General features: G+C 61.9%; 47 protein-coding genes and 1 pseudogene (2 of these 48 cut by a window edge). 37 read left to right on the top strand and 11 right to left on the bottom strand.

Translation table 11 applies throughout. From position 1 onward, the window contains the following. From FVP33_RS11675 to FVP33_RS11655, 5 genes are all read left to right on the top strand, one after another. Positions 1-775, top strand: partial view of an FAD-dependent oxidoreductase gene (locus FVP33_RS11675; protein ID WP_147783839.1) — the 3' portion only. 356 nt of this gene lie to the left of the window's left edge; the window shows 775 of its 1,131 coding nt (coding positions 357-1,131); its start codon lies off the left edge, out of view; the stop codon is at positions 773-775. Positions 776-876: 101 nt separating this feature from the next. Then, positions 877-1,290, top strand: a complete 414-nt coding sequence (locus FVP33_RS11670; protein WP_147783838.1) for a Rid family hydrolase — start codon at positions 877-879, stop codon at positions 1,288-1,290. A gap of 135 nt (positions 1,291-1,425) precedes the next feature. After that, the gene (locus tag FVP33_RS11665) at positions 1,426-2,880 is read left to right on the top strand and encodes an aspartate ammonia-lyase (RefSeq protein ID WP_425460946.1); all 1,455 of its coding nucleotides are present in this window, start codon (positions 1,426-1,428) and stop codon (positions 2,878-2,880) included. Between the two features lie 42 nt (positions 2,881-2,922). Beyond that, positions 2,923-3,777 (top strand): HpcH/HpaI aldolase/citrate lyase family protein, encoded by an 855-nt coding sequence (locus FVP33_RS11660; protein WP_147783836.1) that lies wholly within the window; start codon positions 2,923-2,925, stop codon positions 3,775-3,777. Between the two features lie 51 nt (positions 3,778-3,828). Then, a complete protein-coding gene (locus FVP33_RS11655) occupies positions 3,829-5,172 on the top strand; it encodes an MmgE/PrpD family protein (RefSeq protein WP_187270690.1) in 1,344 nt (447 codons plus the stop codon). 204 nt (positions 5,173-5,376) lie between these two features. On the opposite strand, the gene FVP33_RS11650 is transcribed toward FVP33_RS11655, so the two are convergent. After that, positions 5,377-6,123 carry a GntR family transcriptional regulator gene (locus FVP33_RS11650; RefSeq protein ID WP_187270689.1) on the bottom strand — a complete coding sequence of 249 codons (747 nt, stop codon included), beginning with the start codon at positions 6,121-6,123 and terminating at the stop codon, positions 5,377-5,379. Between the two features lie 153 nt (positions 6,124-6,276). On the opposite strand from FVP33_RS11650, the gene FVP33_RS11645 reads away from it, so the two are divergent. The 12 genes from FVP33_RS11645 (at position 6,277) to FVP33_RS11590 (ending at position 21,498) form a co-directional block, all read left to right on the top strand. Beyond that, positions 6,277-7,290: an SIS domain-containing protein gene (locus FVP33_RS11645; RefSeq protein WP_147783834.1), complete on the top strand. Its 1,014-nt coding sequence runs from the start codon at positions 6,277-6,279 to the stop codon at positions 7,288-7,290. Between the two features lie 4 nt (positions 7,291-7,294). Further along, positions 7,295-8,086, top strand: a complete 792-nt coding sequence (locus FVP33_RS11640) for a PfkB family carbohydrate kinase (RefSeq protein ID WP_147783833.1) — start codon at positions 7,295-7,297, stop codon at positions 8,084-8,086. Beyond that, positions 8,079-8,795 (top strand): SDR family NAD(P)-dependent oxidoreductase, encoded by a 717-nt coding sequence (locus FVP33_RS11635; RefSeq protein WP_147783832.1) that lies wholly within the window; start codon positions 8,079-8,081, stop codon positions 8,793-8,795. The genes FVP33_RS11640 and FVP33_RS11635 overlap by 8 nt, the downstream gene beginning before the upstream one ends. Before the next feature lie 17 nt (positions 8,796-8,812). Then, a complete protein-coding gene (locus tag FVP33_RS11630; RefSeq protein ID WP_147783831.1) occupies positions 8,813-10,084 on the top strand; it encodes an extracellular solute-binding protein in 1,272 nt (423 codons plus the stop codon). Positions 10,085-10,230: 146 nt separating this feature from the next. Next, on the top strand, positions 10,231-11,052 hold the full coding sequence (locus FVP33_RS11625; protein ID WP_147783830.1) for a carbohydrate ABC transporter permease: 822 nt from the start codon (positions 10,231-10,233) through the stop codon (positions 11,050-11,052). Next, positions 11,045-11,866, top strand: coding sequence for a carbohydrate ABC transporter permease (locus FVP33_RS11620; RefSeq protein WP_147783829.1), 822 nt, complete (start codon positions 11,045-11,047; stop codon positions 11,864-11,866). The genes FVP33_RS11625 and FVP33_RS11620 overlap by 8 nt, the downstream gene beginning before the upstream one ends. Positions 11,867-12,186: 320 nt before the next feature. Next, a complete protein-coding gene (locus tag FVP33_RS11615) occupies positions 12,187-12,954 on the top strand; it encodes an SDR family NAD(P)-dependent oxidoreductase (protein ID WP_147783828.1) in 768 nt (255 codons plus the stop codon). A 40-nt stretch (positions 12,955-12,994) separates the two neighbouring features. Beyond that, positions 12,995-14,155 carry a mannose-6-phosphate isomerase, class I gene (manA, locus tag FVP33_RS11610; RefSeq protein WP_147783827.1) on the top strand — a complete coding sequence of 387 codons (1,161 nt, stop codon included), beginning with the start codon at positions 12,995-12,997 and terminating at the stop codon, positions 14,153-14,155. A 509-nt stretch (positions 14,156-14,664) separates the two neighbouring features. Continuing rightward, a complete protein-coding gene (locus FVP33_RS11605) occupies positions 14,665-16,185 on the top strand; it encodes a ParB/RepB/Spo0J family partition protein (RefSeq protein ID WP_147783826.1) in 1,521 nt (506 codons plus the stop codon). Positions 16,186-16,246: 61 nt separating this feature from the next. Continuing rightward, positions 16,247-17,176 (top strand): DNA-processing protein DprA, encoded by a 930-nt coding sequence (gene dprA, locus FVP33_RS11600; protein WP_147783825.1) that lies wholly within the window; start codon positions 16,247-16,249, stop codon positions 17,174-17,176. Positions 17,177-17,444: 268 nt separating this feature from the next. Beyond that, positions 17,445-20,984, top strand: a complete 3,540-nt coding sequence (gene mobF, locus FVP33_RS11595) for a MobF family relaxase (protein WP_246142328.1) — start codon at positions 17,445-17,447, stop codon at positions 20,982-20,984. A 172-nt stretch (positions 20,985-21,156) separates the two neighbouring features. Continuing rightward, positions 21,157-21,498 carry a sulfate permease gene (locus tag FVP33_RS11590; protein WP_246142310.1) on the top strand — a complete coding sequence of 114 codons (342 nt, stop codon included), beginning with the start codon at positions 21,157-21,159 and terminating at the stop codon, positions 21,496-21,498. Here FVP33_RS11590 and FVP33_RS11585 read toward each other — a convergent pair. Further along, complete coding sequence (locus FVP33_RS11585; RefSeq protein ID WP_147783824.1) at positions 21,495-21,776, bottom strand: hypothetical protein; 282 nt, start codon at positions 21,774-21,776, stop codon at positions 21,495-21,497. The genes FVP33_RS11590 and FVP33_RS11585 overlap by 4 nt on opposite strands. A 9-nt stretch (positions 21,777-21,785) precedes the next feature. Continuing rightward, the gene (locus FVP33_RS11580; protein WP_187270688.1) at positions 21,786-22,049 is read right to left on the bottom strand and encodes a hypothetical protein; all 264 of its coding nucleotides are present in this window, start codon (positions 22,047-22,049) and stop codon (positions 21,786-21,788) included. A 157-nt stretch (positions 22,050-22,206) separates the two neighbouring features. Between FVP33_RS11580 and FVP33_RS11575 the strand changes: the two genes are divergently transcribed. The 8 genes and pseudogenes from FVP33_RS11575 to FVP33_RS11540 all read left to right on the top strand — a co-directional run bounded on the left by FVP33_RS11575 (position 22,207) and on the right by FVP33_RS11540 (position 33,551). Further along, positions 22,207-23,043, top strand: a complete 837-nt coding sequence (locus tag FVP33_RS11575; protein ID WP_222706706.1) for a TIGR02391 family protein — start codon at positions 22,207-22,209, stop codon at positions 23,041-23,043. A gap of 172 nt (positions 23,044-23,215) precedes the next feature. Next, positions 23,216-24,370 carry a hypothetical protein gene (locus FVP33_RS11570; protein ID WP_147783822.1) on the top strand — a complete coding sequence of 385 codons (1,155 nt, stop codon included), beginning with the start codon at positions 23,216-23,218 and terminating at the stop codon, positions 24,368-24,370. A gap of 155 nt (positions 24,371-24,525) precedes the next feature. Next, positions 24,526-27,111 carry a DEAD/DEAH box helicase gene (locus tag FVP33_RS11565; RefSeq protein ID WP_147783821.1) on the top strand — a complete coding sequence of 862 codons (2,586 nt, stop codon included), beginning with the start codon at positions 24,526-24,528 and terminating at the stop codon, positions 27,109-27,111. Between the two features lie 95 nt (positions 27,112-27,206). Then, positions 27,207-27,917 (top strand): annotated as a pseudogene (locus tag FVP33_RS11560) (TIGR02391 family protein). Positions 27,918-28,009: 92 nt separating this feature from the next. Continuing rightward, complete coding sequence (locus tag FVP33_RS11555) at positions 28,010-28,693, top strand: hypothetical protein (protein ID WP_222706703.1); 684 nt, start codon at positions 28,010-28,012, stop codon at positions 28,691-28,693. Next, entirely contained in the window at positions 28,693-30,678 is a 1,986-nt protein-coding gene (locus FVP33_RS11550; protein ID WP_147783820.1) for an ATP-binding protein, read from the top strand. The genes FVP33_RS11555 and FVP33_RS11550 overlap by 1 nt, the downstream gene beginning before the upstream one ends. A 37-nt stretch (positions 30,679-30,715) precedes the next feature. Then, positions 30,716-32,668, top strand: a complete 1,953-nt coding sequence (locus FVP33_RS11545) for a hypothetical protein (RefSeq protein WP_147783819.1) — start codon at positions 30,716-30,718, stop codon at positions 32,666-32,668. A 184-nt stretch (positions 32,669-32,852) separates the two neighbouring features. Continuing rightward, positions 32,853-33,551, top strand: coding sequence for a hypothetical protein (locus FVP33_RS11540; protein ID WP_147783818.1), 699 nt, complete (start codon positions 32,853-32,855; stop codon positions 33,549-33,551). 127 nt (positions 33,552-33,678) lie between these two features. On the opposite strand, the gene FVP33_RS11535 is transcribed toward FVP33_RS11540, so the two are convergent. From FVP33_RS11535 to FVP33_RS11510, 6 genes are all read right to left on the bottom strand, one after another. Continuing rightward, on the bottom strand, positions 33,679-37,437 hold the full coding sequence (locus tag FVP33_RS11535; RefSeq protein WP_187270687.1) for a YobI family P-loop NTPase: 3,759 nt from the start codon (positions 37,435-37,437) through the stop codon (positions 33,679-33,681). Between the two features lie 347 nt (positions 37,438-37,784). Next, positions 37,785-39,530: a hypothetical protein gene (locus FVP33_RS11530; protein ID WP_147783816.1), complete on the bottom strand. Its 1,746-nt coding sequence runs from the start codon at positions 39,528-39,530 to the stop codon at positions 37,785-37,787. A 202-nt stretch (positions 39,531-39,732) separates the two neighbouring features. Further along, positions 39,733-39,927, bottom strand: coding sequence for a hypothetical protein (locus tag FVP33_RS11525; protein WP_147783815.1), 195 nt, complete (start codon positions 39,925-39,927; stop codon positions 39,733-39,735). Positions 39,928-39,929: 2 nt separating this feature from the next. Then, complete coding sequence (locus FVP33_RS11520; protein ID WP_147783814.1) at positions 39,930-40,502, bottom strand: hypothetical protein; 573 nt, start codon at positions 40,500-40,502, stop codon at positions 39,930-39,932. A 104-nt stretch (positions 40,503-40,606) separates the two neighbouring features. Then, positions 40,607-42,271: a UvrD-helicase domain-containing protein gene (locus tag FVP33_RS11515; RefSeq protein ID WP_147783813.1), complete on the bottom strand. Its 1,665-nt coding sequence runs from the start codon at positions 42,269-42,271 to the stop codon at positions 40,607-40,609. Beyond that, on the bottom strand, positions 42,268-43,932 hold the full coding sequence (locus FVP33_RS11510; protein ID WP_222706702.1) for an ATP-dependent nuclease: 1,665 nt from the start codon (positions 43,930-43,932) through the stop codon (positions 42,268-42,270). Before FVP33_RS11510 ends, FVP33_RS11515 begins: the two co-directional genes overlap by 4 nt. A gap of 461 nt (positions 43,933-44,393) precedes the next feature. On the opposite strand from FVP33_RS11510, the gene FVP33_RS11505 reads away from it, so the two are divergent. Then, positions 44,394-45,941: a recombinase family protein gene (locus tag FVP33_RS11505; RefSeq protein ID WP_222706701.1), complete on the top strand. Its 1,548-nt coding sequence runs from the start codon at positions 44,394-44,396 to the stop codon at positions 45,939-45,941. 446 nt (positions 45,942-46,387) lie between these two features. Here the strand turns inward: FVP33_RS11505 and FVP33_RS11500 are convergent, their stop codons facing one another. Beyond that, positions 46,388-46,963 carry a hypothetical protein gene (locus tag FVP33_RS11500; RefSeq protein WP_147783811.1) on the bottom strand — a complete coding sequence of 192 codons (576 nt, stop codon included), beginning with the start codon at positions 46,961-46,963 and terminating at the stop codon, positions 46,388-46,390. Positions 46,964-47,089: 126 nt separating this feature from the next. On the opposite strand from FVP33_RS11500, the gene FVP33_RS11495 reads away from it, so the two are divergent. From FVP33_RS11495 to FVP33_RS11455, 9 genes are all read left to right on the top strand, one after another. Beyond that, positions 47,090-48,478, top strand: a complete 1,389-nt coding sequence (locus tag FVP33_RS11495) for a hypothetical protein (RefSeq protein WP_147783810.1) — start codon at positions 47,090-47,092, stop codon at positions 48,476-48,478. A 65-nt stretch (positions 48,479-48,543) separates the two neighbouring features. After that, positions 48,544-48,885 (top strand): hypothetical protein, encoded by a 342-nt coding sequence (locus tag FVP33_RS11490; protein ID WP_147783809.1) that lies wholly within the window; start codon positions 48,544-48,546, stop codon positions 48,883-48,885. 9 nt (positions 48,886-48,894) lie between these two features. Continuing rightward, on the top strand, positions 48,895-50,343 hold the full coding sequence (locus FVP33_RS11485; protein ID WP_147783808.1) for a hypothetical protein: 1,449 nt from the start codon (positions 48,895-48,897) through the stop codon (positions 50,341-50,343). Positions 50,344-50,405: 62 nt separating this feature from the next. After that, complete coding sequence (locus FVP33_RS11480) at positions 50,406-51,347, top strand: hypothetical protein (RefSeq protein WP_147783807.1); 942 nt, start codon at positions 50,406-50,408, stop codon at positions 51,345-51,347. 251 nt (positions 51,348-51,598) lie between these two features. After that, entirely contained in the window at positions 51,599-52,231 is a 633-nt protein-coding gene (locus FVP33_RS11475; RefSeq protein ID WP_147783806.1) for an ATP-binding protein, read from the top strand. Continuing rightward, the gene (locus FVP33_RS11470; protein WP_147783805.1) at positions 52,228-52,530 is read left to right on the top strand and encodes a hypothetical protein; all 303 of its coding nucleotides are present in this window, start codon (positions 52,228-52,230) and stop codon (positions 52,528-52,530) included. Before FVP33_RS11475 ends, FVP33_RS11470 begins: the two co-directional genes overlap by 4 nt. Next, positions 52,518-53,447 carry a DNA-processing protein DprA gene (gene dprA / locus FVP33_RS11465; protein ID WP_147783804.1) on the top strand — a complete coding sequence of 310 codons (930 nt, stop codon included), beginning with the start codon at positions 52,518-52,520 and terminating at the stop codon, positions 53,445-53,447. The genes FVP33_RS11470 and dprA (FVP33_RS11465) overlap by 13 nt, the downstream gene beginning before the upstream one ends. Before the next feature lie 81 nt (positions 53,448-53,528). Then, complete coding sequence (locus FVP33_RS11460) at positions 53,529-54,443, top strand: phosphodiesterase (protein ID WP_147783803.1); 915 nt, start codon at positions 53,529-53,531, stop codon at positions 54,441-54,443. A 38-nt stretch (positions 54,444-54,481) separates the two neighbouring features. After that, positions 54,482-55,435 (top strand): tyrosine recombinase XerC, encoded by a 954-nt coding sequence (locus tag FVP33_RS11455; protein WP_147783802.1) that lies wholly within the window; start codon positions 54,482-54,484, stop codon positions 55,433-55,435. A gap of 27 nt (positions 55,436-55,462) precedes the next feature. Here the strand turns inward: FVP33_RS11455 and FVP33_RS11450 are convergent, their stop codons facing one another. After that, entirely contained in the window at positions 55,463-55,999 is a 537-nt protein-coding gene (locus FVP33_RS11450) for a M23 family metallopeptidase (protein ID WP_187270686.1), read from the bottom strand. Between the two features lie 359 nt (positions 56,000-56,358). Between FVP33_RS11450 and rpsB the strand changes: the two genes are divergently transcribed. Together rpsB and tsf are read left to right on the top strand one after the other, a co-directional pair. Beyond that, positions 56,359-57,435, top strand: a complete 1,077-nt coding sequence (gene rpsB / locus FVP33_RS11445; RefSeq protein WP_147783800.1) for a 30S ribosomal protein S2 — start codon at positions 56,359-56,361, stop codon at positions 57,433-57,435. Between the two features lie 9 nt (positions 57,436-57,444). Next, positions 57,445-57,671, top strand: the 5' portion of a protein-coding gene (gene tsf, locus FVP33_RS11440; RefSeq protein ID WP_147783799.1) for a translation elongation factor Ts. 601 nt of this gene lie beyond the right edge of the window; only the first 227 of its 828 coding nucleotides appear in the window; the start codon lies at positions 57,445-57,447; the stop codon falls past the right edge of the window.

Raw genomic sequence — 57,671 nt, 5'->3', positions numbered from 1 at the left:
CGATACCGATGCACGTCGCTATCCCCAGCACCGCCTGATCGATGACGACATCATCATCTACGACCCACTGGGCGGCTTCATTCGCACCGACTCGGCCGTGCAGTCTTCTGTTGCTCTCGCCGTCGAGGCAGGGGCGGAAGTCATCAAGCACGACCCGGTACAAAGGATCACGCGATCGCGATCTGGTGGATACACAGTGACGACCGCCACATCGGTGTTCGCCGCGGGAGACGTCATCATCGCCGCCGGAAGCTGGAGCGGAACGCTGCTCTCGCCCGAACTGCGCGTATTTACCGAACCGCGTAGAACCGCGCTGATGTGGTTCGGTCTGTCTGACCCGGACGCTTATACGCCTGACCGGTTCCCCGTGTTTAAGCGGGTCACCGAAGGCATCGACATCTACGGAGCACCGGCCACGGACGGCGCCATGATCAAGATCGCCCTGTCCGAAGCGCGGGCGACCGCCTCGCCTGATGATGTCCGGCAGTCCCTCGACGCGGACGAGCTGTACCGAGTCACCAGAGCTGTCGCAGAGGGGTTCACCACCGTCATCCCTGACGTCGTGCGCTCCGATGCTTTCCCGGAGCTCTACACCGCTGACTACCAACCTCTGATCGGACGTGACCCCGGAACTGGTGCCTACCTCGCGACAGGGTTCTCCGGAAAAGGTTTCAAAATGTCTTCCGGCGTCGGAAAGCTGGTCGCCGACGCCATCACCGGTTCAGGTGACGACGGCGTGCGATTCGCAGATCCAGCTCGATTCTTCGTCGACTAGGTCGCCGTTCTAAACCGCTACCGCCCGAGAATCTCGTGTGCGCATCCAGGCGCCGACGTCGAATTCTCTAGCCTGACTCACCACCCCAACAAGGAGAAAAAATGGAACGCCAAATCGTCCGCACAGCCAGCCGTTACGAGGTCAGCGAGAGCTTCGTACGTGCGCTCGCTATCGACGACTTGATCCTCGTGTCGAACACTTCTGGCCGCGACTATGACAAGCAGGAGATGTCCAGCACCGTCGAAGGCCAGACCAACCAGGCCCTCGACAACATCTCACGCTCGCTCGAGGCTCTCGGTTCTTCGCTCGAGGATGTCGTGCGTCGTGTCGTCACGATCCCGGACCCGGCCAACGCCGTCGAGGTCATGCGCATCGTCGGTGAGCGCTTTACCAACGCAAACGCGACTAACACGGTGATCTGCAGCCCCCTTGGCGGGCCGGAGTACCACGTCGAGATCGAGGTCACTGCCTACCGGGGAATCCGGGACGCAGACACCACGACCGTCCAGATCTAATCGAGCACAATTCCACCTCCTGCGCGGCGCCCCAGCCCACCGACCGGCTGCGACGGACCCACAAACCCGATTAGCGGCCCATCGTCGATACGGGGCGCCGCGCGAGCTCCGAAACCAGCTATGACAATCCTTGCAGTGAGCGACGACTCTCCCCCCGTCCGGATCGAGCACGACTCTCTTGGGTCGCAGGAAGTTCCGGCTGACGCCTACTGGGGAATTCACACCGCCCGAGCACTTATCAACTTCCCAATTTCTCGGCGCACGATCAGTGATTATCCTGACCTGATACGTGCTCTTGCTCGGGTCAAGCAGGCTTCTGCCCGCGCAAACGCCAAACTCGGTGTCCTCGACTCGATTAAGGCTCAGACCATCGATGACGTTTGCGAACGGATCGTGGCTGGAAAGTTCCATGATCAGTTCGTTGTGGGTGTCATACAGGGCGGAGCCGGCACCAGTACGAACATGAACACCAATGAGGTGATCGCGAATGCCGGCCTCGAACAGATGAACAGGCCCCGAGGCGACTACACAGCGTTGCACCCCATCGATGACGTCAACCGAAGCCAATCGACCAATGACGTTTACCCCACAGCGATCAAGCTCGCCATGATCTGGAGCGTCCAACGGCTCCGAGCAGAACACGCCCAACTTGCTGCCGCCTTTGAAATAAAAGGCCGGGAGTTCGCGAGGGTTCTCAAGATTGGGCGCACCCAACTCCAAGACGCAGTCCCGATGACACTCGGCCAGGAGTTCAGCGGATTCGCGACCACACTCCGCGAGGACTATGACCGGTTGGGAGAGGTACTTGCCTGGCTTTCCGAAGTCAATCTCGGAGCAACCGCGATCGGTACCGGCATCACCGCAGACCCGCGCTACGCCGAAGCGGTCCGAGGCGAGCTTGAAGATCTCACAGGCGTCAGGATCGTCACCGCACAAGATCTCGTCGAAGCCACCTCAGACGTCGGTGTGTTCATGACCCTCTCAGGAACGCTCAAACGTGCGGCTGTGAAATTGTCGAAGATTTGCAACGACCTCCGGCTGCTCTCGTCTGGCCCTCAGGCTGGTTTCGCTGAGATCTTTCTCCCGGCCCGCCAGGCCGGGTCCAGCATCATGCCTGGCAAGGTGAATCCGGTCATCCCGGAAGTCGTCAACCAGGTCGCGTTCAGCGTCATCGGCGCCGACGCCACGGTGACTGCCGCAGCTGAAGCCGGCCAACTCCAACTCAACGCCTTCGAACCCGTCATCGCACACAGCATCCTCCAATCGCTCGACTGGATGACGAATGCCTGCCAGACGCTGCGTGTCAACTGCATCGACGGCGTCCAAGCAAATCTTGATCATCTCTCTGCACAGGTCGCATCGAGCGTCGGAGTAGTCACGGCACTCACCCCGTACATCGGCTACAGCGCGTCCGCCGCTCTGGCTCACACCGCGCTTACATCGAATGCCTCAATCGCCGAGCTCGTGGTCAACAACGGTCTGATGACGGCTGAGCAAGTTGCAACGCTGCTCTCGCCCGAACGGCTAAGCGGCTTCGTGCCAAGCGAGACCTCAGAGACAGCAAATCGCATTCAGCGATCGGTGACCTAGACGTGTCGGATACGCAGGCGAAGCTATGAATCCGGAGACGCAATGACACCGAACATCCATGAGGTGGGTAAGAGGCGAAGCATTTCACCGGCTCTTTCGCGGTCTTGGCTGCTGGTGAATGGCGCCAGGCCCGAGACTTTTGGCCCAGCAGCAGCCTCGCCTGCCGATCAGATACTTCTTGACATAGAGGACGCAGTCGACCCAGCGCGCAAAAATGATGCCCGCCAATCAGTCGTGGAATGGTTCCGAAGCGGCGGTACCGGTTGGGTCCGCATCAATGACCGCAGCACCAAATACTGGGCAGATGACGTCGCCGCACTCGTCGGTCTACCCGGCATCGATGGCGTCATGCTTGCAAAGACTGAGTCGGCTGCACACGTCACCGAAACCTTCGACCGCATGCACGGACAGTCCCCTGTGATCGCGCTGATTGAGTCCGCCCTGGGCATTGAAGAAGCAGTCAGTATGGCTAAAGCACGCGGCACATTCCGGCTCGCATTCGGGAGTGGCGACTACCGCCGCGACACCGGCACCGCTGCCGACAACCTGGCGATGGCATACCCTCGCTCTCGGCTCGTCATCGCAAGCCGAGTCGGCAATCTCCCCGGACCCATAGACGGACCGACCATCGGAACAAGCCACCCCACGTTGCGAGAGCAAAGTAACGTCGCCGTCGCCCTCGGGATGACCGGCCGACTGTGCCTCAACATTGACCAGCTGGCGATCGTTAACGAGGCGCTGGCACCTACACCCTCGGACATCGCCTGGGCGCAGGATTTCCTTTCCTTGTTTGAAGCGGGGGGTCGTGAGATCCGGGATGGCAGCGACCTGCCCCGCCTTCGGCGGGCTGAAGAGATCCAGAGACTTGCTCGCGCATTCGGGATGGAGCCGGAGTGAATCCGTACCAAGATGCCTGCCCTTTACCGCCAAATAGAAAAGGAGGTCGAGATGGCTTACTTGAATGACATCTGCGACGATCTGACCAGCAAATCGTTCAGCCAGATTCCGCCCGAGGCGGTCGAAACCGCCAAACGTGCGCTAATCGACTACTTTGCAGTAACCATCGCCGGGAGCCAACATCCCGACTTGCAAGGTGTCGCAAGGCTCTCCGCGGCCAAAAACTCAACCCGCAATGCAGCTCTGTTGGGAACCCAGCTCCGGGCGAGCCCGGACTATGCGGCTCTCCACAACGGCTTTGCGGCGCACATCTACGATTACGACGACTATTCCATCATCAACCACCCAACCGCCCCCGTAGCGCCCGCGGCTTTCTCGATCGCAGAGTCCTTGGGCGGCTCCGGGCAAGAGGTGCTTCGGTCATACCTCCTGGCAGGAGAGGCCATGTACCGCATCGGTCGACAATGCCTGCCTTTCACCAGTGACCAGGGGTGGCATACCACCGGGGTCTTCGGAGTACTCGGAGCCAGCGTGGCCGCCGGACTCTCCACCCGACTCCCGGCGGATGAGATAGCTGCAGCCCTCGGAATCGCAGCCTCCGAAGCTAGTGGTCTCCGCGGCAACTTTGGCTCGCCAGTCAAGCCCTTACACTGCGGCATGGCCGCTCGCACGGGCATCTGGTGCGCCGAACTCGCCAAAGCTGGACTTCGCCCGTCCGCGGGGATCATCGAAGGTCTCGATGGGTTCTTCCAGCTATTCGGCGGGTTGGCACCAGACACGGTCACATATTCGTCAAGCCAGACCTGGAGCATTCTTGACCCTGGCTTCAACTTCAAGCGATACGCCTGCTGCTCAAGCATGGGGTCAGCGCTCGACGCTCTGTTGGAGTCTGACGAGATCGCCGGGCTCAACCCCGCAGACATCGTCGCGGTGGACGTCGGCCAGAGCCCTTGGTCCTACAACGAACTCATCTACCATTCGCCTTCTCGTGTTACTGAAACCAAGTTCTCCATGGAGTATGCGGTCGCTGCGGCACTCACCTTCCGGCGCGCGAGCGTCGAAGTGTTCAATGATGAGGCGTTCCTCAATAACCCAGCGATCGGTCCGCTGATGGAGCGGGTGAGGACCCGGGTGGATGACGAACTCGCTACACGAAACTTCACCGCCGACGCACCGGTAAAGATCGACATCACCCTCGAAAACGGCAGATCAATCCATCTCAGCCGCGACTTCGCTAAAGGAAACGTCCGCAATCCGCTCACCGAGGACGAGCTACTCCAGAAGTACCGCTCGTTGGTCGTGCCCGTACTAGGCGACGACCGCTCAGAAGAACTGCTCAGCGGACTGTTGCAGCTCGAGCAAGTCGAGGACGTGACAGCCCTACTTCGGTTTTGAGCCACTCAGGGACGAAAAGTCTAGCGCTGGACCGGGGCCAGGTCGTCGCTCGCAGACGCTGTGAATTAGTCGCAGAAGAGGGGATGCAAGGTCTCTACTTCGATGATGGTCCGCTGGGGCCGGGTGCCTGCTTGTTGAGTTGTCAGAAATCGGCGGGGTTGCCTATGGAGTTGGAGGTGTACAGCAGGCCACTCTGGTCAACAGTCACCTATGGCGGAGCACATTGAACGCGATCGCATCGCCGCGATGATAATCCTCCGCGTAGAGGACACGGCGTCCAGATGTCGTTAGGCAGGTCTCTTGGACCAAGAGCCAGGGGCCGAGGTCGCTGAGAGCGTGGCGTTGAACGAACTCGGGAGGGAGCTCGGTTGCGGTAATGCGTGCAACGGAGGAAGTGATGTGATGCCCGTGAGCTTCAAGAGCGGAAGTCAGCGATGCGCTCCAGTCGCGATGTGCCGGAGACCCCGGGAGCGCATCGCGAACAATTGTGTTCAGATTGACGACAAGCGGCTCGTCGTTGCCGTAGCGGATTCGTGCCAAACGGATGACTGGCGCACCTTCTTCCAGCCTCAGCGCCTTCGCCTCGACCGCCGTTGCCTCGCCCTCGGCAACGCCGAGGACTGCAGTTACGATCTCATAGCCCAACGCGGTCAGTACCTCGGTGATGCTCTCGTACCGAGTGATGGGGCGCTCGACCGCGAGCGAACCCATGGACGAAATGAACCGCCCCTGGCCTTGCACGGCATTGAGCACACCCTCTTGCTCAAGGCTCTTGAGGGCTTCTCGGACGGTGGGGCGTGAAACACCGAAACGCTTTGACAAGGCGCTTTCCGCATCGAGTTTGTCACCGGCGTCGAGACCCCGCTCTGCAATTAGATCGAGGATCTCCTGGCGCAGCTGCTCAACCATGGTCTGCTTAGCCGAGCCCGGGCGCCGTTCCTTGTCTGACATGTCTCTCCCCACGTCCGTTGACCATATCAGAACGCTAACGATAGCGAGATCGAATGATCTGGATCTTGCGCAGAGTGCGCCTCATCCCTATGGTTGTCAGATAACTGATCCACATGTCAGACAACTAACTATCAATTTATCCCTGAGGACTCCATGTTCAATTTCGACGAACCGCGATTCGTGACAATCCAGAGCAACGCCGTCGAGGCGGGCGTGGCCTTGCGCGAACTGGTGACTGCTCTGGTGCGTGATGGCGCACAGAACCTTTATTTCTTGGGCGCTGGAGGCGCTGGAGTTCTAATGGAGCCTGCGGCGCAGCTCGTACAGCGTCTAAGCACATTCCCAGCCCAGGTAGTTCAAGCGGCCGAGATTCTGGCGACGGACGCAGTACCGCTCGGATCCCATTCGATCGTCGTCATCCCGTCCCTATCCGGCACCACCCGCGAAGCGCTCGACGTCCTGCGCTTTGCGAAGTCCAAGGGGGCCACGGTGATTACTCTCACCGGTCATGAGGACACCCCGGTGGCTCAAGAAGCTGACCACAACTTCACCGTCTTCGCCGAGGATGACACATCCTCAGAGTCGTTCTACCTCCAGTCCCTTCTGCTCGTTCTTGCACTGCTTGAAGCAACCGGCGACTACCAGCACTACGACCGAGTCGCCGCCGAGCTCCGTACCCTTCCGCGGCTGCTTCTCGAGGCCAAGCGTGCCTATGAGCCGACCTCGGTCGAATTCGCGACACATATCCAGGCACATGACTTCCACATCATCAGCGGTGCAGGCTCCACCTGGCCAGAGGCGTGGTACTACGGAACTTGCATTCTGGAAGAGATGCAGTGGATCAAGACTCGGCCCATTCACGCGGCGGACTTCTTCCATGGCACCCTCGAGCTTCTGGAAGAAAACACCAGCCTCCTTCTATTCAAGGGCGAGGACGCGTCTCGCGCGATCGTTGAGCGCGTCGAGGCATGGGCGCCCGATATCTCCCGCAGCGTTCGAACGATCGACACCGCCGAGGTGAACCTTCCAGGGATCAGCGCCGACGTGCGCGCCCTTATCTCCCCAGTGGTGATCTCGACATTGCTGGAGCGTGTGAGTGCACACCTTGAAGAACTTACCCAGCACCCGCTGACGACACGTCGCTACTACCGCCAAGTCGCGTACTAGGCCAATGACCCGCCCCCTGTTCGCCGTTGTCGGCGACAACACTATCGACCGGTACATCGGCGCCGAGCATGAGAGCTTCGTTGGCGGCAATGCCGCCAACGTCGCCGCCCAACTCGCTCTCGCCGGCGAAAACGTTCGATACTACGGGGCCGTTGCCAACGACGAGGACGGCGCACGCATTCGCGCCGTCCTCCTCGACGCCGGAGTGGACGTACGTGGCCTCATCCAGCTGCCTGGCACTACCGCCGTGACGATCGTTCGCGTGCAACGCAACGGCGACCGAGTATTTGAACACGAAGACTTCGGCGTGACCGCCAACTATGCGCCCACGGCCGCACAAGTTCGCGAGATCGCCAAGGCCGACTGGGTTCAAATCGGGATGCTAGCGGACGCCAGCGCCCTCCGCGCGCAATTGCCGGCAACCAGAATTGGTCAAGACTGCGCGGTGTCTTCGGGATTCGACGGCCTAACGGTCGCGTTTGGTTCGGTCGGCGACGACGATCCGGCGCAATTCGCGAGGACCGCCCGTGCAGGCGGTGCGGAGCTCACAGTCGTGACTCGGGGAGCCCTCGGTGCGATCGCTATCCCCACTAGCGGAGAACCGATCACTATCGACGCGGCACCCGCTGTGGTCGTCGACACCACCGGTGCTGGCGACAGTTTCATCGCCGGATTCATTGCGGCTTGCGCGACCGGATCAGACACTGCGGCGGCGCTCGTCAACGGTGCCCGGTGGGCTTCCGTTACCTGCGGACATCGCGGTGGCTTCCCGCAGACAGGAACAATTCATGAGTAAAACGGCAGTGGTAACAGGAGCAGCAAGCGGCATCGGACGCGCATGCGCCCAAGCGTTGACCGCAGACGGCTTCGACGTCGTGTCGTGGGACCTCGCCGGCGAGGAACCCGTTGACGTGACAAATTCAGCTTCCGTCGCAGACGCGGTCGCGCGACTCGACGGACCTCTCGACGCTGTCGTGCTCGCCGCCGGAGTGTCGCGCATGGCACCCCTGCTCGAGACAACCGATGACGACTGGCATTTCCAGATGAACGTCAACGCATTCGGCGTTTTCAATTGCCTTCGCGCGCTCGCCCCCGTACTTCGACCTGGCAGCGCCATCGCCGTCATCGATTCCATGGCCGGCTTGCGCGGCGCACCATATTTGAGCGCGTACTCCGCATCGAAGTTCGCTGTCACTGGTCTCATCGAGGCAGTCACACCGGAGCTCGCCGTCGACGACGTACGTATCAACGGCATCTGTCCAATGTATGTACGCACGCCGATGGAGACCCGCGAACTCGCCTGGGAAGGACAGCTACGCGGGATGACCCCCGAGCAAGTCTTCGCCGAGTACGAACGCACCACTCCATTAGGACGCGTTGCAGAACCCGAGGAGATCGCCAGCACCGCGCTATTCCTCGTCACAGACCCGAGCCGGTACATGACCGGTTCGTTCCTCACCGTCAGCGGCGGAGCCCATCTCGGCTTCACCGTCGACCGTACTTAAAACAAAGAAAGGGAATCATGAATCGACGCATCACCACTCGGCTGATAGCCGCGGTAACCGTTCTGGTCGCCGGCACAGCACTGTCCGGATGTGCAGTTTCCGCCAACGGAGGCGGAAGCGACACGATTCGCGTGATCGCCCAAACCGGCGGACCAGGAACCGCGCTCGCCGACGCCGCAAAGGTCTGGAACAAGTCTCACGCCACAAAAGTCAACGTTGACCTCTTTGACTATGATGCGACGCGAGAGCGCACCGTCCTCGGCTTCAGTTCAGGCAAAAACAGCTACGACGTGATCGGTATGGACTACGCCTGGGAAAAGCAGTATGTCGATAGCGGCTATCTTGAACCGCTCAACGGCATGGTCAAATCGAGCGCGAAGTCGATCGACATGAACGACTACATCCAGGCTTACGTCGACTGGGGCACGATCGACAAGCAGCAGTACGCACTGCCATGGTTTGGCGCTGTCTACATGCTGTATTACCGCAAGGACCTGTTGCAGCAGGCGGGTGTCGAAGTTCCGAAGACGTGGGACGAGTACGCCAAAGCTGCACAAACGCTCCAGGAGAAGACGGGCGTCACCGGCACGACATTGATCGGCAAACGAGACGACCCTCTGCTCGACGAGTACTGGAGCATCGCTTGGTCGTACGGTGCCGACATCACAAAGGATGGGAAACACAGCTCGATGGACTCGCCAGAAGCGCGTCAGGCATTCGACGTCTGGAAGAAGGTCGCTCCCTACGCACCAGGTGACGCGCTGTCGGCCGACTGGCCTGCTGCCGCCGCTGCATTCGCGGAGGGTAAGACCGCCATGATGATCAATTTTTCTGACACCTCTGATTCCCTCATTTCCGGTACATCAAAGGTGAAGGACAATGTTGGATTCGCGCCACTCCCGGCCGGCCCAACCGGCAAAAGTACCCCGAACCTAGGCGGATGGGGCCTCGGCGTCTCCGCGAAGTCCACACACCGGCAGGAAGCATTTGATTTCGTCGCTTGGGCTACCGCAGCCAAACAGCAGCAGGCCGGTCTTGCCAACGGTGGATCGGCGAGCCGGATCTCCGTGCTCTCGAACCCTCAGAATCAGGCCAAGTACCCCTACTACGAGGCAGCGCTGACCAACTACAAGAACGCTGTGTTTTTCCCGGTGACATCGCACTGGGTCGACTGGGAAGCAGCAATGGCTCCTCCGCTCTCGTCCGCGTTGAATGGTCAGATCTCGACGGATGAAGCCTTCAGCCAGTCGTCGCAGCGGCTCGATGCCGAGATCGCAAAAGAAAAGTAGGAACACAGCTCTTGACGAACTCTCTCCTCGTCACAAGCACTCCGGGGCCACGCCGCGCGCGGCGTGGCCCCGCTCGAGCACTTGTTGCGCCTCTCCTCCTCTTGCTGCCAGCCGCAATTCTTGTGCTCGGCCTCCGCGTTGTCCCCATGCTTGTCGCGCTCTATCTCAGCTTCACTGACACCAATCTGTCGAACGCGGTTGGGGCTCCGGTTCACAACGTCGGACTGAATAACTACGCAAGCGTCCTGACATCCACCGACTTCAGCTCAGCAGTGTCAACGACCTGCTGGATCATCATCCCCGCGGTCGTCATCGAGATGGTGCTCGGTGTGGGAATCGCGCTGTGGTTGAACCGACCACGACGCTATGCGAGGGGAATGCGTGCCGTGACCTTGCTGCCATACCTGCTCGTTCCAGTCGTAATCGGCAACTTCTTCCGCATGTTTTACAGCGCTCAGTTCGGACAGCTGAACTACTACCTCAGTCTGGTCGGGCTACCGGCGCACGCGTGGCTTACCGATCCCGCAACAGTGCGCTGGGCGGTCGTGGCTCTCGAGGTTTGGCACACCACGCCCTTCGTCGCACTGCTATGTCTTGCCGGTCTCGCCGGAATGTCACCCGATCCGCTCGAAGCCTCCATGGTGGACGGGGCCAACGCCTGGCAGCGCTTTGTTCACATCGTCCTACCAGACCTGCTCCCGATCCTCGGCGCTGTGCTCGTGCTTCGAGCCATGGACGCAATCCAGCTGTTCGATGAGGTCTACGTACTCACCGGCGGTGGCCCTGGACGGCTCACCTCGGTCATCAACCTGTACCTCTACCAATTCGGATTCAGACAGTTCCAAATCGGGCAGACCTCCGCTGCCGTCACTGTCATCGTGGTGTTCCTTGCGGCGCTCGCGCTCATTGCATTTTCGATCATGCGTAGCCGTAGCCGTTCGCGCGAGAGGAACTCCGGCCTTGGTTAAGGGACTCGCGCACGTAGGCAATTTCATTATCGCGATCGCGCTCATTGTGGTCAGCATCTATCCGGTCGCCTGGCTGATCGTCGTGTCGTTGCAAAGCGACAGCAGCGCATACCAATCACCAACCAACTGGATTTTTGTTCCCCAGTTCGGCACCTACGGGAAGCTGTTCGCCGACCCGAGCTTCCTTGCGTCGTTGGCAAACAGCGTGCAACTCGCCGTTATCGCGACGGCGCTATGCGTACTGTTCGGCGCGATGGGTGGCTACGCATTGTCGCGGTACAAGGTGCCGGGTGCGACTGGCCTGACATTCATGTTCGCGCTGAGCCGTCTCGTCCCAACTTTCGCGATCGTCGTGCCGACCTTCTACATCTACCGGCAGCTCAATCTGCTGGACACGATGGCGGGCCTCGTGCTCGCCCTGGTCGCCTTTCAAGTCCCGCTTTCGGCTTTGATCATGTACCGCATCTTCGGCGGCATTCCGCAATCGTTGGACGAAGCGGCGCGCATTGACGGCGCAGGCTTCCTAAGAATTCTGTGGCAAGTCATCTTGCCAGTAGCCCGACCGGGGCTTGCGGCAAGTGCAGTCGTGACATTCGTGCTGATTTGGAACGAGTTCCTATTCGTGCTTGTTCTCGCAGGCAACCAGGTAGTGACGATTCCAGTCACCATAGCCGGATTCCAAACGGACAAACAGGTCCTGTGGAGTTCCATCGCCGCCACCAGCGTCATCTCACTAATACCGATCCTCCTCCTCATCGCCTTCGCTCAACGCCACCTTCTTTCGGGGCTGGGCATGGGTGCCGTCCGCGAATAAGCAGAACACGGAGTCAGCCATGAACGCAGCCATCATCACTGCGCCACGACGAAGTCGATCTCACGATCTTCGGAACGCTCGGCGACCGAGCACGAGCGAGACGATCCAGACCGGGCTGATGTTGGCAACCCGGGCGACGTCCTCGTCCGAAGCGGAGTGACAACAAAAAGCGCAAGCGCAAACTGCGTACACGGGACACCGGTGTGCATGGAGCTTCCCGGTAACGTCGCGATCTCGAATGTCCTCGATTGGACCAACACTGCTCGAGCGGACAGAACTCCACGTTCGTTTTAGATGAGCCAACAGAAAAGGAAGAACACATGGATCTACAACTCGCCGAAGGCATTGCGGTGGTAACAGGTGCCGGATCAGGTATCGGAAGAGCGACGGCGAAATATCTCGCCGCCGAAGGTGTCAAAGTCGTTCTACTTGACATCGATTTGGAAGCTGCGGAACAGAACGCTCGCGAGATCTCGACCGAGGGAGGTCAAGCGGCGGCGATCCGGGTTGACCTTAGCGATGAGAATTCGACCGGGGAGGCCATTGCCGAAGCGGCAGCCACGTTTGGCGGTATCGACTATCTCGTACTCTGCGCTGGTATTTCGACGCTGTTCGGGAAAGGAGTCGACGAAATCGGCGCAGCTGCGTGGGACCGAGAATTCGGAGTGAACGTCCGCGGTCAATGGCTTCCAGTCAAATTCGCGCTGCCCAGTCTTCGCGCGAGCTCGCGGGCGGCAGCAATTTCGATCGTCGCGTCCGACTCGGCACTATTTGCTGCCCCACTCAATACGGCGTACGAGGCTACTAAGGGAGCAGTCCTGATGCTCACCAAAGGGTTGGCTGTAGACCTTCGCCCCGACAACATCCGCGTGAACTGCGTTTGCCCTAGCGTCGTCGACACGCCCCAGTCGAGAGCTGCGCTCGGCATCGTCGAGGGGGGCTATGCAAACGTGGACTACCCAGTGCACTCGCCGGAGGACATTGCCCGGTATCTGACTTTGCTCATTTCTCCTGTCACCGCAACGATCAATGGACATCCGCTTGTAGCCGATTTCGGATATAGCGCACAATCCAATTTCCCCGCGTGAAGCCGCGCAGTATCGACACGCTGGCGCGTAGGCGCGATTGATGCAGATAGTCACCGGATTTCAGAAGCGATACGACTGGGGTTCTCACCATGCGATCCAGGAATTCCTCGCTGAGGGAGATCAATCGGTTCCGCTGGCGGAGGTGTGGTACGGCGCACACCCCGCCGGCCCCTCCACACTGCCCGATGGCACGAGACTCGGCGAGGCGATAGCGGGTAGCCCGCAGGAGGTTCTCGGCCCGAATCACAGAAGGCGATTTGGCGACAGGCTACCGTTCCTGATGAAACTTCTCGCACCTGGTCGCGCCGTCTCCATACAGGTGCATCCCAACGGGGTACGAGCGCGGCAACGCTTCCGCAACAACGGTGATCGGGCGCAGTCTGCTTCTACGTTCGTCGACCCGTACCACAAGCCGGAAATGGTCCTCGCAATCGGGGAGTTTGATGGGCTGGTCGGGCTGCGGCCTTTACAGGAGGCTCGCGAACTGCTGGCGAGACTGGACGAGCCGTTGCTGGCATCGGCCGAGGTCGCTCTCAGGAACACCGATCCGGACGCGGGCCTTCGTGCCGCATTCGCCTCGCTTGCGCGAGTGAATGCCCACGATGTGGAGACCATTGCGGGTCGGATGGCCGGAAGAGTGGCTGAGCACGAGGCGTTCGACACATTCAGACAACTGATCGCTCAGTATCCGGGGGATGCAGGGGCGCTTGTGTCTCTTCTCCTCACGCGAGTGCACCTTCGTGACGGCGAGGCAGTTTTCGTTGACTCGGGAGTTCCGCACGCATATCTCTCGGGTCTCGCAGTCGAGATCATGGCCAGCTCCGACAATGTCTTCCGTGCTGGCCTCACGTCGAAGGCCGTGGACGTCCCCGAAGTCCTAGCTAACCTCATAACCCACCCGGCCGAGATATTGAGAGGCCGGGGAACGTCAGTGATCTTTGCGCCAAAAGTGGAAGAGTTCCAACTCATGTCCCACCTGGGTGGAGTTAGTTTCAGCGAGTCGCGAGGACCCCAATTGGTTCTCGCGCTCTCGGCCGGAGTCTCGATCGGGACAGCGAAACAAACGATCACTTTGCTCAAGGGGCAGTGCGCATTGATGACTAACGCGGACGGGCCATTCACCGTACGCGGCGATCGAGCCGTCATCGCATCAACGGGAGTAGAGCGCAACAACAACGACCCCGGGGGACAGAACGGGTAACCCCATGATCGCGACTCTGGTCCGACGCAGGGGGCAGGTTCGCCGGCGGGTCGATCAGATTGGAGTAACCGATGACTCTCTGACTTCCGGAGGAGCGCGGTCACTATGCCCACGCTGGCCACAAGCTGCAGGTAGGGACGAAGGGAGTGTCCAGGTACGTCGTCGACGCAGGTGACTCGCAGGGTTTTATCCATGCCAAGCGTAACCCGCGGCTCGTATCCGTCTCGCGAGGGCTTTGGAATCGACGTTCTTGTGCGCGGCAATTACAAAGGGCACCAGGGTTCTTTTCGGCTGGTGATTGTTCGGGATCATTCCTTCCTGGTCAAGCCACACGAAATTTTTCGACCAAACCGCTTCGCTTTTAAGTCGAAGATTTTCGTTCTTCGGGCTTGACCATTCCCTCGTGATCCCGAATTTCGGCAGGTGCCGAAAGGCACTGAGGTTCTGAGAGGGACGTGACCCCCACGTTCCCGGGAGCCTCCGTCTGAAATCAGAGGGAGCAACACGAAATGAGCAACACAGAAACCGGGACCAGCATCCGCGTCCAGTACGTCGACCCCCGCGAGGTCGTGATCAAGGCGAACGTCCGCACGGACGTGAACCTGACCCGCGAATTCGTTGCCAGCATCAAACGTCACGGCGTCATCGTCCCGGTGATCGGCCACCCGGGTGAGGAGGGGCGGGTGACGGTCGAGGAGGGCCAGCGCCGCATCCTCGGAGCGATTGAGGCGGAACGGTTCGAGGTTCCCGCCTACATCGTCCCGGCCTCTGACACGGAGGCGATCCGCATCATCCGCCAGTTGATCGCCAACGACCAGCGCGCCGAACTGACCGATGGGGAGCGTGCGGCGGCGTGGAAGCAGTTGGAGTTGGATGGTCTGTCCGTGACGGCAATCGCCAGGGAGTTGAGCGAGAAGCCGAAGCGGGTCAAGGCCGGTCTTGCTGTGGTCGACAGCGAGGTCGCGACAAACGCGGTGGCCGAGCATCAGTTGACGCTGGATCAGGCGCTCGTGCTGATTGAGTTCGAGGACGACCCGAAACTCGTGAAGGCTTTGCAGGAGACGGCGCGGAAGAATCCGGACGGGTTCGCCCACTACGCCCAGAGGCTGCGCGACCAGCGTGACACCGAGCGGCAGATTGCAAGCCTGATCGAGGGATTCGACAAGCGGGGAATCCGGGTGATCGACTGGCCCAGCTGGGACGACAAAACCGTCGCAGCCGTCGAGGACTTGCAGGACGCTGACGGGAAACTGCTGACTATCGACGGTGACGACAGCTACGAGGGGCGCCCCGGCCATGCGGTCGCGGTGCGGGAGTCGTGGCGGGGCGTCGAGTTCGGCCACTTCGTCACCGACTTCAAAACCCACGGACTGCGCAAGCCCTCAGCGTCCGGAGCGCCGGTCGGGAAGTGGACGGACGCGGAGAAGGCCGAGCGCCGCACCCTGATCGCCAACAACAAGGCGTGGGGCAGCGCGGAGGTTGTCCGGAGGGAATGGCTCGCGTCGTTTCTTTCCCGCCGCACACTGCCGAAGAACGCCCTCTCGTTCGCCGCGAGGGTACTTGTGGAGAACACCGGGCAGGTGCGTTCCGCGCTGGATGATCACCACGGGTTGGCGCTGGAACTGTTCGGCTACGAGTACAAGTGGGGCACCACCAACCCGCTGGTAACCCTGATCGAGCACAACCCCGCCAAGACTACAACGGTTCTGTTGGCGGTCGCGGTTGCGGCGATGGAGGGTAATACGAGCAAGAGCACGTGGCGCAGCCCCGACGCCGACGATGTGTTCTACTTCACAACCCTTCAAGGGTGGGGCTACACCTTATCTGAGGTAGAAAACCTCGTTCTCGGCATCACGCCCATCGCTGTCGATGCCGACGAGGAGCCAGCCCAGACGCCCGCAGAAGGAGAATCCGGAGTTGAGGGAGAGGCAGACGAAAGTGCCACTCGTGAGACCGAGCCAGAGGAGGTTCAGGCTGGCGACGGGCCGGAGCAGGTCGAGGAAACCCCGTCGGAGTTCGGCGACGAATAAGGGAACCGGGTGCCGCCCCGCGAAGAGCGGCACCCCTGACCCGGAAAGGAGAACCCAGACCATGACTACCGCACTCATGCGGACGGTCGAGCAAGGCCGCGACGCCCGCCTGTCCCGGATCGCCTTGGCGCTGTTCAGCGAGCCTGGCGAGACGATAGTCGGAACCCTGATTGCCCAATACGGCCCGACCACGACCGCACGCATTGCGCTCGGCTTGGAGGAAGGCAGTTCCAATGATGCCGACATGATCGCTGTGTTCCGGCAGCGTGTCACACCACGCGTGAACGATGTTGAACTCGAGCGCGCCCACCAGGCAACGGAAACGATCGGGGCGAGTGTGTTGATCCCCGGCGATCCCGAGTGGCCGGGAGCGCTCTCCGATCTGGGCGTGCATCAACCCATCGCGCTTTGGACGAGGGGTCGTGCTGAATTGCTCGCGGGGCCGCTGACGAACCGTGTTGCGATCGTCGGGTCACGCGCAGCCACCGACTATGGGGAGCACGTGACGATGGAGATTGCGGCGGCTCTCAGCGAGCGCGGGCGCACCATCGTGTCGGGTGCTGCCTATGGCATTGACGCAATCGCACACCGTGCAACACTCGCCGCTGGTGGGCACGCTGTCGCAATTCTTGCCGGGGGAGTGGACCGCTTCTACCCCGCTGGGAACGACGCACTCCTGCAACGTATCGCGGAGTCCGGGCTGATCGTGTCGGAGTTGCCACCGGGAGCCTCACCCACGAAGTGGAGGTTTCTGCAACGCAACAGACTGGTCGCCGCCGTCAGCGCCGTAACCGTCGTCATTGAGGCCGGGTACCGCTCGGGATCGCTGAACACTGCGGGCCACGCCCACGGCCTCGGCCGACCTGTCGGCGCGGTTCCCGGCCCGGTGACCAGCGCAGCCAGCGCTGGCTGTCATCGTCTCATCCGCGAACACGTCGCAGAACTTGTCACGAACGCGGACGAGATCGACCAACTCATCATCACCGCATAGGACCAGGTCCACCACCGAAGAGGGATGCCACCACATAGTGGCATCCCTCTTTCGCGTTCTTCAATGTACGGCGAACATCGTCGGGTCTCCGGCCATCGACTCTCCTCCGCTCCCGTTCTATAGCAGCCTGTCTCCATCTCCATCAGATCTCGCTCAGATCGGAACACACCTCTTGCAGTCCAGGCCCGGCTCCCATTTCGGGAGACCGGAGACGCACCTTCGTTCAGGTCGAACGACACGAATCTGAGGTGATCGCGTGACGGTGTCAATGCGTGTCATGTCCGCGGGTGACGGATACCGCTACCTTCTGAAAACTGTCGCCGCAGGCGACGGAAACCGTAGTCTCACGACTGCTCTGACGCGGTACTACCAAGAGAAGGGGACGCCACCCGGTTTCTGGCTCGGGTCCGGCATTGCCGGACTCCGTCATGGGGAATTGGTGCCGGGTGCCGAGGTGACTGAGTCGCAGCTTCAGCTTCTCCTCGGCTTGGGGTGCGACCCGGTGACGGGCGAGCCGTTGGGGAAAGCGTGGCCGACTTTCAAGACAGCGGCCGAGCGAATCGAGGCCCGCATCAGAAACCTGCCCGCGGAGTTGAATGTTGCGCAGCGGGCGGAAGCCATCACCGCCATCGAGAACGAGGAGCGAGCCCGCACGAGGCGGCGCGCTGTTGCCGGGTTCGATCTCACCTTCTCTGTCCCGAAGAGCGTGAGCACCTTGTGGGCCGTTGCGGACGGGGGCACGCAATCCCTCATCGTGCAAGCGCACCACAACGCCGTTGCAGAGATCCTCGATCTGATGGAACGCGACGTTGCAATGACTCGCGTCGGTGCGGATGCCGGCAACGGCTCGGTCGCGCAAGTCGAGGTTCGCGGACTGGTTGCAACAGCGTATGACCATTACGACTCCCGCGCATCGGACCCGCAATTGCACACCCATGTGGTGATTGCGAACAAGGTGCAGGGCGCACACGACGGGAAGTGGCGCACCCTCGACGGACGGCCGATGCACGCCGCCGTGGTCGCCCTGTCAGAGCACTACAACGCGATCCTCGCCGACCATCTCGCCCGCGACCTCGGCATCGGATGGGAGTCACGGGAACGCGGCGAACGCCGCAACCCCGCGTTCGAAATCATCGGCGTGAGGGACGATCTGATCGGCGCGTTCTCTTCCCGCTCCCGCAACATCGAGGTCGCCGCCGACACCCTAATCGCCGACTACGTCGAGAAACACGGGCGTCAACCATCTGCGAGAACAATCCTTCGACTCCGCGCCGAAGCGACCCTCTCGACCCGACCAGAGAAGACGATCCACTCCCTGGCGGACCTGACCGACGAATGGCGCAGCCGCGCCAACACGATCCTCGGAGAAGACAGCACCACATGGGCGACCAACCTCCTCGCCCGAAGCAGTCAACCAGCCCTACTACGCGCCGACGATGTGCCCCTGGATGTGGCGGAACAGATCGGCAGCACGGTCGTCGAGGTAGTGGGGTCGAAGCGGTCGACCTGGCGCAGGTGGAACCTGCACGCGGAAGCGTCGCGTCAGCTGATGGGCGTTCGCTTCGTGTCAACCGTCGATCGGGAAGCGGTGTTGGGGTTGATCGTGGATGCCGCAGAGCATGGGTCTTTGCGACTCACTCCGCCGGAGCTCGCCTCATCGCCGGCGGAGTTCCGACGCGGCGACGGATCCAGCACGTTCCGTCCCAAACACGGTGCCCTGTTCTCCTCCGCCGAACTGCTCGCCGCGGAAGACCGCCTCCTCGCCCTCGCCCACAGGACGAACGCCCCGACGCTTGATCTCGAGTCGGTGGAGCGGGAGACGAGCAGAACGGATGCCCGCGGAATCTCCCTATCGGAGGACCAGTTGGCCGCTGTCGCCCACGTCGCGGTCTCTGGGCGAACCGTTGACGTTCTCGTCGGTCCTGCCGGGACCGGGAAGACCACGACTTTGCACGCTCTCCGGAAGGCGTGGGAATCCGAGCACGGTCGAGGATCCGTGATCGGACTCGCGCCGTCCGCTGCCGCCGCACAGGTCCTCGCCGACGAACTCGACATCGCAACCGAGAACACCGCCAAATGGGTCCACGCCCATCAGCACAACGGGTGGACGTTCGAGGCAGAGCAACTGGTGATCATCGACGAGGCATCCCTCGCCGGCACATTCACCCTCGACACCATCGCCTCGCACGCCGCCAGCGTCGGGGCGAAACTATTGCTGGTTGGGGACTGGGCACAGTTGTCCGCGGTGGAAACCGGGGGAGCGTTCGCGATGGTCGCCCGCGACATGGAACCAGCCGCCGAACTGCTCGACGTCCGCCGGTTCCGCAACGAGTGGGAGAAGAACGCGAGTCTCCAACTTCGCCTTGGCGACACCACCATCATCGATACCTACCTCCAACGTCGGCGCATCGCTGAAGGCCCTCTGGACGGCATGCTCGACGCCGCATACACGGCCTGGCAACAGGACCTTGCCGCAGGGAAAGCCTCGGTGATGATCGCCGAGACCAACGAGACCGTCACCGCCCTCAACGAACGAGCCCGCCTGGACCGCATCATCACCGGTCAAGTCAAGGCAGCCGGTGCCATCACCCTTCACGACGAGACCGAAGCCAGCTCCGGCGATCTTGTCATCACCAGAAAGAATGACCGCACCCTCACCACCGGCACCGGGTGGGTGAAGAACGGCGACCGCTGGACCATCACCGCCACCCACAACGACGGCTCCATCACCGTGCGGCGCCCCGGAAGACGCACGGGTGCTTCGATCAGGCTGCCCGCGACCTACGTTGCCGAGAACGTGGAACTCGCCTACGCGGTTACCGCCCACCGGGCACAGGGCTCAACCGTGGACACCGCGCACGCGATTGTCCACTCCACCCAGATGACCCGCGAAACCTTTTACGTATCCATGACCCGTGGACGCGACGCGAACGCCGCCTACGTCGCCACCGACCAGACCCAACTCGAGGAACACCAACTACTCCCCGACAGCGACGTCACAGCCACGACCATCCTCGCCGCGGTCCTCAACCACGAGGGGGCGGAGAAGAGCGCGCACGAAACCATCACGATCGAACAGAACACCTGGGCAGGGATCGGACAGCTCGCAGCAGAGTACGAGACGATCGCTCAAACCGCCCAGTACGAGCGGTGGGTGAGCCTTCTCGAACACACGATCCTTACTCCGGGACAGGTCGATCAGATCATCGAATCGGAGTCGTTCGGCCCCCTCATGGCTGAGTTGCGTCGCGCCGAAGCCACCCAACGCAACGTCGACCTTCTCCTCCCACGACTGATCGCCGCTCGGGGCCTCGATGACGCAGACGACCTGGGCGCGGTCATCCGACAACGCATCCAACACGCCACCGCAAACCAAACCGGGAGCACCCGCAGACGCGGCAGCTCGCCACTGATCGTTGGCCTCATCCCGGAAGCCACCGGACAGATGACCATCGAGATGCGTGCCGCACTGAACGAACGCAAAGCCCTGATCGAGAAGCGCGCGATGACCATCGCCGAAACTGACACCACGGCCGGCGTCCCGTGGACGGTGACGCTCGGCCCGGCTCCGGCAGGGGAGAAGCAGCGTCAGCAATGGCTTCGACAGGTGCGTGTGATCGCGGCATACCGAGACCGCTATCAAATCACCGACCCGAAGCCGCTCGGCGGCGAACCAAGCCCGCAGTCACGACTCGACCACGCCCGCGCGCAGGCAGCCATCCGGACCGCGCAGCGGATCGCCAAGGACGGTCCCGCCGCACACGAGCCGAGCAGATCAGCAACAGAGCGGACGTCGCCGTCGCTGTGAGCGGCGCAGTGTTCACCCTGTTGCTCGTCTGAGCGGAGGGGTAAAATCCATTCTGGTAGCAATCCATATGAGTCGACCCAGCACTTCAGCCTGGGCGACGCTTCTCCCACCTGGGTGCCTAACGAAACCGCCACTACCACCGGCCAACAACCGCGACCGTTAGGACACCACCGTGCTTCTCTATCTCTTCATGCGCGCCGCCATCGGGCTCCACAACCTGCTCCAATACGCTCCCACCAACCTGCTCCTGCGCTGGCTGCGCTCCCGCCGCGGGCTGAAATGGGGGATCCCATTCATGCTCCTGGGCGCCACCTATCTGTTGACCGCCGCACTTCTGGCCACCTGGCTGCAACACGGCGGTCCCAGCTGGCTCAACCTCCTTGTCGCCCTCGGGATCTGGAACGGACTCAAGTTCCTCGCCTTCGGCCCGATCAGCCTCATACGGCTCGGCGTGATTCGATTGCGGGAATCGCGACAGCGCAAGCAATCGTCCTCGGCCCACTTGACCGTCTAGCGATCCCCACCCGCCGGATGCCAATGGACGCCACGGTACTTGCTCGGATCGTCAAGGAAATCTTCTATCCTGGCTACCCGTTCACCCCGGTCGGTCGAGTTCTCCAAGTTCACTAATTCGCCAGTATCCGGGTGCACTGCGATCGCCCGATAGAACACCGCGCTGCTACGGCCAATGGTGTGCTCGGCAACCCAGCCAACGATCCTCCCGTCCCGGCTGACCTCCCACTCGGGCCGGTCACCCCTCCGCTTCGGAATCATGAAACGCAACTCAACCATCTCGCACCCTCAGTCGTACATCCGAAGGAGAATCCACTCGCACCGGCTGGCGACATAGCGGACATCGAAGACCAAACTTCGGCCGTCATCATCCGTACCTTGAAGTCGCCATCCGGGGTGAACTGTCGGGGGATGCATCGCGACGAACTCGTAATCCGACTCAAGCAACGCAGGAGTGTCAGTGCCTTTGAATCGTCGCTCGTCCCAAAAAAGCCCTTCCGGGACACCCCGCTCGTTCGTCCACACCGCAATACTCGCCATGATCGTCGTCATCATGATCACCTCAGAAACAATCGAACATATATTCGATTGAACGAGAGTAGCCAAGGTTCGCGCGACACGCTAGTAAAGGTTCTGCAATAGCGAATGATGCTAAATTCTCAGGCCCGCTCACGGAGCGCCCGCTGCTGCTCGGCGAGGGCTTCCTGTCATGCTCGAGTTCATGAACTTGAACCGAAACCCGGACTACCTTCGTTCGCTCATTAACGCGGTCGAACAGTTCAAGACAGCCCTCGCGGAGTTCCTCGAACTCCAAGTAGAAACGAAGGATGCCGGATTCGGGCGAGGGCTCCTGCCTGCGGTGGTGCCGCGAGACGATGCCGACCCGGCGGATGTAGCAACGCGTCGCTCAGCCGTCGACCAAGCGGCCGGGGCGGCAGCCAACGCCACACTGCTGACGGGCATCAAGATCGGCGTTGCAGGGATCGGCGAAATCGACCCGATCGCAGCTTGGTCCACCATCGCCGACCCGAAACCCCTCCTCGAACCACCCAATGTCATTTCCGCTGCCGACAGCACGATCGGCCGGCTCCAGGCGCTCATCAGTCAAGCCGAAGCCGCAGCGCCTCCAACCACAGGCGTGGAAGCAATGCACCCGCTGGTGTGGGGCGCGGCCCGCAAGCTGTGGCTCGACGAGCACTTCCAGCAAGCGGTCGCAGCTGCAGCAGAGGCGGTGGTCGGGCAAGTGAAGGCCCTGACGCGGCGCAATGACATTGCGGAAACAGCGTTATGGCAGGAAGCATTCTCTAACGCCGAACCCACACCCGGGAAGCCGCGGTTGCGCTGGCCCGGCGAGCCGAACGACCGCGCAGTCAAGACCATGAATGACGGGCTGAGACAGTTCGCTCCCGGCGTCCAAATGACGATTCGCAACTCAGCCGCGCACGGCGAACAAGAGATGGAGCCGCAGGACGCACTGGAAAGGCTGGCTACTCTGAGCTTGCTCGCCCGATGGATGGAGCGTTGCGACCTCGTGACAGCTAGCTGACGATCACGATGCAGTGAACGCCCACCGAGCCGCAAGAGCGGAGAGAGTTATTCCGGAGGGTGTAGGTGATAGTGGAGTTTGATTGAGAAGGGCGGCGCACCGCCCGGTCCGCTTCGCAGTGCGTCGTCCTCTCTACGCATCATGCGGACTGGCTGGCCGTTAGCGTGAGCAGGTGACGATCTTCACTAACAGGGCTCGCTCGGACAGGTCGCCGAGGAAGGCGAACGAGACAACGTTCAGCTTCCTGGATCGCACAGGCTCGGCTTATTTCGCGCCCATACGGGACTTGCTCGAAAAGTGGGTTGATGACATCCCAGCCGAGCATCGTGCCGGAATCGTTGGCAACCTCACGAGCGGCGACGACAAGTTCGAGAGCGCCTTTTGGGAGTTATACCTGTACGCCGCCGCGACTGGTACCGGTGACCGTGTTGAGATTCATCCTGACGTTCCCGGCACGTCTAAGCATCCAGACTTTCTGGTGCATGCCGCGACTTCGTACTACTTAGAAGCGATCTCAGTCGGCCGTTCGCCAGAACACGTCGCTACCGAAAAACGATTGCGAGATGTCGAGGCGGTCCTCGACCAAGTCCGCGTCGCCGGGATCACCTTGATGTTCGAGTATCACCGGGTCGGCGCCAAGCCGATTCGTGCCGCCAAGTTAAGGGACCGGCTCGTCCGATGGATCGACTCGCTGGACACGTCAGCGTTGGGTTGGCGGAGTGATGCCTTTGAACTCCACGCATTCCGTCCATCCTTCCGTTTCGAGGATGACGGTTGGGCGCTGTCTTTCGAGGCTTTGCCGACGAAGGGCAGATCGCCGCTGATCGGGATTCGCGGAGAGGGACGGGCTAAGGGGGTAGATAACACCACCGGCCTCGGACGAGCTCTTGACTCGAAGGCGAACAAATACGGAACGCAGCTGCCGCACCCCTTGGTGACCGCTGTACTTAGCAACACGGAGTTCCCAACGCGTGACTACGACGTGTCCGCCGCCTTGTACGGCCTCAGCGCATCACCACCCGCTAGTGTCGAGGATCCGGCAGACCTTCACACCGACGGGCATTGGCGTACGAAGAATGGTTGGCGACGTTCTCACAACCCGAACGTGATCGTCGCTGCCGGTCTGACGCTCCACAACTTGGCTTCGGTGACGCCGGCCTTGTGGACTACCTTGGACCCGTCGGCGGCTATCGTCGCCGACATCGTGTGGGCAGACCCCGTAAACGTCTGCGGGCGTGACCCGCAATCGCTGGGTCGTCCTCCGGCATTCGACGCCCTTGGCATTGACGCGTCCTGGTGCTCCGGCAGGCCCGACTTCGATAGCTGACGAACGATGTCCCGCTGACCCTCAGGTAGACGGCACCGCCGTTGTGGTGCGTGCTCGCAGAACGGTTCTAGAAAACGACCTAAGACCCCAGCCCGTACGACACACTTGGATTGACGGCAGGCTCCGCGCTTGCGTTCACTAGACGAGGAGGCGATATGGCATTCGTGCGAACGGCAGCGAGTTCTGCGAGCTACTCGTCACCGGGCGAGCTGTATAGAGACCTTCCTCGCCGTCCAGGAGCTGTGCCTGGGCTCTGGGCGCATCAGTCTGAGATGCTCCAGACCTTCACGGCACAGTCGAACGCCTCGGATGTTGCGTTGGAGCTTCCCACCGGAACTGGGAAGACTGTGACCGGTTTGCTGATCGCTGAGTGGACGCGTCGTAGCCGCAAAGCGCGAGTTATTTACGCATGCCCCACACAGCAGCTTGCTCGACAGGTTGCGGCGTCGGCATACCGCGAAGGGATCGATACAGCTGTTCTCGTCGGGCGCCATGCGGAATGGCCCGTCGCCGCGCACGCGTCCTACGACGCCGCGGACGCGATCGCCGTCACGACCTACAGCAGCATCTTCAACAGCAACCCGCACCTGGCAGACGCTGACCTGATTTTGTTCGATGATGCGCATGCCGGCGAGCAATACGTCGGCGAAGCATATGGCGTCGATTTGGGGCGATGGAAGGCTCCCAATGAATACGCCGCGGCGCTTGAGGCGATCGCACCGGCACTCGATGGCGTCTTTCTCGAACGATTGCGCAGTGACCAACCTGACCCTGGAATCAGCGGCGACGTGCGCCTCGTGATCCCTCTCCGGCAAGCGGGCATGACCGCGAATCTCGACGCTGTGCTTAGTTCATTCGCCTCTCCGCACAGCTATCGTTACTCGATGATCCGCGCGGGTCTGGCCTCGTGCCTGGTCTACGTCGCCTACTCCGGAATCTTGATCCGCCCGTATGTCCCGCCGACATACCAGAACCCTCTCTTTACTGGTGCCCGCCAGCGGGTCTACCTGTCAGCCACTCTTGGAGAAGGCGGAGAACTCGAACGGGCATTCGGGCGGGCAGGAATGCTGCGTCTCGCGCAACCCAGCACCGCCCCACGCTACGGGCGGCGATTCTTCGTGTTCCCCGAGTTCGTCGAGAACGTGGATGTCGGAGAACTGAGCCGAGCCGTCGTGGAAGAGGCCGGCAAAGCACTCGTCTTGGCCCCACGGACAGAGGTTGCGATGGCCGACGCCAAAGAACTCGCCCAGCCGGGCTGGCCAGTCTGGGGCGTCGACCAGGTCAGCGACAGCATGGCTCCGTTCGCGGCCCTGGAACATGGTGTGTGCGGATTGGCGGCGCGGTACGACGGGCTGGATCTTCCCGGAGATGCCTGCCGCCTGGTTGGCCTCGATGGCGTGCCCGATCAGGACAACCTCCAAGAGCGATTCCTCCAATCCCGCGCACGCGCTGGAGCGGCATTGGCAGCTCGCGTGCGCACTCGTGTAGTGCAGGGCGCTGGACGATGCACCCGAGGTCCCGAGGACACCGCCGTCGTCCTAGTCTTAGGCTCTGACCTCTCGCGCTATCTGACCCGACCCGAGGTTGTCGCGGCCCTTGATTCGGAGCTACAGGCCGAGATCCGATTCGGGCGTGAGAACTCGCAAGCTGGCTCTCCAGCAGATGTACTCACCAATGTGCGGGCCTTCCTCCACCAGGACACCGACGAAAGCTGGCGCATCAACGCGGAGCCAGCCCTCACCGACTACCGCCGCGAGATGGCACAACAGATGCCGGCCGGCACAGCCTCTCTTTCATCGTGCGTAGAGTACGAGATCCAGGCATGGGCCGCGGCCACGATCGGCGCGTGGGCGGAGGCGGCACAGCACGCTCACGAGGTCGCCCGCTTGGTCGGGGCCGGCGGCACGAGCACCGTCGGATATCGCGCGTTCTGGATCTACCTTCAGGCCGCCTGGGCAGACCAAGCCGCCGACCAGACCAACGACGCGTCGGGGCGCGCCGCAGCCGGCACCCTCGTCCGACTCGCCGAGCAAGTCATGGGGCTCGGATCGTGGGTACGACAAATGGCGCCGTTCCCTGCCATGCAACGCTCGGCGCTCAACTCCGTCGATGCCTACGCCGTCAACGTGGTGGCGGCTGAACTAGAAGCCGGCGTCAATCAGGGAAAGATCCATCGCCGTCTCGGCGAGATCCATGCAGGCCTTCAAGAGCGCAAACCGAGCTTGTATGAACCTGCGTTGACGAAGTTGGGGACACTGGTCGGCGCAACGGCTGAAAAGCCGGCGGGCACGGGGCGTTGCGACTCAACATGGTGCTGGGATAACGAACTCTGGCTCGCACTGGAGGCCAAGAGCGATCACGAACCGACCGGGGTCGTACCGCATAAGGACATTCGTCAGGCCAACGATCAACTCCGACTGCTGGCCGCGGACAGAGGTGTCGAAATGTCGCCCGTCGACAGCGCCACCATCGTCATCTCCCCTAAGCCCGGCGTGCATGATGATGGCATCAAGGGAGCCGAATCCCATGTTCATCTCGTCCCACCGTCAATCCTCTCCGAGTTGGCCTACGACGTCGGATCGGCTTGGGATGAACTGCTCACGAAGAGCGCTGGACGATCCGCCTCGGAATTGAGGCAGCTCGTCGGTGGCACCTTCAACAGTCGAGGCGTGCTGCCGTCACAGATCCACGAGCGCCTTACGTTCGACCCCGTTGGCGAGAAGAACGAGTCACAGGCGTGACAGCCGCAAAACACCCGCCCTTCCCATCCGGCGCACTCGAGCAAACCTGCAAGCTGATCGGTGATCTCTATAGCGGCTCGGAACTCACCCGCATCATGGCTGAGATCCCATTGAAGAACGATCCTGGCGAAGGAAACACAAAGTGGCGCAGGCTTGCCTTCGCTGTGAGCAGCAACCAGGCCGCCACGGGTTCCGGGAACGCTCTGATCGCGCTCATCACTGCGTCGATGCGCCCAGACCGCATCTTCGATCGAGCAGATGCCGCGCACCAATCACGCGACGAGCTCAACCAAGTCCTCTCGCTAGTCGGCCTTCGGGTCAGAGACGACGGCAAAGTCGCCCACACCACAAGAGCGCAGACAACCGACGAGGCGCGCGATCGCACGGAGCGCCTGCAAACTCTGTTGCGAAATCGAGGGGCACACCAAGAGGTTCTCGCGTACTGCCGCTCTGAGCTTCTCCGTAAGGATTATTACGAGGCAGTGTTCGAGGCGATCAAGGGGCTCGGGAGCAGGATGCGGCAGTTGACCGGTCTCGACGCGGACGGTTATGGCCTCGTCGAATCAGCCATGGCTGGCAGCTCGCCCATGCTCCGCATCAATGCCCTCCAAACGAGGACACAACGCGACGAACAGCTCGGTGTGGCGAACCTCGCGAAGGGGCTGTTCAGCGCATTCTGAAATCCCGCCGCACACGAGCCTCGCATCGAGTGGACGCTCACAGAGCAAGATGCCCTAGACGTCCTTGGGACACTCTCAATGATCCATCGGCGGATTGACCACGCTGTTCTTGCGCCGGACACCTAGAGTCGGGCGCGCCCTGCACCAGCTAGTCGCTCAGCTAGGCATGCCGAGCCTCCCTCGCAGAGACACGGCAGCCCACTAACCTCAGTTCTGTGGTGAACTTTGAGGTGGTGGCGGATGGGCGTACGACCAGTGTCTATCAAGATGCCGTTCGCCTCTTGCTTCTCATCGCTGCGGCAGCCGAGCCTCTTTCCGAGCCGATGCCGACAGACGCTCCGTCGGACGCAGTTGCGGTTCTTCACTCTCAAGTCTTGCTCCAGAAGCTCGACTTCTGGCTTCGCAATCCGGACTACCTCGCCGACGAGCTGATCTCGCGCTACGAGCGCGACAGCAACCCAGAGGATCTCGACCTAGCTCGCCACATCCTGGAGAGTGACGAGCCCGAGGTCCGTTCCTACCAGATGCTTCGCTATCTTTTCGGCGCGTACGAGCCACTCGATGAAGCGCTATCAGTGCTACGTACTCCTGGACTTGTGATCCGCCGGAAGCAAGGCAGCAACGGTCACATCACGCAGCATGACTACTACCTCACCTCCTCTGGCCGAACTGCAGCGCAGACGATCGTCGATACGGCACCGGACCTTTCTTACTACGTCGAGCGGTCGACGCTCGTGGCCGATCTTGCCGCAGGCCGGCGCGGCAGTGCACTGCGTGACATTCAGTACCTCCAGCCTGAGTACGCCGATGCCGCGCTCGGAACTCACATCGCAGGTATCGCAGCCCGCGCAAGACAACGACTTAAGGATGCGCTGGCGAGCGCAGAGGGCGGACAACAATAGTGAGCGAAGCAAGCACCACCCTCATCGAGCGGATCGCTTCCGCTGCCGAGTGCTCCCAGGAAATCGTCGAACAGACCCTCAACGACTACGGGTTGAATCTGACGACGAGCAACCGACGCCGGCGCAGCATTCGGCTAGATCGTCTAAGAGTCCGTGGCGACAAGGCCGGGGCAGTCGAAGCAGGTGCTTTCGACGAGACCTTTGACTTTGGACTCGGGGTCACGGTCATCGCAGCTGACAATCTCCGAGGCAAAACCAGCATCCTCGAAGTGCTCACGCTTGTCCTCAGAGGAGAGCCACGCAATCTACAAGCCGACGTACTGTCCTGGCTCAAAGAGGTCTCGCTTGACGTGCACATCAACGGTCAACCGATCGGATTCCGGCTCTCGCTGGACACGTCCGAGGTTACTGAAGGCCGCATCTTGGCGGGTACGATCGCAGATCTGGCAGCAAGCGATGACTCGATCGCAGCAGGCACGACCGAGCTGGCGAGCGCCCAGAGCAGCGACGAATGGGCCGAGCAAGTTGGCGCGTTCATGATGACCCAACTCGGGCTCGAAGAGATGCAAGTCTTCAATCGAGCACGCAACGACGACGAAGCCGGCATCATCAAGTCGCACGGCTGGCCCGCGTACTTCGGCGTCCTGTATCCGCCGTCCGGCGCAGATACGATCTTGCTCGGCAGCACGGCGGGTGATCAACTGCCCGTAAGAATGATGCAGGTCTTCCTCGACATGCCCGAGGCAACGCGCTCGATGCGGGTCAGGGCGCTCGCTCAGCGTCTCGACAGCGAGTTCAAGGCAGAACAACGCCGGGGTCGTGACACGAATACAGCCATCGCGAAACAACTTCAAGACGCACGGGACCGAAGCGCGAGTGCCGAGACCCGCCTCGAAGCTCTTAGCAATCAGATTCCAGCCGAAAGCCTGCAGGACTTGATCGGACTCGCCGCTGACGCAGGCGCTCGCGTCGCCGCTGCCAGACAGGCGGTGGAAGCAGCAGCCACTGCCTTCGGCGATGCGCAGATCGCCCGTGTTGCCGACGAAAAGGCCCTCAACGGTCTCCGCGAGTCGAAAGCGGCAAGCGCCCTGTTCCACGGCCTGAATCCGCAGTTCTGTCCCCGATGCGAGACCCCAATCAGCGCTCAGCGTCGCTCGCGAGAGCACGACGACCATCACTGCGCTGTCTGCGACACAACGCTTCACCTCGACGAAGAAGACGACTACGCCGAGCGCGAGACTCAAGCAATCGAAGCTCTCGCGGCGACGCGCGCAGCCGAGAAGGCCCTAGACGCGGCGAAGAATAAGTCGCACTACGACTTCAGCGCCGCGCAGGACGACCTCAACTCGGTTGACGGGCGGATCGCCCAAGCACAAAGCGTGCGACAAATGACCGAGCGGATCGAAGCAGAACACGAATTCGCCGCCGCCACGGCCGTCGTTGAAGCGCTCCAGGCGATGACTCCTGAAGAGGCCGAACCACCCGTATCTGTCGTCGTGCTCAGCGCCGCAAGCGAAATTCTCAAAGATGAGATCGCGCAGGTAAGCGCCGCGCTCTACTCCGATCTGAGCGATGCCACCCGCGACCTTGCCCTTGCCTTCGGAATTAGCGAGCTAGAGAGCATCAAGATCAAAGGCAACGGCAACATGGACGTCACCAAGGGTGGAGGCGCGCGGTCAAGCTTCAGCTCGCAGAGTCCGGGCGAACGCCTTCGTCTGCGCTACGCCCTCGTCGTCGCGCTGCTGCGCACAGCACGCACTCGCGATATCGCGGGACACCCAGGCCTCCTATTGCTCGACAGCCTCAAAGCCGAAGAAGTGCAGGACGACCACGCACAGACCCTCCTCCAAGGCTTGGTCACCGCTGCGGCCGAAGAACCTGGACTGCAAATCCTTGTGACGACAGCGGATAAGTCCCTCGCAGCAGCCGTGTCGGGGGTGTCCGGCACGATCGAGCCGAAACCAAACCGGACAACGCTCTTCTAAAGATCCAGCCAAATGACAGACATCCTGGGAGGTGACGGTGTCGATCGCTGAATACCTTGCCGAAGCGAAGACGGACCCCAGCGCCGTAACTCTGGATTCGCTCGGGACCGTTGCCGAAATAGCCGCCGAAGCCTCTGGGCTGGCTGCCGACCCCCTTGCTCCATACCTGGCGTATGCCTTTTGCTCGCAGCTACGAGACGGATTGTGGACGGACGAGCACGCCGAGGCGCTCCTGAGCTTTGCCGCGGGTCTGGCGCACCAGCACAGCTACCTTGCTCTGCGTGAAACAGCAGACATCTTGCTCGACGACGAGCGGGCCCTGAGTCTCGTGGCCGCCACACTGCACGACGCCTTACTTCCTGGAGAAGTGGCCATCGCGTCGAGTCCATTGCTCGCGGGACTGCAGCTCGATATCGCTCTCGAAGTAGCGGCCAAGACGACGGTTGCTCCGTACCGGCTTCTGGCGCTGCTCACGGGTCCAGTTCAGGACTACCCGGAAGACTTCAATGACCCTCTGGCCCGGGCACTTGGCGTTGCCGCGGACATCTGGACAACTCCCGCGGAGCGAGCACGCTTCGCTGGGGCGCTAGCCACGCTGGCTGAGCGAGGCAGTGAGGACGCCGCGTATGAGAGTGCTGTTGGGCAACTCCGAGATGCTCTGATGCAGACGGGCAAAGAAGAGCTTGTCGGCAAGATTCGCGATGCTCGGGACGGATTCGAGGCGATCGCTCGTCAGATCGAAGGACGGGAGGACGCCGCTGCGTTTGCGCAAACCTGCACCGCTCTCATCGCCTTCGACGAGGTAGACAAGACGACACTTTCCATGTCGGCGCAGGCAGCTCGAGCTATCGCAGATCAAAGGGCCCTGCTCACCTACGGCATGCACAGTCGACACCAGGCCACCGCGCGCCACAGTGCGCAACTGGCATGGATTTCCCTGGCATGGCAGCTGGAGACCGCCGCGACCGAGCTCGAAGAGGACGCGTTCCTCGACACCTGGGTCGCGGTCGACGCGATCATCAAGGTATACGAGGCTGACCGGCAGTTCACCAACCTCCGGACGGTGACCTCGATCATTCAGCCAAGGCTTGTGAACGAGATCGCTCAACGCGAAGCGATGGCACACCAGCTTGAGCGGGCCGTCACTATCGATAGGCGGCGAGATGAGCCTGAGCTCCCGCCAGAGATTTACGAACTCTTGGATCTCGTTCACCTCGGTCGCGCAGCCAGGCGCGAACCGAGTGACGCACCTGAGGAGTCATCTCCTAGTGAGCCATACCTCCGAGCGCTGTTGGGGCCGGCATCCACTTTGCTGGGTGACCTCGAAAGCCCTCATCGAGCGCGACTCGAGGAAGCAGCCCGTCAAACGTTCGTTGGCAGCTTTGCCGGTGATCGACCAACGAACGAGCTCATCGACCGCCTTTGCGCTGGCCTCGTAGCAAACCTCAGCGAGAACCCGGCTTTCGTAGGCATGGCAAAGGCAGACTTCTCACTTCTCGTCGTCAACACCGTTCGGTTTCTCGTCCACGTCGGGGATAACTCGCAGCCGTACACCGCGCGAATCCCTCAAGGCGGTGCTCCGCCGCTTGAAGCGGACATCCAGAACCATTTCCACGAGTTCCTCAATGCATCGGACCTGGCGGGCCGCGTTGGAAAGGAGCACTCGAACATTGCGGGTGGTCGCGCGGACGTCATTGCCACCTTCGACGGGGCGCGGCGGTACGTCACTGAGGTCAAGCGGGAACTCAGCAACGCGGCAAGAGCGAGCCTGGAGGCGGCGTATTTGGCTCAGGCTGTCGAATACCAATCGACGAACGAGCCTCTCGGGCAGCTGCTCGTGCTGGACCTCACCGACCACACGGACGGCACACCGCACATCAACGACTCGATATGGGTCGCCCACCGACGAGATGCAGCTGGCACGGTGACGAACAGCACGGTCGTTGCGGTCGTGCGTGGGAACAGGCCGACGCCTAGCGCGATGCGCTAACAACCCGGATGCGCGAATTCGGATCGCCTGCGTTGCCGCTGTCGTGCGAATGCGCGGACGCGCGGTAAAATTGTTGTAGGTACGTGGGGTGTACTTTCCATCGGGCGATGATGCGAAACAAAGCCCTACATGACGCGTGTTGGTCGACGGTTGGCTCACTCTGTGCCGTCGGTACGCTTGTTCGATGACCGGCACGTTCTCGTGGGTGGACCTCGCGGCTTTGGCCGTCGCGGTAGCTGCGCTCGGAGTCACCGTCGCGATCTTCCTTCTCGGCCGCCGTCTGTCATTCCGACAACAACGCGAGCGCGTTCGCGAGCTTGAAGCGAAGGCGTGGGAGGTCCTCGGCCCGATCCGTACGAAGGGTCTGAACAGCAAGATCATCGTGATGAATGTGGCTCGCTACAAGCGCGGTTACGACGGCAGCAACAATATGACGTGGCGAGGCTACGCCTTCACGGGGCCTGAGATTATCGAGATCGGCCACGGCGGGATCGAAGTGATCGTTAGGGGAGTCGAGAGCTACTTCGACGCGGAGAACCGACGCACCCTCGCCCGGACTTCCAACCCGGCACCGAACGTAATCGAGTGCGGACACATCCCTTGGACATGGATCGAAGACATTGCTCCTGACGGGGATGAGTTTGACGGCTCAGCGATCTTCTTCGTCCGCCACCGTGCTCCGGGGCGTCAACCGTACGACTACATCACCTACCGAGAAGGCAAGTCGGTGCCGTTCGGTCCGAACAATCGGGACTACTACCGGCCGGTTCCGGAGCTCGGGACGCGGCGAGCAGAGTCCTTTCCCGACTGGTGGCAATTCTCGAAGTCGCTGCGTCGGGACAAGAAACTGAGGGCAGAGACGAGGTGGCGCAATGTCCCCTGACGCTCAGGTGATTCCATTGACACTGCCGCTACTCGATGTACCTTTCGCCTTTTCTCTTGCTTCTTTCACCCGCGCGATTTTCGCTGACGCCAACTGAGTCTTTCTGGAGAGCGCGAGTGGAGCGCCGTCAGTCTTTCGGAGGGTGTCTCATCCAAACTCGCAAGACTTCGCCCACTTGGTCCCACGATGAAACGGGGCCCGAACCGTTAGCCTCGATGATCGTGAGTACGTTGTCCATATTTGGAGCCAACGGCAGGTCGACTGGTTTAGTGCTGCGTTCGAGCACGGCTGGATACGGATCGGGTAGCAGCTGTACGTAGGAGAGGACCTCGCTGGCAGGGAGGGTTGGTGCGGCGATTGCGAGTGCCTCAATTTTCGCGGAGGTCCGCACGCCGCTGGACTGAACTGCCTGGATTGTCTCGGGAGGCAGTGGGGTTGAGATGTCCAAGCTCCAGGAGACCAGCGCTTCCAGCACTTCCGGAGTGGCGTTTTGTGGCATCTGAGGCAAACCAAGTGCAATTTGGTTCTTGATCTCGTCGCCGACGTTTTCGCTTCGAATAAGTTGCTCGAGGACCGCGCTGCTCGGACTGAGCTGAGCGAAATATGTGGGCGCCTCCTTCGATCCAACGATGTAGGCCACCTGGGCCTCGGGCCTGTTTAGCGCGGCAAATGTACTTGGGTCGTCTTCAATAAGGCCCTCCTCGACGAGGGACTGAATAAGTTCGGGCTCCCTAGCCGAGATCTTGTTGATCGCGATGGGCGCTGCGGTCAGAGACTTCGCCAGCAGCAGACGAGCTTCAACGGTCAGCTGTTTCTCGTTGAGTAGTTGAGAAGCCAGGGTTTCTTGTTCCGTGGATTCCGCGCCTGCGGCGTCGATGGCACGTTCGGCCTCGAGGAAGCGCGCCAGCGGCTCGTCGATGGATAACGCGCTGATATACGCGTTGACATTGCGGAGAGTGAGGCTGAAGCGCTGACCCCGAGCCAGGACCTCCTTGACGTTGTCCGGTACGCCGTCAAGATCATCGACTCGATTGCCTTCGGGCATACGCATGAGTATTTCTATCGACTTTCCGGCCTCTGCCTGTTCCACGGCCGACATAATCTCGACGAGGACCCCGATGTCTTTAAGGCTGGGTTGCGGAGGAGTCGTACTGTCGAGGGCTGATAAGTATTCCTCGAAGTGGGCGATGACGTGGTCGAATACAACCTCGCCAGTGCTCAGGACGACATCGAGGCCGATGCTGTCCGACTCGCCGAGTGCTGTTCGAATACTCTCGGCAGTGATCACATACTGTCGTGCGGCGATCATCCCTGCTATCGCCGTCGGAGACAACTCTCGCAGGGACGGCAGTCGCACTCCGAGACGTTGAAGGATTTTGATCGCTCTGCTCGGGTCGTTGTCGTCCGCGGTGAGTTCGCGAAGCTTCTCGTAGCCGGTTGCAATCTGTTCGCGGATGAGGTCGTTTGCGGGGTATTCCTGGTCAGGATCAGCGCCTTCGAAGGCGGCGAGTGTGAGTGCTTCTAGTCCGTCGGATGCATCCTTCGCGCGCATCGCAATGTGTTCGAAAATGCCGGGCCAGTGAGGCGAGAGCCGTCGAAACAACTCCTCCTTGTGTTTCCCTTCGGTTGCGTAGATGTCTAAAAACTCGATCCCGGAGGGGCGCACCCAGTTGAGGAGCTTGATATTGCGGTCGAGCCGAACATCCTCCGAGCGAAGAAGTTCGTCGTAGATCGCGACGTTGAACAGCCCGATGGAGCCGAACACCTCCGGGCCGCCTTCTCGGAGGACGGCAAGGACTTCCTCCGGCGTCAGTTCGTAGCGGTAGGAAGGTGTCTCGGCTTGGACGTGCTGGACCAGAAAGTTCATTGCGTTGGCGGAGGTGACCTCCCCGTGGAATTCGGAGGTGTAAAGGTGGAAGTTGCGATCGATGTAGCCCCCGGCGAGGAGGTCGATCAAGAGCGGATCGCTCAACGGGTCGAGGAAGTCTTTACGGAAGTCGATCGGTTTGCCGGCGCGCTGGAGTGGCCGCATTGGTTCCGTGAGCTGTCGGAAATCTGCGGAGCGTAGCCATTGCTGCTGGCCCCTGAGTCGCTGGAGTTCGCTGCGATGTGCGGCGTTGTCCTGCGCGGCCCACCGTTCGGGTACGGTCTTTCCGAGCTCGGCGCGCAATCCTGCGGCGTCGATGTGAAACGCGATTTGAGATGAGGCCAATACCTCAATCTCGACTTGTTCGTCGACCACGCTCTCCCAAAAGGCCGGTGTGGCGATCTCGGTTGTGGTGCGAACCTGGTTGTTGGTTCGGAATTGGATGTTCTGAGCGGCTTTGTCGACCCTCGGTAGCCAGCGCGCGGTGAGCGTCTGCAGCTCGGCACCCAGTTGCTCGGCTCGCGCGCGGGTTTCTGCAACCGGCTCACGTTTCTCCTCAAGAGCGGCGATCTCAGCAGTGACGTCTGTCAAGCCGCCGTCGATGATGTCGCGCGTCGCGCGGTAGAGCCGATCCAGCGTGCTGTCACCGACTCGGACAAGCTCAAAGTCTGCCAGCCGGGTGTTCTTGAATGCCATCATCGCGAACAGGCCGCTTGCGGTGAGGCCTTGGAGCTTATTGGGGGTGAGGACGCGGGCGCGGAAGACGCGATATTCGTTGATGATGTTCAGCAGCAAACGCATGTCGGTGATGTGCTTCGCAACAATGCTCAGGGCGTCAGCCGTCACAGACGAGTCCACGCTCTCCATCGCTTTCACGAGGAGATCGCGCGAAGTGCGGTAGGTAATGAACGGGACGATGGGGATCACCAGGTCGAAGAATTTGGTGCGTTGCGTTGGAGGACCCGATAGCGCACGGTCGGCCTGCCAAACTCCGGACTTATCCGATTCAGTCGAAATTGCGGGCTCGTCGTTGTCCGCTGGCTCAGTGGTCGGCGGCTTCGCGTTTGTGAGGTCCTCAAAGATGCTGTCGCGTACGGCGTAGATAAAGTGCATGGGGCGTCGGCGCAGCTGCCGTGAAGTATTGAGAACAGTGTTGAGCGCACGTAGCGAGGCGTAGATGGCAGGATTTTCGAAACGATCAAGATCCTCAACGATCACAATGTTGCGCCGGGTCATCTCAAAGAAGTAGACGATTTCGTCGAGGTACTTATCGAAGAACGAGTCTTCTGCGTCGGAGCCGTCGGTCTTTAGGGATATCGACGTGGAGGCGGTCCCGAGCTTGTCAATGCGGACGCGATTGTGGAGGAGAGCTTGGAGGAGGAGGGCAAGAACACTGGTACCGGCACCGATGCCAACCAGTAGCCAAATGCGCTCGCTTCCGCGTCCGGTGGGGAGCTGAAGCGGAACGCCCCAGCCCGTAAGCCAGAACAACCCAGCTACGATTCCCCCGACAAGGATAGAGACACCGACAGCGCGCCAAAATGGCAGCCTGCTGATTCTGTGGAACCGCGAACCGGGCACCTTGCTTGGTCGCTCGCGGTAAAGGAGTTGCTTGACGATCTCCTTTTGGATGAGGTTGTTAGTTTCTTCATCGGACGCATCTGCTTGGACGCCGATATCGCTTAGCGACGATAGTGAGACCTCCACCACGCGCCGTTGAAGTCGATCGCGGACCGCCGCAAGGATGCTGCTTTTGCCGCTGCCGTAGCCGCCAGTCAGGGCGATGTTCCAGACGTTCTTCCGCCGTTTGCGATTGCGCAGCAGCGCGACGAGTTCCGAGCTGTAGATTGCGTGTTGGTCTGTAACCGGTGTTGGCGTAAGCGGTCGCAGGAGCAGGGGGCCGACGTCACGCTTCGATTTCGATCCACGCAACATCACCAGCTCCGAAATGCGCTTACGCCACCGCGTTGTCCATCGGAGCTCAGCACCGGCGGCCCCATCGACGCTTTCAACCGACATACTCTCTCCCTCCACACAGGACGCACGGTGCGTATCCCGGACCACCAGGCGCCTCGGAAGTGAGTCCAAACCCAACCTCATGCCTGACGATACCGGCGCTTCGACGAGATGAATCGGTGGACGCGCAGGCCGACACACGCGAGGTTGAGAACGCATGAGCACCAGACGGTCCTTCATGCAGGCAACGTCTTCGCGTCGAGAACTTCCGGACGACGGTTTGGGTCCCAGACGTTGAACCCGAGGACGAGGTGAGCCTGGCGAAGTAAACAGAAGTGACCAAATGGGTGGTGCACCTACGAATTACTTCGGCCCATTCCGATGCTCCAAGACGGGTAGGTGGCTTTGGGTCAGTCCGTCGTTTGGTCGCTCGCGGCGCGCAGACGCAGTACCTGGCCGAGCAGTCGTTCGATCTCTTCGGGTCGGTCGTCATACTCATCGACTGCTGGAGCGACATAGGGAAATGCCGCAGCGGCGGCTGTGGCGATCTCATGGACCGGGAACCAAGGGGGCAACTGCCTATAAATGCGTTCGTAGCGCACTTCACCAGTCTGTTGGTTTTCGTGCTGCACCCACCCGGCGCAGCACACGGTCAGTTCAGCTATGCGGCCGGGCTCCTCCCGCAACGTAACGGCGAGTCGACCGCGAGGCTCTTCAGGGGAGGCCAGCGTCGCCCAAGCGTCGAAGATCGCTCGCCCGTAATGCTCGTTGCCTACCCATGCGGAGGCTTGAGACCAATTGGTTGCTTCGATTTCGCCGATGATGGCGTCGGCCGCACGTTGCCCAAGATCCGCGTGGCCCTGCTCGATAAGAACCATTCGAAGCTGGTACAGCAACAGGACGGCCATGCAGAGTGGCCGACGCGCCCGGTCCTGATCGATCAGACCCTCGAGTTGCGCACGCTCGGCGTTGCGCGTGACAGCCGCAGTGAGCGCAGCCGTGGCCCTCAAGTCGATACCGGACGCATTTACAACGGGCGGGATCGTCGATGCGTTGCGAGCGGCAACCACTAGCCGAGCCCTTAGGTCGGGCTCATAAGGACGGTGATTTACTCGAGCGAATGGCCGCGCACGCTCCAGGAGCTCTTGATGCTCGCGGAGGGGATCGTCCTCCACTGTCGGTGTGGGATCGGACGGCTTCGACTGAGGAACCGCCGGGGGCGCCATGGCGGGGTCACCACGCAGCACAGCGGCGAGGGCGCCGGCGGATTCGCGCAGTTCTGCGACGGCATCAGATAGCCCATCGTCATCTACTGCAGGGGGAGGCCCGGGCCACGTGGAAGCGGCCGTCATCACATTCTCAGCGGAGCGCGCGAGCCAATCGCTCCATGGGATTGACCGAGGCACCGCCGCGCGGGCCACTGCGGCTTCTGCCTTCAGATCCTGGACCAAGGGCTCCAGCGCCGCATTTGCCGTAGCGAGAGCGGCAAGGAGCGCCTCCCGGTACCGTGTGGTCTCCATTCGGGACGGCTCGACGTAAAGCCGCTCGCCGTCCCCATCCCAAACCGTTGTCGAGGCGCGCACCCGGTCCCACATTGCGCGCCATGCTCCAGCCTCCGCCACGATGGCAGGGCGAGACGATTCGGCGCTAGTCGCGAGCCGCTCGGCAGCTCGAGCTATGTCAGCTAGTACCGGTGAGACAAGTGCGGGAGTGTCAAACGACCGGTTGCCGACCAGCCGAGCTTCTTCGTCGCTCAACGGCCACGCCTTCCGCAGCCGGTCGTGCTCTTCGCGCTGATCGACTCGCCACTGGTTCAGCATTTCCGCTGAATATCGCTCGGAATGCTCGTCAACCTCATACGAGTGGGGAATGCACAGCAGCAGCAAATTCCCACTGCTCCGATTTTCCTCGGCGGACATGCCCGGCTTCCATCTCGGACCACCGGGGCTACGCGCGTGAATGTGCGCGACCCGACTATTGAGCACCGGCTCAACTGAGTCCCCGTCTTGTCTGTAGAGCCATTCGCGGCAGTCGGGCTTAGCGCAGCTGAAGGCATGCGAGTAGAGCTCCTTGATGGTCGACACGGTCGGCGCGGGATGCTCAACTTCTGCCTCGGACGACTCGGGCGGCGTATCCTTTCGTCGCTGCTCGCTCATGAAATTAGGATCGCGCGAGTCCGCCAAAAGTATCGAGGGCGCGCCGGTCTGGTCCTCCAGCTCGGAAGCATGGTGATTCGCGCAAGCGATTTCGGGGTCCGACGGATATGGTTGCCAACCTTGACGCTCGTGGGCGTGCCTCCAGGAACTCTTACTGACTGATCGACGCTCGCCGTCAGGGCTAGGTCGGTTGGTAAATTTTTCATTTTTCGGACCAGCGGTATTCGGCGTTCTGATAGTGGTAATCGCCATCCCAAGTAGTTGGGCTGGGACTGAGCTTGTACACACCGGCGCCATGTGCGATCAATTCAGGCAGCCGGCCGCTGTTGGTAACTTCGACGGGCCTGTTTCCCGCACTCGGGCCGCCAAGGAAGGTAGCTTCGATCGTTCGTGCCATTTTCAAACCTTCCTGGACGATGTGCTCTCATGGCCTCGACCCAAGCAGACCAGCGCTTGTTTAAGTGGTCCAGCGACAAGCTTGCCAGCGAAGTGCTCGGCGTAGGACTCCTGCTGCCGCTCGAGGAATCGCGACGGGCGTGGCCGCCATGGCCATTCCCTACTCGGCGCCCACACCCATGGTCCGAAGTCCATGGGAAATTGCAACGGCCACTTGAGGCCTTCCGAGCGGGAGACAATCACCTGCCCGTGGGCGACGGCGTTGCGGGCCAAGGTCAGGCCGTCGAGCACACGTCCGTCCGGATTAGCAAGGCGCGACTTGTCATAGCGTGGGTTTCGATCACGACGTCCTTCGTGGATGGCGATCAACCAGAATGCGGCGGTGCCAGCAAGAAACGGTGTATTCGGATGACGGTCGTTGAGTGCGAGCTGCTCGATGATCTCCGACACCGCGCGCAAGGCGGTATTGGCCATCGGCGGCCAGGGCGTCCTCCATCCTTCGGCGGGGTCGTCACTGCCCTCAGCCGTAGGCCAGATCGGACGCCAGTCCTCCTCGTCTTCGGTTCCGGTTCCCATAATGGTAGGAAACCACAATCGTGTGACGCCGAGCCGGCGCCCTGCCTCCGATCCGTCGCGGGGGGTGGGCAGGATTGTCCGGTCGGCCGAAGGAGATCGCTGCGCTACTGTGCCGGAGTCAGGTTCTCAATGTGGTCGAGCAGTTGCGTGCTGTTCGCGATCAGCGCCGGGCGCACCTCTTGTGCCCAAGGGCTGATTGTTGTGCCGTAAGGGTTTCCACGCTTGGAAATGAGCGATTTGGCGCGGGTCAGAATCACACCGTGACGGGCGCGGGACAACATGACGAGAAGAACCCGATGTTCTTCCTCGATCTGTGCTTTCCCTTTCGCGAGGAAGCTGGGAATGTTGCCCTTCTCGAATCCTGGGATAAAGACCCAGTCGAATTGTTGGCCCTTCCCGGTGTGAGCGTTGAGTAGGTGCACTCCTGGCCCGATGGCTTCTTCGCCTTCCTCGAGGATTCGCAGTTGAGCCATTGCGGCCCCGATTGATCCCGCCTCTTCGGCCAGCCCCTCAAGTTGCTCGAGAGCGTCGATCACGTCTGCGGCAGTGTCCACGTCTGCGGAATCGATCCGTCCGATGACGTCAGTCCTCAGTGCCTCGAATGTGGGGGCTCCTCCGAGCCGCGTAACTCCCTCATTGAGCAGTTCGATGATTCGTGCGTCGTCGACTGTGAGATCCCATCTAGTGCTTCGGACGTCCGACGTCGCGAACACCGCATCGATGGGCTTTCGTCGCCACCCGGACCGACAGATGACCCCGATGGTTGCGTTCGGTTGCTTTGCCAATATCCGTGCAGAGGTTGCTTCGATGAATTTTGCCTCTTCTGCGCCGGTGTCGAACGTGAGCCCGCTGGTGATTCCACCGTCATGCCAGGCGTCCGGATCGTCAGGCTCGAGCGGTTGGCCGCCAAGACCAACGGAAACGGTGTTGAGCAGGTCGAGTACTCGCGGCGACGATCGGTAGGAAACTCCAAGACCGAGCGGGTCGCCGCTGAGCTTCCGGAGCAGCCTCTCCACCTCTACCGGTCTAGCTCCCGTCCAGCTGTAGATGCCCTGAAGAGGGTCGCCCACGAAGGTGCGGCTCTGCTCGGAGCTTCGCAGGGCGAGGTCGAGCTGCTGCGGTGAAAGATCCTGAAACTCATCGACCAGGATCGCGCCATAGTGATTGCGGTAGAGGGCCGCTATCTCATTCACGCGTAGCAAGCGTTGGGCGTGCCGGAGTAGGTCGTCGAAAAAAAGGATGTCACCGGCCTGTCGTGCCTCTTCGATGGTTTGAGACTGGCTGATCCCGGTCGCTCGAAGTGTTTGCAGCACTTGGGCGTCGTCGTGTGGGCGTTGCTTTGCGTCGCGGAGATCGTCTTCGATACGTCTGCTCAGTTCGCTTGCGTCTGCCTCCGATAAGCCCTCGAGGAATGGTGCGATCGCATCAGCTTGAGATCGCTTGTCTGGCATCTCAAATCCGGGCTCAACGGCGAGTGTTAGACCGTGGGAGCGGACAATCTCCGCGGCGTGACCATGGAAGTTGTGAACGGTGATGTAACGACGTTTCCGTTCGGCACCGAGAACACTCACGAGGCGGCTATTGAGGTTGGCTTTTGCTTTGTTCGAGAAGGTGAGGGCGAGGATTTTCTGATGCGGGCGGAGGGTCGGGATGAGGAGTTCCGCACGTCGCGCCAGCAGTTCGGTCTTTCCGCAGCCCGGAGGGGCGATCACTAACAGATTTTGCGCGGGCGAGGTGACGGCATCATTGAACGCGGTGGAGTCAGTCATTTGCTTGAGAGTGTCTGAAGGCGTGCCACCAGCGACGACACGCTGTCGATCTTCAATGCATCGTCGGCGGTAAGCGATTTCGAGATCGCCAGCGCCGCGGGGACTTTCCGGTTCGCGGTCTTGGTGCTGGAGCGGCAAAATTTGGCCAATTCGGTGACTCCGACATCGGCGAGTGTGCTCACTCCGCATGAGGACAGAACGCCTGATTCTTGGGCTACTCGGGCGGTGATGAGCCGCTGTGCCACTTCGGGGGCGCCCAGTGCACGGCAATATTCTTCCTCGAGGTCGACTTTGGAGATGAACACGTCGCGGCCGATGACGTGCTTCGGCTTTCCGCCAACGGCGCCAACCCATCTCGGGCTTTCGGCTTCATCGACCAGCCCCAACACCTGAACATTGAACCCGTGAGGGCCGAGCAGTTTGTATACGGTTGGGAAGTTCTCGGCCCCGCCGAGTTCGAAAACGATTGCCCCAATTCGGTCGAGAGAAAGCCCGCGGGCGTGGGCGACCGCTTCGACGATGAGTCGGTCCGCGATGCCCTCGACGAGGATTGCGAATCGAGCGGTGAGCGCCTCGAGCATGCGGGGTGACCACCAGTGGGCTTGTGTTCGTTCTTCTACTGAGAACTGGGCAGGGTCGATTTGGTGGCAAGTGCCGTCTGGGCTGACGGCCACCACTTGGGTCGGGTCGAACTTTTGCACCACGTAGGGCGAGTGGGTCACGAGGATCTTCTGGTTGACCTGCTGTGTGAGAAGTTCGGCGACGGTGCGCTGACTCAGCGGGTGCAGGTGCAGTTCCGGCTCATCGATCGCGATGACGTTCGCAGCCCCCTCGGCGAGATCGAACAGGGTCATCGAGATCAGCTGTCTGATTCCGTCGGACTGTTCCGACAAGGGAACGAATGCGCCTTCCCGGGAGAAGTACATGGATACGTTTTCGAGAACGGATTCGGTGGGATCCGCGGAGGTTCGGATGGACAGGTCGTTCGCGTCGATCGATCGCGGCATTGAGTTCGACAGGTGTTCAGCCATGCCTTCACGGAGGGTCGTCAACGCTTTGCTCTCCTCCAGCTTGTCGTTGAACGAGTCCAGCAGGCTTCCGAGTGCGGCTTTCTCATCTCCGAGTTCGGACTCGACGGCTTTGAGCAGAACTTGAACGGCCCCGTTGGAGCCCTCCAGTTGGTTTGCCGATGAGGTCCGGACGGCTGGAAGGTAACGCCAACCAAAGGCGACGAGTTGTTCGCGGGAGGGTGGGCGCACCTCCCCTCGGCCGGGGCACCATCGGGAGATCAGCACCGATTCCGGGTCCTCAGGATCGACCTGGACTTCCAGTCGAACGTCAAGCGACTCTGACTTATCTGCCGGATCAATGTCGATCTCGCGATGGAACAGGGTTCGTTCATCTTCGCTGAACGCATTGAAGGTCGCGTTGATGGTGAGCGGCGTGTTGGGGTCGCGTAGGTCCCGGATTGAGAGTCCCTGGTACAACTGTGCGGTCGCGCCGAACAGGAGATTGAGGAGGCGCAGGAGCGAGGTTTTTCCGACATCGTTGGCGCCGACGACGACGAGATGACCGCGGACGGCGACGTCGAGATCCTGCAACCGTGCGTAGTTGTTCACAGTGATCTTGACGAGACGCATCAGCGGGTCCTCCTTGCTCACACCACGTCTCCCGGAGCGAGACTTGAAAGCGCGTGCACTGCCATTGTGCCGGTGAGGGCACAGTTCCTGTAGCCCACGAACAGGTGGAGTCGAAACGCGCTCTGATGGCGAGCGGCGGCGACTAGATACGCCGCTGTCGAAAGCGGTATTCGTCTAGGTCGCGGAGGTCGTCAATGTCCGATGGCGGTCCGCCCATCCGATCGGATTCTTCGAGGGCAGCTGCTACTTCTTCTGATGGAAGCCAGGTATCGGCTTCGCCGTAGATCCCATCGAATGTCACCCCGCCCATGCGGTCAGGGTAGTGAACCGCGTTGATGGCTGGGCAAAGTTATGCACAATCCCGCGTCATGGGTCTGCGACAGACTATTTTCATGAAGAGGCCAGCCGTAACTAACGTGCCCTCACGCCATCTCCCGTTTCGGTGGACTGGCCCCGAAGTAGCATCTCCCGGCACTCGACCGGTGTTCCTGTATCTGCGTCTTTCACGGGCGCATGGGGATGGTCAGGATGCGATCGAACGACAACGCATCGACTTAACCAGAATGCTCACCGGTGAAGGCGGGTGGACGATCATGGGGGAGTACGTCGACCGTGACTCGGCGAGTAGTTACGCGACGCGGGAGCGCCGCGGGTGGCGGGCGTTGAACGCAGCAATCACCTCCGGTCGGGTGGAGGCGGTGGCGTTTTGGAAGTTGGATCGCACGAGCAGGATCGCCGCACGGTGCCTGGAATGGGTTGCTCAATGCCAGCGCCGCGGTGTGACGCTCCTGTCTCATCAGGACTCCAGCGAGGAACTCAACAGTGTCGCCGCGGGCGCGAAGCTCGTGACCGGTGTGAAAGCTTTGTTGGCTGAGGCGGAGACAGACACGATGAGCGAACGTCAGCGTGCTGCGAAAAGGCACGCGGCACCGGCGGGGTTCATGAACGGTGGCCGGCCGCCGTTCGGCTGGCAGCCAGGACCCCGGATCGTTGACGCGGTCGGCAGGTCCGGGCGCCGGCTTGTGCCCGACCCGGTCGAGCATCCGGCGTTGAAGGATGCGGTCACCTTGCTCTTGGGTGGGGCCGGCCTTCGTCAGGTGGCGACACACTGGTATTCGACCTATGGCATCAGGGGACCATCTGGCGGCCTGGTCGCGGAGGAGATGGTCAGACGCGCGGTCACCTCACCGCGAATGCTCGGCTACCGCCCACATCTTGTCCCTGAGCATCGGGCCGGAGTGAAGGTCGAGCTGCTGGATTACATTGCGCGAACTCCCGAGGGCGAGCCGGTGATCAGCCAGGAGCCGGTGTGTGACTTCCCGACCTGGATGCGCGTGCAAGAAGCGCTCTCCTCTCGCGGCACGGTTGCCCGGAACGGGTGGGGGAGCCGCGCGTGGTTGCTGACCGGCCTCCTCACCTGCCCATGCGGTCGCCCCTTACACGGTGTCGCGCAGTCGCAAAAACCAGGGCCGGACGGGCAACGCCCGATTCGATACGTGTACCGGTGCAAGGCCAACCGCATCTACGGCGCAGGAGCATGTCCGGCGGGAGCGTCGATCACCGCGACCGCAGCCGAGCAGCACGTCACACAGTGGTTCTTCGACTACCTGAGCGGTCCACGAATCGAGGAAGACCATGCGCGAATGGTCGACGAACTGCACCACGCCGTCGGACGCGTTGAAGCTGAACTGGCGGTCGTACGTGAGGAACGCGAGGCCCTTCTCGCGAATCAGGGGCAAACCCAATTCCGCGGTGGCATGGTCAATGTCCTCTTCGGGATGCTACGCGATGTGCAGGAACGCATCGACCGGCTCGAGACGGAACTACTCGCTCTCGGCGACGGGGTGCCCGCCATCCTTACGCGTGACCAGATTGCGGAGGCGTGGCCGACATTGAACAACGAGTCCAGAAAGATGCTGCTTCGACAAGTGATCCAGCGAGTTGACCTACGAGCCGGTCGCGGCACGGCGGCCGCCCGCATAACGATCCTTCTACGCTCCGATCTCGCAGGCAGTGAGCAACTCGCGTAACTCATCCACACGCTCTTGAGCTGTCGCTAATCGACGTCGATGAGCATCCACTCGATCCTGTGCTCGTCGGGTCCGAAGCCTAAGATCGGCCTCTCGGGCCAGCCCATCGTCGGTGCTCGCCTGCTGCTCAACGGACGACACTTTCGTAGGCGAACAGCAAGACTCACAGTACGTATATGACATGTCCGGGGCGTGCAGGGACGCGTGCTGTCGATAGCTAACGGTGTGACCGCAGCCAAGGGCCAGCTCCCACACCGTCAGGGGCGTCTCGATCACCGCTGCTGCTTGAAGGATCGCGCTGATCTCCTGCAACAGAGCACGCGGGGGAGCAGGTGGTGGCGTGCATTCGACGCAGAACGTGCGGGTGCCATCAGACCACCAACCGGATCCAGATATCGTGCTCGAAAGTGCATCGCTGAAATGGCCGTGCTCGACCGCGCCTGGTCTCACCTCCTGCGTAGTTTTCGTGCAACCGCGCCCGGAACCTCTTTGATCCAGGCGCTGCCTTCAACGGTGAGATCATCCAAGGCTCCGACACGTTTGCGGAGCCGACGCGTTTTTAGCCGGCGAACGATCTGACGAATCCCAACACCGACAACTATCAACGCGATGAGGGCTAACACCGCCGAAACGATGATTGCGGGAATTGCGCGCGCGTCTGCAGTGGAGGAACTCCACGGAAAATCGCGGGCCGCGAGCCAAATGAGGAGAGCACCATAGACGAGCTCTCCTGCTCCAGTGAGCATCGACCCTGGCCTGGCGAGGCGCGCGGCCGCGTCAAGGTAAAGCACAGCATTCGCTCGTGATTCCTGTTCGAGCTCCAACACCAGATCTGCATGCGCCTTATCCGCATTCTCAGAAACGTGCGAGCCTTGGAGCGGTCCTTCAACAACGACGAGGTCACGCAGTTCGAGGAGACCTTTGGCCCGACCGAGGAAGCGGCTCGCGCGCACGTCGGAGATCGCCGTCCAAGTATTCGTCGCAGCGATGACGAGACCCCCGACAGCAACCGCCGCCGTCACCCAGCTAATCCAACCCAAGTTTCTCCCTTGATCAGCGCGGATTCCGCACGCACATCGTCAAAGGCTACAGAGACCAGCGGTCCGAATCTCGCTGGTTTGCCCCCGTGCACAGATGAGGATAGAAACGTGGCTCGACGCGATATTCCCCTGACCACTTCACAACTTGAAATCCTCGCCTGGATTCGCGATGGCATCCCGGACGGTTCCTACCATGACTACACGCCGCGAATCGTTGCCCGCGCTCTCCACAATCGTCAGCTAGTTGTGATCACCGGCAGAGGCCAATCCTGGACAGCGACCATCACTGAGGACGGTGTCTACTACCTCGAGCACGGAACGTACCCGCCGAACCCTAACGAGCTGGCACGAGCAGAGCGCGTAACGCCATCCGAGTCAGCATCGCCCCAGCCGAAAAAGCCGCCACGGGTCGGACCCACCGACGCAATGATGGCTGCTCTGGCAGCAGCGCCCGATCACCGTGTCGACATCACCTACGACGAGACCAACCGGTACCGACAGCTGGCGCTTACTGCGGAACGATTCAAGAAGATTCCCGCCGGCATGCAAGTAATCGTCTCGTCGGATTATCAAACCCGTGCAGCGTGGATTGCCCTCGAACCTCTCCCAGAATGGCGGACCCGCGTTCTCGAACCGGTGACGGTGTCTACACAGTTGCGAGATCCCACTGACGTCGTAACAGCAATGCAGAACCGTAATGACCTGGACATCCGCGCCGCGGAGAAGAAACGTGCACTTCGCATCGTTCAAGGATTTGTTCTCGAAGCACGTCGCCGTGGCTACACCGTCAAACCGGTACCGGCGCCACGGAAGAACAGTTGGGGGTACGCCGAGCGTAGCGACGAAACCACAGGACATCTGATGGTTCAGATCGACCCCGATTGCTATCGGATCAGTGTTTTCCAGATCAAGGACAAGGTCGAACACGTCGCCAGTAAGTCGGAACTCGCCCGATCGGGTCGCGGCTACGCCCTCCCGAAGTGGGACTACGTTCCTACCGAACGACTCGGAATCCGCATCGAAACCCAGGGGTATTCCTTTTGGGCTTCGTCCTGGAGCGACAAGCCTGATCACTTTCTCGAGGACCTTCTTCCGCAAATTCTGCAGGAACTCGAATTACGCCACGACCGAGCTCAAGACCAACGCATCGAAGAAGAACGCCGCCGGCTCGAACGCCGAACCCGCTGGCAACAGGCGCGAGACAACGCAATTGCACAGCTGACCGAAGCGCATAGGTCCGACGTGTTGTTCGCTGAGATCAACAACTGGCAGCAGGCCGCGAAAATTCGCGACTACGTAGCTGCCCTCACGGTGCAAGTCGCGTCATACGACGATCCCATCCGAGTCGCAGATACCCAGCGATGGATCGATTGGGCGCTCGCGCACGCCAAGCATCTCGATCCTTTCAACCGTTCTCTTCAACTCCCGAATGCGCCAGAAGCGTCTGCGGCCGCCCTCGCGCCCTACATGGGATCTTGGAGTCCATACGGACCTTGACCATGCCGGCGGGAACGTTGATCTGCCTACGCTAAGAGGTCGAATCCTCACCATAGGATCGACCCATGACGGACGACTGGGCTTCACCGACGATCGACGAACTTGCCGTCTTTGCAAATGCGTCAGTGCCCGCGGTCGGGCGGCGTGTGCGAAAGGCGACAGTTCGACACAACGCTGAGCGGTGGACCTTCGAGGTAGAACGAAACCCAACCGGTATCTACGAGGGAAGCGACAAGCGCCGTCGAGGCGAGCGCCTTCATGATTCAGCGACGGTCCTCGCGATATTCGAATCCGGGTCCTTCCACATAGTTACGGACCTGGGGTTGCGACCGGGAGCACGATCCGAGTGGAGCAATCCAACCTGGCCGGGCGAGTTGTTCGACATTGAGTACTTCGACGAGTCCTAGTAGACGCAAATGAGATTCAGTGCAGAGTTCGGTGTCGAACGCTCGGCCGTTGACGACTGGTTTGACTGCGAACTGACAACGGATACCCCGCTTTATGTCGACCCGTTTCTCGTATTCGAGGACCACGACTCTTACTGGAGTGACTCTCGCAAGTCCGTTATCGAGTTTTTCGACCTCGCGCTCGCATTCGTACGAATGGCCGACGGGGACGAAACTTCACCCCACTGGCTGAAAGCTTTGCGAATGCTGCGGTTCCCTGAGCCAAGTGAGTTCGCGCTCGGGCTATCGATGGGGCATCCGAAAGGGTCCGGCGCGGGATTCAAGTACGCCCGGAAGATGACGGAGGCTTTGGATCTCCTTTCAAGCCGCGGCATCAACCAGGTCGAGCACATTCAGACGTTCTCGCTGTTTTGTGAGGGTCTCGGCGTGGATCGCATTAGCGACATCTTCTGCGACATCACTAAGTCGAAATTTATCGACTACACACGCCAAGTGGCGGAGCGTCATGCGATCCCCACTGAGGAGGTGCCCGTTCGGTCACTCTCTTGGGGAAAATCGACTGGTCGCTGGGACATGGGCAGAGTCTCCCTTCCGAAGAGTCCAGTCACAGGCGAGGGAGTACTTCTGGTACCTCGTCGGTTCCTGAAGGACATTCCAGTCGTCACACCGGAATCATTTTGGACGTGGGCTGACACTATGGCAGGCCCGGACCTTCGGTCCGAATTGAACTACGAACTGAATATCGAACTATCGAAATCGGAACGCAAAGAGGCAGGATACAAGGCCGCCTGGCGTAGACCCGACCTAGTCGTTGACTATCTTGCTGAGGCTGCAGCAACGAACGATGCCCCCTACGACACCGAGGCTGACCCGAAGCTCTTGGTCGACTGGGCAGAGGCGGGCAGGAACGCCGCCGCACTCCAGCAGCCGATACCCAGCCTGACGAACGAAGACGCATTTGCAGAATGGGTCACGGTGCTCGCCGAAGAATTCCAGCACGCCGTCGAACAAACCGACCTTTGGCGTGCGCTCTGGAACGACTCCTTGAGCAAACCCAGGCCCGAAAAGATCGTGCAAGCGATCGCCGGCATGCTCTTCGCCGCTCACTGCAAGTTCGCAGACGTTGACATAACCCGTGAGAGCAATCTTGGGCGCGGACCGGTGGACTTCAAGTTCTCGCAAGGCTGGCGGAAACGAGCACTGTTAGAGGTGAAGTTGATTCCCAGCACACACTTCTTTTCCGGAGCCTCCAAACAACTACCGCAGTACATGACAACCGAACGTGCCTCCATCGGCGTCTATCTGTGTGTCGGGTACACGGATGCCGACTTTGCCCCCGACCGGTTACGGCCAATCGAGGACACAATGCGGTCGTTACGCCAACAGTCGGGATGGCACTTGGAAGTGATCTACGTTGACGCGCGACCTGGAACAAAGAAATCCGCCTCAACACTCTAGGTACACAGCCAACGCTAAGCTGAGCATCACTTTCGACCCGACCCAGAGCAGGAGGCTCGACGATGAGCTCCGGATTCCGCACTCTCCCCGACGGCATCAAAGCCCAAATTGACGCCATAGGACCGGTGAGATTCGTGTTCGGAGCGGCACGCGCCTACTCCGACGATCTGCGACGGCGTTGGGTCGGTTCTCTCGATTTGGAACAGGTCGAAGACGGTGTATGGCTCGGTGTCCCGCCTGCCAGCACAGGACGGTGGTCACAGTGGAATATGGCCGGCCGGGTGATCGTGCGAAAGGATCTCCCCAAGACAACACGATCGTGGACAATCGAGGCACCGGACTTCCAAGGTGGCGGCACTCATCCGGTTGACTTCACCCGTGACGCGTACCAAAGACAGAGACTGTATGGGCGACAGATCGAGGCATCAGTAGTACGGACGGATGAGCCACGAGATTCATTGGTCGGGTCAGTGCTGCTTGAGCTTCAAGGACCATTCGATGCTGCACTTGAGAACGAATATCTTTACGCAGCCTCGCTTTCGCGAACCTGGTTTGGCTCCGCCACAGTCTTCGCACTCGACGAAGCAGGCGTGCCTCAAATTCCCGATCACAAGTTCGCGTGGGAATTCTTACCCGATGGGACCCGTGAGCAAATCCGCGAGGCCTTGGAGCGGAAACTCGGTCAAGGCGCTCGAACAGGAGAGATCGACATCATGGTCGACCGACTAGTTCGAGTCAACTCACTCAATCCGGTCGCTCGGCTCGTTGGAAGCACAGGCCTTCAGCGCTATATCGGCTATCAATTCGGCGACGACTTCGTAGCCTTTGAGAACCCCAGGCTAGGCAATGCGCTTTACATCTTGCAGGGCGACTGGGCGGCTCTCAGCCAGTTGTCCCGCTCCGAACTGCTGGCGTCCCGCGTAGGGGAGTTCGATCGAATTATTCACACGGCGAACTGGTTCGACAAATTGCGGCTAGCCGTCTACGACTATCGGCACCGTTAGACTCTCCGTTTTCCCTCCGGCTCGGGTCGGGCGATACCGAGATAGATGGCCACGATGCGTGATTCCTCGTTTACACGCCTCCCGGCACAATCGATGACTCGATGTCCCCATTCAACTCGGCACTCATGACAGAACTGCTGAAGGAATGTGCGTGAGGCGCTGAGTCCGACCTCAACAACCGGCATCAGGTGAGCGCGCCTTGGTCAAAGATGATCTGGTCGTCCTACGATGAATACAGATAAGTACGCGGGGTGTACTTTCCATTGGGCGATGAGGCTCCGGAGTTCCAGCCCGCCGTGCTGGATGCCCTCCGCCAGCCGCTCGAATCCGGCATTGTGAGCATCCACCGTGCCAACGCGGTCGCCCAGTTTCCGGCCCGGTTCCAGCTCGTGATGGCGGCGAATCCGTGTCCGTGCGGACAGTACGGTGCGCGCGATTCGGAGTGTGTCTGCCCGCCGAATTCCCGCCGCCGCTATCTCGGCCGGCTGTCCGGTCCTCTGCTCGACCGCATCGACATCCAGCTGCGGATCTCGCGGGTGACGGCGGTGCGGCTGCGAATCGACGCCGATGGCTCGGCGAATTCCTCGGCGCTGGCCCGCGAGCGGGTCTCCCGTGCCCGCGAGAGCACGAGCGCGCGCCTCGCGGGCACGCCCTGGCGGCTCAACTCGCAGGTGCCGGGGGCGTGGCTGCGGGGCAGGTTCGCCCGGCTTCCTCCCGCCGCGACGGCGTCCATCGACCGCGCCCTCGAACGCGGCGGGCTCACCATGCGCGGCTACGATCGCGTGCTTCGCCTCGCCTGGACCATGGCGGACCTCGACGGCTCCAGCCGCCCGACCGGCGAACACGTGGGTCGGGCGCTCTACCTCAGAAGGGGAATTGCATGACCATCATGTTCGGCCTGGCAGAATCCGTCGTCGCTCCCTTGGTGCGGGCCATCGCCGGTGCCGAGCTCACGACGAGCGAGGTGGAGGATTGCTTCGCCCGCGCGAGCTGGACGGGCATTGCCGAGCCCGGGGACCGCACCGCGGGCGAGCTTGTCGCCGCGCTCGGGGCGGCGACGGCCCTGACCACGGTGGTGGAGCACTGGTCCGTCGAGCGCACGGGGAAGCCCTCGAGGAGGCCGGGTCGGCCCTTCCGCTCGCGGAGATCGCGGCGGCGACCGACCGCTGGATGCCGAGGCTGAAGTCCGCGATCGCCCTGACCGCGCTGCGGCAGGCGGCGCGGTTCAGAGTGCGACTGCTCGTGCCGGGGGACCCGGCCTGGCCCGCCCGGTTCGACGACCTCGGCGAGTACGCGCCGCTGGCACTGTGGCTGCGCGGCAATGAATCCACCCTCGAGACGCTTCCAACGTCGATCGCCCTGGTCGGAGCACGGGCGGCAACCGGCTACGGCGAGCACGTCACGATGGAAGCCTCGGCGGGGCTGGTCGATCGCGGCTACACGATCGTGTCCGGAGCGGCGTACGGCATCGACGGCATGGCGCACCGGGCCGCCCTCGCGAGCTCCGGGCAGACGGTGGCGTTTCTCGCCGGCGGAGTGGACAGGTTCTATCCGAGTGGCCACGATGCGCTTCTCGCCCGAATCGTGGAGGTGGGGGCCGTCGTCTCCGAGCTGCCGTGCGGGTCGCCGCCCACCAAGTGGCGATTCCTGCAGCGGAATCGCTTAATCGCCGCATCGAGTCTCGCGACCGTCGTGCTCGAGGCGGGCTGGCGCTCCGGCTCGTTGAACACGGCGGGCCACGCGGCGACCCTGGGCCGGCCGCTCGGCGCGATGCCGGGTCCCGTGACGTCGGCGGCCTCGGCCGGCTGCCACCGGCTCATCCGTGAGTTCAACGCCATCTGCGTGACGAGTGCCGACGAGATGGCGGAACTCGCGCCGCTGCATCCCCTCGGCGGCGGAGAGGATCCCCGCGGCGAGGCGGGATCATCGAGCGAGCGGGTGCGGGTCCTCGACGCGCTCAGTTCGCGTTCCCCGCGGCCGGTGGACGACATCGCGGCGAGGTGTGGGCTCTCGGTGACGACGGTGACGTCGGTGCTGGGGACGATGCAGCTGGAAGGTCAGGTCAGGGAGAGCGACCGCGGCTGGAGTCGAAGCCCATGAACGAGCCGCCGATGGGCCCTCCGGCGGAGAGGAGGGCTTCGGCCGGGGACCGGTGCGGGTGGTCGCCTCTAGTCTTGTCGCGTGACCCAATTCGGACAGCATCCTTCCCCCACTCACGTGATCGCCCACCTCAGCGACACGCATTTCCTGGGCGGAGAGCGTCCGCTGTATGGCAAAGTCCGCACGCACGAGAACCTCCTCCGCGCCCTCGCCCAGCTGGAACAGTCCGGCGCGCGACCGGAGGCGATTGTGTTCACCGGCGACCTGGCGGACCTCGCCGAACCGGACGCCTACGTTCGACTGCGCGAGATCGTGGAGCCGGCCGCCGAACGGATGGGAGCCCAGATCGTCTGGGTCATGGGAAACCATGACGAGCGACTGCAATTCGCGACACAGCTTCTCGGGGATGTCCCCGCCGGCGTCGACGTCCCGTCCCAGGATCGCGTCTACCACTTCGGCGGGCTGCGGATCATCGTGCTCGACAGCACGGTTCCCGGCTATCACCACGGTGACCTCGCCGACGACCAGCTCGTCTGGCTGGCGCGCGAACTCGACACGCCGGCGCCGCACGGAACCCTCCTCGCCCTGCATCATCCGCCCATCCCCACTCCGTTGGCGCTCATGGCCCTGCTCGAACTGCGCGGGCAGGACCGACTCGCCGGGGTGATCCGGGGCACCGACGTGCGGGGCATCCTCGCCGGGCACCTGCACTACACGACGCACAGTCTGTTTGCGGGGGTTCCCGTGTCGGTGGCTGCCGCGACCTGCTACACGATGGACCTGAGCGCGCCGGTCAACCACCTGTCGGGGGTCGACGGCTCGCAGGCCTTCAACCTGGTGCACGTGTACGACGACCAGATCGTGCATTCGGTGGTGCCGATCGGCGTCTTCCCCGAGGTGACGGGCTTCACCGACGTCTTCCTGGAGCAGCTGTCTTCGCTGACCCCGGCCGAGCGGCTCGAGGCGTTCTCCCGCAAGGTTCCGCCGCCGGTCTGAGGCCGCGGCGTCGACGGGAGTCGCGAATCGCCAGCGCGATGAACCGCCTTATCGTCGGCCGCATGGGCGACCATGGGGGAGTGGACGTCGATGGGGCAGTGACCGGGTTCGCGCTGCATCTCGGCGCCGAACGTGGCTTCAGCGAGAACACGGTTCGGTCGTACCGCTCCGACCTGTCCCAGTTGGCGGCCTTCGCCCGAGAACACGGGGTAAACGACGCGCAGGGCATCTCGCTCGAACTGCTGCGCGACTGGCTGTGGGACGGCTCGCAGCATGGCCTCGCCAAGTCGACGCTGGCGCGCCGCTCCGCCGCCGCCCGCGGCCTCGTGTCGTGGCTCGCCCGTTCGGGCGCCATCGACTCGGATGCCGCCGTGCGGCTGAAGGCACCGAAGCCCGATCGGCACCTGCCCCGAGTTCTCAGCCGCGGCCAGATCGACGCGATCCTCGCCGGGCTCGCCACCCGGTCGGCGACCGGGGACCCGGCTGCGCTCCGTGATCTCGCCGTGGTCGAGCTGCTCTACGCCTCGGCCCTGAGAGTGAGCGAGGTCACCGGCCTGGACACGACGAGTGTCGACCGCGAGCGGCTCACCGTGCGCGTGCTGGGAAAGGGATCCAAGGAACGGGTGGTGCCCTTCGGCGTCCCCGCCCTGCGGGCGCTCGAGGGCTACCTCGAGCTGGCTCGACCACAGCTCGTGGCGGGCGCCGAGAGGCCCGTGACGGCGTTCTTCGTGACGCCGGGGGGACGACGACTGGGAACTCGCGCCGTCTACCGCCTGGTCTCCGCCCTGCTCGCGGATCTGCCGGGGAGCGGTCCATCCGGACCGCACACCCTGCGGCACACCGCGGCGACCCACCTGCTCGACGGAGGGGCCGACCTGCGGGCGGTGCAGGAACTCCTCGGGCACGCGAGCCTCGGCACGACCCAGATCTACACGCACGTGTCCACCGAGCGGCTCACCGAGAGCTATCGGTCGGCGCATCCGCGCGCGTAGGCGGCCCGCGTTCGCCCGCGGCTCGGCTCAGCCCAGGGCCCGAGTGGGGAGCAACACCGACCACGGGATGCCGCCGAGGTAGTTGAGCGGAGAGACGTACTCCCCGAACAGCCGCACCCCGAAGTGCAGGCAGGCGATCGCGCAGTGACCGGCGGCGGTTGTACCGACGGCGTCGCCCCGACGCACGGCGGTCCCGGCCACGAGCGTGGACTCCACCGGCTCGAAGCTCGACACGAGTCCTCCAGAGTGCCGGATCGAGAGCACCGGCCGGTCGACGACGACGCCGAAGAAGTAGACGATGCCGTCGTCCGGGGCGAAGACCGGTGCGCCGGTCGCGGAGGCGATGTCGATGCCGCGATGGCCGGCGGAGTACGCCGTCTCCGGCGCGAGGTAGGGCCGCACGACGCGATGCGGAGAGGCCACCGGCCAGGCCCATTGCGGAGTCGCCCCCGTCGCGGACTCGGCCGTCGACGGCGCGGGGGAGACCAACGCCAGGACGAGCGCGAGCAGGATCGCCAGGCAACTAAGCCGGGTTGTTCTGGCGGCCGTGATCGGGGGCAACACCCTTCCATGATGGGTGCGAGCCTGGCCGGGAGGGCCCGGAGGGGCGCGAGTGGGGGAGAGCCGCCCGCTGACGCGAGGCAGGGTGGGAGCGGTGCTACACTTTTCTCAGCATCCCGCCTCGCGCGGGGTGACTACGCGTGCCCACAGTCTTCATCGACACGCCACCACATCCACTCAGTCCCCGGTTCATTCACGTGAGCGGGGCGGATGCGCGCCGGGCACCAGGATTGGCCTCCAACCGGCGGCCATAAGAAACTGAAATAGCGTCATGCGTTGCCCCTGTGCCGTCACAGGAACGTGCCGAAAGGCGCGGTCTTGGACAGGCCGGCAGGTGCGCGGGCGCAGAAAAGGAGACGGCCATGGCCGTTGTTACCATCCGCCAGCTGCTCGACAGCGGCGTGCACTTCGGACACCAGACCCGCCGTTGGAACCCGAAGATGAAGCGCTTCATCCTGACCGAGCGTTCGGGCAGCCACATCATCGACCTGCAGCAGTCGCTCCAGTACATCGACAAGACCTATGACTACGTCAAGGAGACCGTCGCCCACGGCGGCACCATCCTCTTCGTCGGCACCAAGAAGCAGGCCCAGGGTTCGATCGAGGAGCAGGCGCAGCGCGTCGGCCAGCCCTACGTCAACCAGCGCTGGCTCGGTGGCCTCCTCACCAACTTCCAGACGGTCTCCAAGCGTCTTGCACGCATGAAGGAGCTCGAAGAGGTCGACTTCGACGACACGACCCGTGGTTACACGAAGAAGGAACTCCTCATCCAGCGCCGCGAGCTCGTGAAGCTGCAGAAGAGCCTCGGCGGAATCCGCAACCTCACGAAGACCCCGTCCGCGATCTGGATCGTCGACACCAAGAAGGAACACCTCGCGATCGACGAGGCGCACAAGCTGGGCATCCCGGTCATCGCCATCCTCGACACCAACTGCGACCCCGACGAGGTCCAGTACCCGATCCCGGGCAACGACGACGCCATCCGCTCCGTCGGACTGCTGACCCGCATCATTGCGGATGCCGCGGCCGAGGGCCTGATCCAGCGTCACCAGAAGCCGGCCGAGGGCGAAGCCGTCGAGCCGCTCGCCGCGTGGGAGGCCGAGCTCCTCGCCTCCTCCGAGACCCCGTCCACCGAGGCCGAGAAGATCGAGGCCGTTGACGGTCGCGTCGAGTCCACGGAGTCGAACACCGAGGCCGTCGCCGAGGTCATCGCCTCCGAGGTGCCGGTCGAGGAGAACGACGCCGACGCTGTTGTCGCCGAGCACGAGGCCGCCGCAGACGCGACCATCGTCCCGGAGCACCACGTCGAGTCCGACGCGGAGACCGAGGCCAAGATCGAGGCCGAGGCCACCGAGGCCGAGAAGACCCCGAAGGCCGCCGCCAAGCCGGCCGCCGCCAAGAAGCCAGCCGCCGCAGTAGCAGCTGACGAGACCAAGTAAGGAACAGCCATGGCAGACTTCAGCCTGGAAGACCTCAAGACCCTGCGCGAGCGCCTCGGCACCGGCATGGTCGAAACCAAGAACGCCCTCGTCGAGGCGGGCGGTGACCTCGACAAGGCCACCGAGCTGCTTCGCCTCAAGGGTGCGAAGGGCAACGCGAAGCGTGCCGACCGTTCCACGAGTGAAGGCCTCGTCGCCGCGAAGGAGAGCGGGTCGACCACCACGCTCATCGAGCT

The organism is Lacisediminihabitans profunda (assembly GCF_008040105.1).
In the GTDB taxonomy this organism is placed as follows: Bacteria; Actinomycetota; Actinomycetes; order Actinomycetales; family Microbacteriaceae; genus Lacisediminihabitans; species Lacisediminihabitans profunda.
Note: the sequence above shows the minus strand (reverse complement) of the source record. Positions and strands in the feature narration are given on the sequence as shown.

Coding starts and splice junctions, on each gene's coding strand:
- FVP33_RS11670 (WP_147783838.1), top strand. CDS start 877: ATGGAACGCCAAATCGTCCGCACAGCCAGCCGTTACGAGGTCAGCGAG.
- FVP33_RS11660 (WP_147783836.1), top strand. CDS start 2,923: ATGACACCGAACATCCATGAGGTGGGTAAGAGGCGAAGCATTTCACCG.
- FVP33_RS11655 (WP_187270690.1), top strand. CDS start 3,829: ATGGCTTACTTGAATGACATCTGCGACGATCTGACCAGCAAATCGTTC.
- FVP33_RS11650 (WP_187270689.1), bottom strand. CDS start 6,123: ATGTCAGACAAGGAACGGCGCCCGGGCTCGGCTAAGCAGACCATGGTT.
- FVP33_RS11645 (WP_147783834.1), top strand. CDS start 6,277: ATGTTCAATTTCGACGAACCGCGATTCGTGACAATCCAGAGCAACGCC.
- FVP33_RS11640 (WP_147783833.1), top strand. CDS start 7,295: ATGACCCGCCCCCTGTTCGCCGTTGTCGGCGACAACACTATCGACCGG.
- FVP33_RS11635 (WP_147783832.1), top strand. CDS start 8,079: ATGAGTAAAACGGCAGTGGTAACAGGAGCAGCAAGCGGCATCGGACGC.
- FVP33_RS11630 (WP_147783831.1), top strand. CDS start 8,813: ATGAATCGACGCATCACCACTCGGCTGATAGCCGCGGTAACCGTTCTG.
- FVP33_RS11625 (WP_147783830.1), top strand. CDS start 10,231: ATGCTTGTCGCGCTCTATCTCAGCTTCACTGACACCAATCTGTCGAAC.
- FVP33_RS11615 (WP_147783828.1), top strand. CDS start 12,187: ATGGATCTACAACTCGCCGAAGGCATTGCGGTGGTAACAGGTGCCGGA.
- manA (WP_147783827.1), top strand. CDS start 12,995: ATGCAGATAGTCACCGGATTTCAGAAGCGATACGACTGGGGTTCTCAC.
- FVP33_RS11605 (WP_147783826.1), top strand. CDS start 14,665: ATGAGCAACACAGAAACCGGGACCAGCATCCGCGTCCAGTACGTCGAC.
- dprA (WP_147783825.1), top strand. CDS start 16,247: ATGACTACCGCACTCATGCGGACGGTCGAGCAAGGCCGCGACGCCCGC.
- mobF (WP_246142328.1), top strand. CDS start 17,445: ATGCGTGTCATGTCCGCGGGTGACGGATACCGCTACCTTCTGAAAACT.
- FVP33_RS11585 (WP_147783824.1), bottom strand. CDS start 21,776: ATGGTTGAGTTGCGTTTCATGATTCCGAAGCGGAGGGGTGACCGGCCC.
- FVP33_RS11580 (WP_187270688.1), bottom strand. CDS start 22,049: ATGACGACGATCATGGCGAGTATTGCGGTGTGGACGAACGAGCGGGGT.
- FVP33_RS11575 (WP_222706706.1), top strand. CDS start 22,207: ATGCTCGAGTTCATGAACTTGAACCGAAACCCGGACTACCTTCGTTCG.
- FVP33_RS11565 (WP_147783821.1), top strand. CDS start 24,526: ATGGCATTCGTGCGAACGGCAGCGAGTTCTGCGAGCTACTCGTCACCG.
- FVP33_RS11540 (WP_147783818.1), top strand. CDS start 32,853: ATGACCGGCACGTTCTCGTGGGTGGACCTCGCGGCTTTGGCCGTCGCG.
- FVP33_RS11535 (WP_187270687.1), bottom strand. CDS start 37,437: ATGTCGGTTGAAAGCGTCGATGGGGCCGCCGGTGCTGAGCTCCGATGG.
- FVP33_RS11530 (WP_147783816.1), bottom strand. CDS start 39,530: ATGAGCGAGCAGCGACGAAAGGATACGCCGCCCGAGTCGTCCGAGGCA.
- FVP33_RS11525 (WP_147783815.1), bottom strand. CDS start 39,927: ATGGCACGAACGATCGAAGCTACCTTCCTTGGCGGCCCGAGTGCGGGA.
- FVP33_RS11520 (WP_147783814.1), bottom strand. CDS start 40,502: ATGGGAACCGGAACCGAAGACGAGGAGGACTGGCGTCCGATCTGGCCT.
- FVP33_RS11515 (WP_147783813.1), bottom strand. CDS start 42,271: ATGACTGACTCCACCGCGTTCAATGATGCCGTCACCTCGCCCGCGCAA.
- FVP33_RS11490 (WP_147783809.1), top strand. CDS start 48,544: ATGACGGACGACTGGGCTTCACCGACGATCGACGAACTTGCCGTCTTT.
- FVP33_RS11485 (WP_147783808.1), top strand. CDS start 48,895: ATGAGATTCAGTGCAGAGTTCGGTGTCGAACGCTCGGCCGTTGACGAC.
- FVP33_RS11480 (WP_147783807.1), top strand. CDS start 50,406: ATGAGCTCCGGATTCCGCACTCTCCCCGACGGCATCAAAGCCCAAATT.
- FVP33_RS11470 (WP_147783805.1), top strand. CDS start 52,228: ATGACCATCATGTTCGGCCTGGCAGAATCCGTCGTCGCTCCCTTGGTG.
- dprA (WP_147783804.1), top strand. CDS start 52,518: ATGCCGAGGCTGAAGTCCGCGATCGCCCTGACCGCGCTGCGGCAGGCG.
- FVP33_RS11455 (WP_147783802.1), top strand. CDS start 54,482: ATGAACCGCCTTATCGTCGGCCGCATGGGCGACCATGGGGGAGTGGAC.
- rpsB (WP_147783800.1), top strand. CDS start 56,359: ATGGCCGTTGTTACCATCCGCCAGCTGCTCGACAGCGGCGTGCACTTC.